This is a genomic window from Cytobacillus praedii (assembly GCF_001439605.1).
Taxonomy (GTDB): Bacteria; Bacillota; Bacilli; order Bacillales; family Cytobacillaceae; genus Cytobacillus; species Cytobacillus praedii.
The window spans coordinates 931-58,601 of record NZ_LMBX01000003.1; the positions used below are offsets into that span (position 1 = coordinate 931).

Below are 57,671 nucleotides of genomic sequence, written 5' to 3' on the forward strand. Positions count from 1 at the left end.
CATATGGGGAAGTACTCAAGAGGCTGAAGAGGCGCCCCTGCTAAGGGTGTAGGTCGGGTAACCGGCGCGAGGGTTCAAATCNTGCTGGCCCCTTGGTCAAGCGGTTAAGACACCGCCCTTTCACGGCGGTAACACGGGTTCGAATCCCGTAGGGGTCATAAGAAAAAGCTGTCAACTATAAGTTGGCAGCTTTTTTTTCGTCTGGCAGGTAATTCTGCTATTATCAAAAAGGACAAACGCTCGATAAAATTCGGCAAATGCTTGATAAGATAAAAAAGTTGCTTGATACATCAAGATACATGCGAGATAAAATAAAAAGGCTGCTTGATAAATAACAGCACCTCCTATAATTAATTGAAATGCATGCGAATCTTTCAATGTGAAGCCGGATATAAAACGAATATCTGCAAAAAATATTTAAAAAATCTATATGTTTGTCTGCAAATAACTAATCATACCTTACTTCTTGTTCTTCTAGCTTTCTTCCAGGATTGTTCAAATCGATATCTGAACTTATGCCGGTAGAGGGTCCTCTAAATAAATCTCCAACTGCAAGTATTTTTCCATCCGGTGCTTCAAACAGAGGTGTTTTAATCTCATCTTTAGTTGCTTCATTAATTAAGTACTCTTCCTCTTTATTACTCATCACAGTATTCCGCCTTTCAAGAAAATTCACTTGTCTTAGTTTGTCTGATGTAAGTTGATTTTATGTCGAAATCAAAAGAATAGGTTAGAATCCTCCCACTATATATCAATTCCTTTCAGTTATTGTCAATAAATTTAGAAAGTATTTACAAGGGTAATTTTATAATCAAACGAATATATTCATGGAGGTCTATAAATAGCTATGGGAGAAGGGGTGTAATGAATACTGTAACGGATTATGAAATGCACTTATTTCATGAGGGAACATTATATGAGAGTTATCGTCTCTTTGGTGCACACTTGATTAAGGAAAATGAAAGAACATATACACGGTTTTGTGTTTGGGCACCTAATGCTCAATCTGTCAGATTAGTTGGAAATTTTAATGGGTGGAATGGAGAACGCTTTCAGTTACATAGAGTAAATAAAGAAGGGATTTACAGCATTTATGTTAATGAGAATATGGAAGGATGCATATATAAATATGAGGTTATTACTCAAGATGGAAGAAGAATTTTAAAATCTGACCCATTTAGTTTTTTTTCAGAGGTTAGGCCAAGAACTGCCTCAATTGTATACTCGTTAGAAGACTATGAATGGAATGACCACGGGTGGATAAAGAAAAGGCAGGAAAGAAATCAGCTTACAGAACCAATGACAATCTATGAAGTTCATATGGGCTCGTGGAGGAAACGTAAGTATGAGTCCTATTTATCTTATAAGGAGCTAGCAGCGGAATTAATCCCATATGTGAAAGAGCTTGGATTCACTCATATTGAGTTATTGCCCTTAACTGAGCATCCGCTCGACGAATCATGGGGCTATCAGGGGACCGGGTACTATTCAGTAACAAGCAGGTATGGAACACCAAAGGAATTTATGCATTTCATTGATCAATGCCATCTAAATGACATAGGAGTTATCTTAGATTGGGTTCCTGGTCACTTTTGTAAGGATGAGCATGGGCTATTTCAATTTGATGGTTCATCTCTTTATGAATATGAAACACATGCGGACAGAGAAAATTTAGTGTGGGGAACAGCAAATTTTAATTTAGGAAAAAAAGAAGTTCAGAGTTTCCTTATTTCGAATGCACGATTTTGGATGGAGTATTACCATATTGATGGTCTTCGGATTGATGCTGTTGCTAATATTCTTTACTGGCCAAATCGCTATGGGGAGAACAATCCATATGGGACCGGATTTTTAAAAAAGTTAAATCAAACGGTAATAACGTATGATCCCTCTTTCATGCTTATGGCAGAAGATTCGACAGCTTGGCCAGGGGTAACTTATCCAGTGCAATATGGCGGGCTTGGTTTCAATTACAAATGGAATATGGGGTGGATGAACGACATTCTTATGTATATGGAAGCATCTCCAGAGCAGCGAAAGCATCTTCATGGAAAGATCACTTTTTCATTGCTATATGCTTTTACAGAAAACTTTGTTCTTCCACTTTCACATGATGAAGTCGTTCATGGAAAAAAGTCTCTTTTGAATAAAATGCCGGGTGATTATTGGCAAAAGTTTGCCCAATATCGCTTGCTGCTAGGCCTAATGATGGCACATCCGGGGAAGAAGCTGCTGTTCATGGGATTCGAGCTTGGACAGTTCGATGAATGGAAGGATCAATCACAATTAGATTGGAACTTGCTTGATTTTCCAATGCATCAAAAGCTAAATGCTTATGTAAAAGAGCTGCTTGCACTATATAAACGTTCTAAACCGCTTTATGAGTTAGATTCTTTAAGTAGAGGATTTGAATGGGTTGATGTAAATAATCATCAGCAATCGATCTTTTCTTTTATCCGGAAGGGGAAAGAGGAAAAGGAGCATCTTGTTGTTGTTTGTAATTTTACTGAAAGAGTTTACCATGATTATCGAATTGGCGTACCCCAAGAAGGCTCCTATCAAGAAATAATTAATAGCGATCATGATAAGTTTGGAGGTTCTCGTTTGATTAATACGGGCCAGATTCAAACAGAAAGAATTGAATTCCATGGAAAGCCATTCTCCGTGAAAATGACGATTCCTCCATTTGGCCTATCGATATTACGTCCTGTCAATCAACGAAAGGAGAGAAAGAAAAATGGGCAAGAAAAAGTGCGTAGCCATGCTATTAGCTGGAGGAAAAGGAAGCCGGCTTCACTCATTGACAAAGAATCTAGCTAAGCCTGCGGTTCCGTTTGGAGGAAAATATCGAATTATCGATTTTACTTTAAGTAATTGTACGAATTCGGGTATTGATACAGTCGGTGTTCTTACTCAATATCAGCCTCTCGTTTTGAATTCCTATATTGGCATTGGAAGCGCATGGGATTTAGATAGAAGAAATGGCGGAGTAACAGTTCTTCCGCCGTACAGTGAATCTTCTGAAGTGAAATGGTATAACGGAACAGCAAGTGCTATTTATCAAAATTTAAATTTTATCATGCAGTATGATCCTGAATATGTATTGGTGTTGTCAGGTGATCATATTTATAAAATGGATTATGAACGTATGCTTGAATACCATATCAAAAAGGATGCGGATGTCTCAATCTCTGTTATTGAAGTTCCATGGGAGGAAGCAAACAGGTTTGGCATTATGGATACGAATGAGGAGATGGAAATAGTTAATTTTGCAGAGAAACCTGATTCTCCACAAAACAACCTCGCTTCCATGGGGATCTATATATTTAATTGGACCGTATTAAAAGAATATTTAGAGAAGGATAATGAAAATTCAACTTCAAGTCATGATTTCGGAAAAGATGTGATTCCGATGCTGTTAAAGGAAAATAGAAGGCTAGTTGCTTATCCGTTTAAGGGATATTGGAAGGATGTAGGCACAGTACAAAGTTTATGGGAAGCAAATATGGATCTATTGGATGAAACATGCGAATTGAACTTATTTGATTATGACTGGCGTATTTATTCTGTTAACCCGAATCAACCGCCTCAATATATTTCACCTAACGCAAAAATAGAAGAGTCTTTAATCAATGAAGGATGCATCATAGAGGGGGATATTGAGAGGTCTGTCTTATTTCAAGGTGTATCTGTTGGCAAAGGCTCATATATACGTGAAACAGTTGTTATGCCTAATGCACATATCGGTCAAAATGTTTTTATTGAAAATGCCATTATACCAACAAATATGGTTATACCAGATGGAATTGCTGTAAGGAAATCGGATGAGATTATACTCCTAACAGACGAAATGCTCGAGGAGATTATGCAGATTAAGAGAATTGTCTAGGATATTTGGGTGACTGCGTCTAATAAGGAGGAAATGAAATTGAATAAACGGGTTCTTGGTGTAATTGATGCGACTACATATCATGAGGGGCTTAAGGAGTTAATGATCCATAGGTCACTTGCTGCTATTCCCTTTGCAGGAAGATATCGTCTTATCGATTTTGTTCTATCGAACATGGTGAATGCCAATATTGAAAGTGTAGCGATCTTTCCAAAATTTCAATACCGTTCCTTAATGGATCATCTCGGTTCGGGTAAAGATTGGGATTTAAATAGAAAGAGAGATGGTCTCTTCTTTTTCCCATCGTCCATTATAGAAGGAATACGGAGGGGGATCGGATCTTTCAGTCATTTTGCAGCGAATATCGATTACTTCCAACGCAGTAAACAGGAGTATGCATTAATTACGAATTGCTATACTGTTTCTAACATGGATTTCAAGCCAGTATTGGATAAACATATCCAAACCGGCTGTGATATTACGGAAATGTATCACTCAGGAAAGTCGATGCAAATGTATCTAGTTAAAACTTCATTCCTTATTGACCTTATTCAGACTAGGGAAAAGACAGGATATACCTGCATGAGTGATGTAGTCACAGATATTTATCACACGTATCGAATATGCCGTTATGATTATCATGGATATGCTGCCATGATTGATTCAATAAAGTCTTATTTTGCTGCAAGTATGGAGCTCCTTACCCCAGAAGTTTGGAATAAGCTATTTCAAAAGGATCACCCGATTTTGACAAAAGTAAAGGATGAACCGCCAACCCGCTATTTAAAAGGAGCATCTGTCCATCATTCAATCATTGCCAATGGGTGTCAAATTGAAGGGGTTGTCGAAAATAGTATTATAGCGCGCGCGGTCAAAATAGGCAGAGGAGCAGTAGTGAAAAACAGTATTATTATGCAGAAGAGCCAGATTGGCGATCATTGTGTAGTGGACTCGGTGATTATTGATAAGGACGTCAGAATTGAAACAGGAACGGTTATGACAGGCTCGAACACGTCACCCTATGTGATTCGCAAAGGTACTGGTCAAGGGGCGCTGATGAATATATGAAACTATTGTTTGCCGTTTCTGAATGTGTTCCTTTTGCAAAGTCTGGCGGGCTTGCAGATGTGGCGGGGGCATTGCCAAGGGAGTTAGTAAGGCAAGGAGTAGACCTAAGGGTCATAATGCCTAAATACGGTTCAATAGAAACTAACATAAAGGCACGTATGCAAAAGAAGGCTGAATACACGGTAGAAGTTGGATGGAGAAAACAATATTGCGGAATTGAAGAATTGGAATTCCATGGGGTTACCTACTACTTTGTGGACAATGAGTTTTATTTTATGCGTGAAGAATTATACGGCTATTTTGATGATGGCGAACGGTTCGCCTTTTTTTGCAAGGCTGTATTAGATTCACTTTCACATATTGATTTTCAGCCGGATATTATTCATTGCCATGACTGGCATACAGGAATGATTCCTTTTCTGTTAAGAATGGAGTACCAAGAGAAGAAAGGATATGAACTTATTCAAACTGTATTTACGATTCATAATTTGCTATTTCAGGGGATCATGCCAAGAGAGTCACTTAGAGAACTATTTGGGTTACAAGAAAAATATGATCATGTAGATTATTTGGAGTTTTATGGATGTATTAGTTTTATGAAGGGAGCAATCGTTGCTGCAGATAAGATCACAACGGTTAGCCCTACATATAAAAGTGAGATTCAAACGAGTGTATATGGGGAAAAGCTTCATGAGTTATTGCAGAGCAGGTCATGTGATTTAGTGGGGATTCTAAATGGAATTGATATGGAGCTATATAATCCAGAAAAAGACCCGTCTCTATTTAAAAATTACAGTTGGAAAGCCCTAACAAATAAACGAGTGAATAAAGAGCATTTGCAGGAACGATTGGGCTTGCCAATTAAAGCTAAAACGCCAATTATTGCAATGGTAACAAGGCTTACAGAGCAAAAAGGAATCGATCTTGTAAAGCATGTGTTTCATGAATTGATAGCGGAAGACATTCAATTCATCATTCTTGGTTCTGGTGACGATGAATATGAGCATTTTTTTCGGCAAATGGAAGCAGCATATCCTAATAAGTGTAAAGCTTACATCGGCTTTGACGAAGGACTTGCACATGAAGTATATGCAGGTGCTGATTTATTTCTTATGCCATCGCGGTTTGAGCCTTGCGGGCTTGGCCAGATGATTGCTATGAGGTATGGAACGGTTCCGATTGTAAGAGAAACAGGTGGATTAAATGATACGGTCAATTCTTTTAATGAACTAAGCGGGCAAGGAAACGGCTTCTCATTCAGTCAGTATAATGCTCATGATATGCTTTTCACGATTGAGAGGGCACTAAGTTTTTATCGGGATGATGCATGCTGGATAAACATTGTGCAAAATGCGATGGCAATGGATTACAGCTGGGCGCAATCGGCAGTAAAGTATAAACACCTTTATTGCAGATTAAAGGACTGTATGATTCTTAATGGTTGAAGGAGAAATTCCAAAAGGGTGATCTAACAGCTCTTAAAGGCCCGATAAGTTCAACTTACAATCAGTGGGGATGAAGAAAAATCCCACTGATTGAAGTTTCACTCTATTCGGAGCTCGTCTCAAGGAGTGGGAGTTATGTTTACAAATAAAGAGGAGTTCAAGGAGAATTTCCTGAAAAAGCTTGAGATGATGTTTGGGAAAAGCTTTGGTGAGAGTACAAAACGGGATCATTACTTTACACTTGGCAATATGGTCAGAGAGTATGTTAGCACGAATTGGATCAATACGAATGAACGTTATCGATCGGCGAGGCAAAAGCAAGTTTATTACTTATCTATTGAATTTCTGCTTGGACGGCTGCTCCATCATAATTTATTAAATTTGGGCATTGTGGATGTGGTCAAGAAAGGGCTCGAGGATTTAGGAATAGACCTGTATGAACTTGAAGAAATTGAACCTGATGCCGGTCTTGGAAATGGAGGACTTGGGAGACTTGCAGCTTGCTTCATGGACTCGCTAGCGTCTTTAAATTTTCCAGGGCATGGCTGTGGAATCCGATATAAGCATGGGTTGTTTGAGCAGAAAATTGTTGATGGCTATCAGGTTGAGCTTCCAGAACAGTGGCTTCGGCATGGGCATGTATGGGAAGTAAGACGAGCAGATTTAGCGATTGAGGTTCCGTTTTGGGGAAATGTTGAAACAAAGATGGAAAATGGGAAATTGGTATTTCGCCATGAACATACAGAAATGGTTACAGCTGTGCCATATGATCTGCCAATTGCAGGGTTTCAAACGGAAACAGTAAATACGCTCAGGCTATGGAATGCAGAGCCTTCTCCTTATCCAATTCATCAGGATATTCTAACATATAAGCGTGAAACCGAGTCAGTATCAGAATTTCTATATCCAGATGATACACATGATAATGGAAAAATCCTGCGGTTAAAGCAGCAGTATTTTCTTGTTTCTGCAAGTGTCCGGTCGATTATTCGGTCCTTTCGAGGCGACTTATATTCCCTTCCCCAACATATAGCAATTCATATAAATGATACACATCCAGTGCTGGCTATACCTGAGCTGATGAGGATTTTGCTTGATGAGGAAGGCATGAGCTGGGATGATGCGTGGGATATCACTGTCAATACGATTTCTTATACAAATCATACAACTTTATCAGAGGCGCTTGAAAAATGGCCCGTCCGAATTTTCCAGCCATTATTGCCGCGTATCTTCATGATTGTAGAAGAAATCAATGAACGCTTTTGCCATAGGCTCTGGGATCAGTATCCAGGCGACTGGCAGCATATTGAGCATATGGCTATTATCGCTCACCAGGAGATTAAAATGGCCCATCTAGCACTTGTAGGCAGTTATAGTGTCAATGGGGTAGCCGCACTTCATACAGAAATTTTAAAAATAAGAGAAATGAACAATTTCTATCGTATCTTCCCGGAGAAATTCAACAATAAAACAAATGGAATTGCCCATAGAAGATGGCTATTAAAGGCAAATCCTCCCCTTGCAAAATTAATTACCGAAGGAATAGGAGATAACTGGATTCGTGAACCTGCGTATTTATGTAGGCTGGCGCAATTCAAGGAGGATTTCCCATTTCTTGAGCAGCTTTCAAAAGTTAAACAGGAAAATAAACGAAGGCTTGCTGATAGGATTGCGCTTCAAACGGGAATGACTGTCAATACTGAATCGATATTTGATATTCAGGTGAAGCGTCTGCACGCTTACAAAAGACAGCTTTTGAATATTCTGCATGTGATGTATTTGTATAATCGGCTAAAGGAAGATTCAAGCTTTCAAATGCACCCACGCACGTTTATTTTTGGTGCGAAGGCGTCTCCAGGCTATTATTATGCGAAGAAAATTATTAAGTTGATTCATACAGTAGCAGATAAGGTAAATAAGGATGTTCATACAAATGAATTGCTGAAGGTTGTTTTCCTTGAAAATTATCGAGTATCTCTTGCGGAAGAAATTTTCCCCGCTGCAGATATAAGTGAGCAAATATCAACGGCTAGCAAAGAAGCCTCTGGAACTGGGAATATGAAGTTTATGATGAATGGGGCGATTACCGTAGGGACACTTGACGGAGCCAATATTGAAATGAGGGAAAAGGCTGGAGCAGACAATATTTTTATTTTTGGACTCACAGCAGAGCAAGTATTAAATTATGATCAAAATGGCGGCTATCATTCAATGGAATATTACTTTCATGATAAGAGAATCCGTAAGGTAATGGATCAGCTAACAAGCGGTTTTTTTCCAGACTTAGAGAATGAGTTTGAACCGATTTTTGATTCTCTCCTCATAGAAAATGATCAATATTTTGTCCTAAGGGACTTTGATTCTTATGTGGCGATACAAAATCAAGCAGGCAAAGCGTATGAAGATCTATATCATTGGCAAAAAATGAGCTTATTGAATATCGCAGGATCTGGCTATTTTTCTAGTGATCGAACGATTAAGGAATATGCAGAAGATATCTGGAACATAAATCCAAATGATTAACTTCTATACAGAGGCAATGTACACCCAGAGAAATGCCCCGCCGGATTTTGTGATTTCTGCTTCGACGACCTCGTATCCTCTGTCTGGCGGAAGCAGAATCTTTCTAGAATACTAACAAAATGTTTATGCTGTTTTAAGGCAAGACCAATATTGATTGATACGTTTTTAAAAACCTTATGATTAGGGTCATTTATGGACTTATAGGCTGGTTCAAATAGAACAGCTTTTTGAAGGGCAGTGTATTCGGTATTACAGAAAATATTACGCTATGCTTCCATGTATTGGTTCTCCTGATAGGCTTTAAACATAATTTACTCGCTTACAGGGTGAAAGTGACGTATAAGTTTTAGTATGAACGTTAATGGTAAATTCATGAAGGAAAGAAAAAAGCCTTTGCTTGACAGCAAAGGCTTTCCTGTTTTTAGATGAAATAACCAATAAAAAGACCAATAGATAATAAGAATCCGAAGATTGTATTCGTTTGTGCTGTTGCTTTCATGGCAGGCATCATTTGGATTGGAATGGTTTTTCCGATAAATCCTTTTGTTGCTTTAATCGCTTTAGGTGCACTTAGCACAACGATAGCAAGCCATGGAGAGATAATATTTAATGCAATTAGGATGAAAACCCATGCATAGGAAACAATAAACATTCCAGCAAGTAATTTAATAGCCGCTTTTCTGCCAATTAAAATAGCTAGTGTTTTCCGGCCAAACTCCTTGTCACCATCTAAATCTCGGATATTGTTGGAAAGCATGATGGCCCCAACAAGAATAAAAATCGGGATCGATACTAAAACACTTATAGAAGTGACGGTACCAGTTTGAATAAAGAAAGATATTAAGATAATAATCATTCCCATAAAGAATCCGGATACGATTTCACCAAAAGGTGTATGGGCGATTGGCAGTGGACCGCCTGTATATAAATAACCAATTAGCATACAGAAGAGGCCAACAAGTGCAAGCCACCAGCTGCTGCTGTTGCAAATATAAATTCCTAATAAAAGAGCAATACCGTAAAGAGAAAGGGCTACATTCAGAATGGTTTTAGGTTTGATGCCTTCACGGACAATCGCCCCGCCAATTCCGTGTGAATCTTCCGTATCCAGTCCTCTTACATAATCATAGTATTCATTAAACATATTTGTTGCAGCTTGAATAAGTAAGCTTGCAAGTAACATCGCAAAAAATAATCCAAAATGAAGATCTGTTTCGTACATAGCTAATGCTGTTCCAAGCAAGACAGGTACGAAAGATGCGGTTAGTGTGTGTGGTCTCGTTTGCTGCCACCAAACCTTCCAGGTTTTCTTCGAATTAGAAGGCTGAACATTTGTATGCGTCTGTGGTTGCATCTAACTCTCCCCTTGTCATCTATATTTAAGTAACTAATTTTATCTTTATCAAACCTATTTATTATATCGAACAACCCCTGCTTCTGTCAAAATGAAGATGCGAGTTTGGTCCATTTTGAAAGTTGGCCTCACTGGAAAGGGGGGTGTTTTTTTGCACTGATTTTTTAGTTTTTTATATAAGAGAAAAACAGTCCTGAGTGAGTACGATCATTGACATTTGAATGATAAGAAGTGTATGTTAAAATTAGCTTAGACGATGGATAACAGCTATAAGCTGTTGTTGGAGGGATTTTTTTGGTTACGATACAAGAAACGGAACTAAAAGAAGGAATCCTGAAAGCGATTGAGAGGGCAAAGGCCTTATCTAAACCAGTTTTAGTAAGTGAAGTGCAGGAAATTAATCATATAGAACCTCTTACTTTTTTCGCAGCAGGACACGAGCCTTTTTTAGGGGAGCGTTTTTTCTGGAAAGACCCAGCCGATGAAACTTTTATTATCGGCCTTGGAATATGCAAGCAAATTCAATCGGATCAGGCGGCTGACCGCTTTTTTCTTGTGGAAGAAGAATGGAAAAACTTTATTAAAGATGGGATTATAAATAATCCATTCCACCTAAATGGAATTGGACCTTTAATGTTCGGAGGCTTTTCATTTGATCCATACAAAGAGAAAACAAAGCTGTGGTCTAAGTATTCAGACTCTCTATTTCATATTCCAAAATTTATGTACAGTGAAATAAATGGACGCTCCTTTTTTACAACGAATATTGTATGTACACAGCATGATGACCTTTCTCTTGCAGAAGCAGTACAAAAGGAAAGAAGAACCATATTTACAGCACTTGCGGCTGACACATATCAAGAAAAATATGAACTAATAAATGAAAATGAAATCAATCCTGACCAATGGAAGGATACCGTAGCAGCGGTTGTAAATGAACTGAAACAAGGAGAGTTAAATAAAGTTGTCCTTGCAAGAGAAACAAGATTGCATTTCAGCCAATCGATTCAGTTAGAACAAGTTCTGATGAATTTATTTAAACTTCAGCGGGAAAGCTTTATTTTTGCATTTGAATCGAATGGGGATTGCTTTATCGGTGCTTCGCCTGAACGTCTTGTGAAAAAAAGTGGGTCAAGCTTTTTCACCACCTGTCTCGCAGGGTCAATAGCAAGAGGGAAGACAGATGAGGAAGATCGCTTATTGGGTGATACATTGTTAGCAGATCCAAAAAATATCATTGAGCATGAATATGTTGTACGCATGATAAAAGAGGCAATGGAAGAGGTATGTGATGAAGTCACTATGCCAAGTAAGACTCAGCTGCTGAAAACGAGAGATATTCAGCATCTTTATACCCCGGTAACGGGAAAGGCAAAAAAAGATACATCCTTGCTTTTATTAGTTGACCGATTGCATCCAACACCTGCCTTGGGAGGACTGCCGAAAGAGAAAGCTGTCGAGAAGATACGGGAAGTGGAGGAACTGGATCGTGGCTTTTATGGTGCCCCATTAGGCTGGGTGGACTATAAAGGAAATGGGGAATTCGCAGTATCGATCAGATCGGGACTTATTCAAGGAGACGAGGCTTCGCTTTTTGCAGGCTGTGGTGTTGTTGAGGATTCCAACCCAGAGAGTGAATATATAGAAACGAAGATTAAATTTCGACCGATGCTAACGGCACTTGGGGGGAGTAATCAATGAATCATCAAGAAGCTTTAACCTCTTATATTGCAGCATTTGTATCCGAATTATATAAGAATGGGGTAGAGGACGTAGTTGTAAGCCCTGGTTCTAGATCTACCCCGATGGCAATGGTAATGGCAGAACATCCTGAACTTCGTTTACATATTCATGTAGACGAACGTTCAGCTGCCTTTTTTGCATTAGGCATCGCAAAGGCTTCAAGAAAACCAGTTGCGATTTTATGTACTTCAGGAACAGCTGCTGCAAATTATTTTCCTGCTATTGTAGAGGCAAATATTGCTAGAGTGCCTTTGATTGTTTTGACTGCTGATCGTCCGCATGAATTAAGGGATGTTGGGGCTCCACAAGCAATTAATCAAATTCATTTATATGGCAGTCATGTAAAATGGTTTGTCGAAATGGCATTGCCGGAAAAATCTACAGAAATCATTCGATATGCAAGAACAGTTTGTGCAAGAGCTGCAAGTACTGCACAACGTTCCCCAGCTGGGCCTGTGCACCTGAATTTTCCGTTTAGGGAGCCATTAATCCCGCAATTGGACCGAAAAGATTTATTTGAACCGTTAGAGCGTTCTAATGGTTATGTGAGGATTCAATCGGGTGATTTAGCTTTAAGCGACGGGCAATACGAAGAATTAGCAGAAAGCATCAGTGCTTATAAAAAAGGAATCATCGTTTGCGGATCGATTGAATCTGATCGATTTGCAGAAGCTGTAACAAAACTAGCAAAGAAGCTGCGGTTTCCCATTCTTGCTGATCCACTCTCCCAATTGAGGAGTGGAAAACATGATGGAACTTATATTATTGATACATACGACACCTTTTTAAAGAACGAGGATGCGAAGAATCATTTAAAGCCGGATCTTATTATCCGGTTTGGTACAATGCCAGTGTCTAAGCCGCTAACGATTTTCCTCAAGGAAAACCATGATGTCCAGCAATTTGTAGTGGATGGTGGTGGCGGATGGCGTGATCCGGGCATGGTATCCTCTGAAATGATCTATTGCGAGGAATCTTTGTTTTGCACAGCAGTCATTCCTTTCATTAGTCAGTCTGAAGATACAAGCTATTTTGCACAGTGGGAAGAAATCAATCAATTAACACGCAGTCAATTAGCAGCTATTAGCGAATTGGACGTCTTAAGTGAAGGCAAGCTATTCTATCAGATAGCTGAGATGCTTCCTGATGGAGCGACCTTATTTGTTGGCAATAGTATGCCTATACGTGATTTAGACACCTTTTTCCATTTTAATAACAAGTCGATTCGAATTATGGCAAATCGAGGAGCAAATGGAATTGATGGGGTCATTTCCACGGCTTTAGGTGCAGGAACATGTTCTCAGCCACTTTATTTAGTTCTAGGGGATTTAACTTTTTTCCATGATTTAAATGGGTTAATTGCTGCAAAGCAGTTTGGCATCAATATTCATATTCTCCTAATTAATAATAATGGTGGAGGGATTTTTTCATTTCTTCCACAAGCTAGCCATCCAAAAAACTTTGAAAAATTGTTTGGAACCCCATTAGATTTACAATTTGAGCATGTAGTCAAAATGTACGGGGGACAGTATGAATTGATTTCTGATTGGTCCCATTTTTCAGCTGTTCTTCACTCCGAAATGACCGGTTTAAGAGTCACAGAGGTTACTACAAATAGAGACCGGAATATCGTGGAGCATCGCGAATTATGGGATGCGGTTTCCCGGGAAATAGGTCGATTGCTGGAAGGCAAATGCTGATGAATTTTGACATTAATGGACTTGCCTATCATGTAGACATATGGGGGTCTGCTCATAAGCAGACAGAACCAGCAGCAATGGGGAATATCCCTTTAGTTTTGCTGCATGGGTTTACAGGAAATGCAGTATCCTGGAGAAAACTAATGCCTCATTTTGAGAGGCATTCGGATGTGCTTGCCATAGATATTGTTGGTCATGGGAAAACAGGTGCTCCTGCTGATATATCTAGATATACGATCACATCTGCAGCGAGAGACATTGATTGGATCCTTGAAAAAGCAGGAATTGAAAAAGCCAATATTTTAGGCTATTCAATGGGTGGCAGACTTGCATTAACATTCGCACTTACATACCCAAATAAGGTAGGAAAGTTAATTCTAGAGAGCGCTTCTCCTGGTCTTGAAGAAGAAGATCAGCGGGCAGCAAGACGAATTCAAGATGATAAGCTTGCTGTACGAATTCAAGAAAATGGAATCCCTTCCTTTATTAACTTTTGGGAGAACATTCCTCTGTTTGACACACAAAAGAGACTTGCCGAAAATATTCAAGCCGAAATTAGAAAACAGCGCCTAGCAAATTCTCAGATTGGACTAATTAACAGTCTTAAGGGGATGGGAACAGGTTCTCAGCCTTCCTGGTGGAAAAGGCTAAATGAGATCAACATGCCTGTTCTGTTGCTTACAGGAAGTCTAGATGAGAAGTTTTGCCAGATCGCTGATAGAATGCATGGAAAAATGAAAAACGCAAGCAGAATAACGATTTCTGACTGTGGCCATGCAATACATGTGGAGAAACCAAAAATGTTTGGTACAATAGTAAATGAATTCTTGTCAAATGATAAAGGACAGACTTCCAGTCACCTTTAAATGAGGGAAGAACGAAATGATACGTACAAAGGAGGATTCCGTTATGTCAGCAGTAGAATGGGTTGCTGGAAAACAGTATCAAGAAATTATTTATGAAACTTACAATGGGATTGCAAAGATAACAATCAATCGTCCAGAAAAGCATAATGCGTTCACACCAAGAACCGTTATGGAATTGATTGATGCATTTGCTTATGCACGTGATGATGCAAATGTTGGGGTCATTGTATTAACAGGTGCAGGAGACAGAGCATTTTGTTCAGGTGGAGATCAGTCTGTTCGTGGACATGGTGGCTATGTAGGGGATGACCAAATCCCACGCTTGAATGTGCTTGATTTACAGCGCTTAATCCGTGTGATTCCAAAGCCAGTAGTTGCAATGGTTAAAGGGTATGCAATTGGCGGAGGACATGTATTACATATCGTTTGTGATTTAACAATCGCAGCAGATAATGCTGTATTTGGCCAAACAGGGCCGAAGGTTGGCAGCTTTGATGCTGGCTATGGTTCTGGTTACTTAGCTAGAATTGTCGGACATAAAAAAGCACGTGAAATTTGGTACTTATGCCGTCAGTACAATGCACAGGAAGCATTAGATATGGGTCTTGTGAACACTGTTGTTCCTCTTGATCAAGTAGAAGAAGAAACAATTAAATGGTGTGAAGAAATGCTTGAAAAGAGCCCAACTGCACTCCGCTTCCTAAAAGCTGCATTTAACGCGGATACAGATGGACTTGCAGGCATTCAGCAATTTGCTGGAGATGCTACATTGCTTTACTATACAACAGATGAGGCAAAAGAAGGCCGAGATGCATTCAAAGAAAAGCGCAAGCCTGATTTTGGCCAATTCCCTCGTTTCCCTTAATGAAAAATTAACTTTTACTGCAGCTTGATGGTTATTCCATCAGGCTGTTTTTATCTTTGAAAGATATCAAGGCTTGTAAATAAAAATCAGCATTTGCAAAAAATATCGGGGAGTTTGTAAATTAAAATGCTATCTGCTAAATTCAGTACAAGCTTGCAAATAAAAATCACCAATAGTTAAATAACTGAAAAATGAGGTGTACAAATGGCGAATCAAGTGATGCCCAATCTTTTATTAAAGAGAGCCTTCCTCACACCTGATAGGCCTGCCATTCAGTTTAAGAACGAAACATACTCTTTTAAAGAAGTATATGAGAAATCTTATCAGATTGCGGGTCAACTACTCCATCTGGGCCTGGCAAAGGGTGAGTATGCTGGTGTTTTATTAAGTAATCATGCGGATACAGCATTTATTTATTTAGCATTTCAGTTGCTTGATGTAAAAGCCGTTATTTTAAATAATCGGTTAACAGCTGAAGAAATTGCCTGGCAATTGAATGATTCAAAGGCCGTCCATATACTTACGGAGAAAGCCTTTACCAAAAAGTATGAAGAAATAAATGTTGTACTGCCTAAATTAACAGTTATTCCAAAAGAAGAGTTGTTTGCAGCCAATTTCGTTGAACCCAAGATTACAGACGAAATCAGCCTTGATGATGTTTGTACAGTTATGTATACATCTGGAACGACTGGACATCCAAAAGGCGTGCTGCAAACATACGGAAATCATTGGTGGAGCGCGGTGGGTTCTGCACTTAACCTTGGATTATCTGAAAAGGATTGCTGGTTATGTGTTGTTCCGATGTTTCATATTAGCGGCTATTCGATCCTTATTCGAAGTATCGTCTACGGCATGAGAATGGTGATACTAGATACTTTTAAAGAAAATGAAGTAATTAAAACTATTCAAAGTGAAAAAGTAACGATTATGTCTGTTGTGAGCACGATGCTTATTCGTATCGAGGCAGAGCTAGGAGAAAGCAGGCTGCCCAAAGAATTTCGCTGTATGCTATTAGGAGGCGGACCGGCGGCCAAATCATTACTTGAAAACTGTATGGTGAAGGATATTCCAGTATTCCAAACATATGGCATGACAGAGACCTCCTCTCAAATCGTTACACTTTCACCCGAGTACAGCTTAAGTAAATTAGGCTCTGCTGGGAAACCGCTCTTTCCTTCTCAATTAAAAATTATCGACTCCAATGGGGAGGAAGCAGGGAACAAAACAGCTGGAGAAATTATTGTTAAAGGGCCAAATGTAACGATTGGGTATTTGAATCGAGAAGAAGAGTCATCAAAAAAAATCGTTAATGGCTGGCTTTCAACAGGGGATATTGGGTATTTAGATGAAGATGGATTCTTATACGTCCTGGATCGCCGTTCTGACTTAATTATTTCAGGTGGTGAAAATGTATATCCGGCTGAAATTGAGGGAGTGCTTATTTCCCATCCAGACATAGCTGATGCAGGTGTTATTGGGGTGAAAGATGAAAATTGGGGGGAAGTGCCTGTAGCTTTCCTTTCAGGAAAACTGGAGTTAAAAAAAGATGAAATTACCGAGTTTTGCCTTCAGAAATTAGCTAAATATAAAGTGCCAAAACAATTCTACTTCATCGAACAAATTCCAAGAACTGCAGCTAAGAAAATTTTACGCAGAGAGCTTCGGCAGTATTTGAAGGAAATAAAAAGACAGGATTGCAATTAATATGCAAATCCTGTCTTTTCTTAAAAAGTTAAGAATACTCCGGTTCAAAGGTTTTACAGTCAGTTTCACGGCTGTTTTCTGCTGTATCTCCTCTGTGGCTGACAACGTATATTTGTTCAGCTCCACATTTATTCCCTTTTTCCCAGAATGTACAATTATTCACTTCACATAATACATCTTTCGCCACTTCGCTTCACTCCTCTTATGCAGAACTTGTTCCTGCACCGATTCGATAAAAAAGCTGGTGGTGTTTTTCCACCTATTTTAGCTTGTGGCTAAATGCTGTTTAGGATTCATTCCAATTGAAGGATGGACTGGTAATTAGTTATTTAATGCTGTTTTTAATGCGTCTAAGTTTGCTTCCATAATTGAAAAATAGGTACTCTTATTACTTATGTCTTCATCCGTTAAAACGGATAAATTATGAAGGATGAGCGGTTCTGCGCCAAGCTCATTTTTAATAATTTCTGTGAGCTTAGAGCTAACGTTTTGTTCAAAGAAAACGTATTTTAACTGATGTTTCTTTCCTTCAGCTATGATCTTTTCAAGATCCTTTTGGGTTGGTTCATTCGCAGAGTTTAAGCCCGAAACACTAATTTGGTGTAAGCCGTATCGCTGCTCCCAATAGCCGAATGCCGAATGAGACACGATGATTTCTTTATGTGCCGCATTATGAATGGTTTGTTCAAAGTCTGTATTTAATTGGTCAAGCTCATCCGTCAACAAACGATAGTTTGCTTCGAATTCATCTTTATGTTCAGGCATTTTATCAGTTAATGCTGTTTTTATAGCTTCTGCTAAATCCTTTGCATACATTGGATCGATCCAGACATGCGGGTCAACATCGCCATGATGATGCCCATCAACTTCATGACTATGATCCTCCTCATGCTCTTCTTCTTCATGAGATTGAACTTGGTCAAAATGAATATTTTCTCCTGCCCCGAGCATAGTTACATCTTCGTTTTTAAGCGTTTTTTGAGCTTTTTCTACGAATCCTTCTAAACCAAGACCGACAAATATAAACAGATCAGCATCTGCTAGCTTAGTCATATCCTTTTGTGTTGGTTCAAATGAATGCTCATCTGCTCCAGGCGGATAAATAGTTTTTGTCTCAACATATTCCCCGCCTATTCTGTCAGTAAAATACTGCAGTGGATAAACAGTTGTATAAACGGAAAGTTTACTGCGGTCTTTCTGCTCATCCTTAGATTCATTGGTACATCCAGTTATTAGCATAGTAATCATCAAGATAATAACAAATATAGTTTTCTTCATATTTTCCCCTCTCCCATCAATAAATCGTATTAATTACGATTTATTGATGAAAAAAATAATTTCTATCTATAAATATTGATTTAATACGTAATCATTACGATTCCCAAAAGTAATTTTACAAAAAAAAATAATGAAAATCAAGTATTAAATTTGTTTGTATGAAAAGTATTTTGTATCCTTATAGGGTAGGAATAAAATATGTAAGGAGTAAAGCATATGAAACTACTTGATGAAATATTAGAATTTAACACTGAATTTGTAGCAGAAAAAAAATACGAAGAATTTGCCACAACAAAGCTGCCTAATAAACGAATGGTTGTGCTTACTTGCATGGATACACGTTTAGTAGAGCTTCTGCCAAGAGCTTTGAATGTAAAGAATGGAGATATAAAGCTTATCAAAAATGCTGGAGCACTTGTAACACATCCGTTTGGAAGTATTATGAGGAGTTTGCTTGTAGCTGTTTATGAGCTTCAGGCTGATGAAGTATTAATCATTGGTCACCATGATTGCGGAATGAGCGGAATGAAGCCAGATGGCATTATGGAGCATATGAGAAAAAGGGGAAAATCTGAAGCAGCATTAGATACAATTACGTATTCAGGCGTGGATGTTAGAGAATGGCTTAAAGGCTTTGATAACGTGGAAGAGAGTGTTGCCCATAGCGTTTCTATGGTGAAAAAGCATCCGCTTATACCAAACGATGTCCCTGTTCATGGATTAGTCATTCATCCTAGTACGGGGAAATTAGATTTAGTAGTCAATGGATACGATAACTAATCATCTTTTTTCTTTAATGCTTTTTCCGGTACTGGATCAAAACCACCGGGATGAAACGGATGACATTTTACAATTCTTTTAATGGCTAGCCATCCTCCTTTAAGTGCCCCAAAGCGTTTCACTGATTCTAACCCATAATGAGAGCAGGTTGGGTAGAATCGGCATGTTGGAGGTTTTAGCGGGGATATGACAATTTGATAAAAGCGAATGATTCCAATCATTAATTGTTTCAGCATGTTTATCAGTCCAATCTTTTTTCTAAAGGAAATCTCAAGTAAAAGATAGCATACAATGATGTAATAGTCGAAAAAATAAATTCCTTATTTTGTTGATGAAATTACTCGGGATTTAAGTTACAATAATAGGAGAATCGAAAAAGGAGTGGACATACATGCCTTCAGTTGAAAGCTTTGAATTAGACCATAATGCCGTTAAAGCACCTTATGTTAGACATTGCGGAGTTCATAAAGTCGGAACAGATGGGGTTGTAAATAAGTTCGATATTCGTTTTTGCCAGCCAAATAAACAAGCAATGAAGCCTGATGCGATTCATACATTAGAACATCTTCTTGCTTTCAATATCCGTACGTATTCGGAGAAATATGATCACTTTGATATCATTGACATCTCTCCAATGGGCTGTCAGACAGGCTTTTACTTAGTTGTAAGCGGAGAGCCAACTGTAGAGGAAATCATTGACTTGCTTGATGAAACAATGAAAGCTGCTGTTGAAATTACAGACATCCCAGCTGCAAATGAAAAGCAATGCGGCCAAGCGAAGCTTCATGATTTAGATGGAGCGAAACGTTTAATGCGTTTCTGGCTTGAGCAGTCAAAGGAAGAATTGAAGCAAGTTTTTGCATAAAAAATTCGAAAAACCGGACCATTGCAGTCCGGTTTTTTTATGATGTCTTTTTATCATTTTCTTGTTCAGCGGTATGTTCATTCGTATATGGATTTTCATCTATTGTATCAACCGTATGCTTGTACGTATACGCTTTAGAGGTTGTAATAACAGAAAGAAAAATAACAATTGCAATAATAATTACCGAAATAGCTAGAATGGCAACCATGATCAAACCTCCTTTTACTATCCATAGTGTAACATGAAAGCAGTTAGATTTTCCTTATGCTTTTTAAAAATATTCATGTGTTTAGCTCATCTTATCTCAGGGTACTATAAAAATGGGAGGATGATAATATGAGTGGAAAATTAATTCAATCTGTGAATAAGCAAGTAGCAAACTGGACGATCTTGTATGTAAAGCTTCATAACTACCATTGGTATATCAAGGGAAGACATTTCTTTACTTTGCACGAGAAATTTGAGGAGCTATACAACGAAGCCAATCAGCATATTGATGAGTTGGCAGAGAGAATTCTATCCCTTGAGGGAAGTCCTGTGGCAACAATGAAGGAATGTCTAGAAATGGCTTCTATTGAAGAGGCGACTGGAAAAGAAAAAGAGGAAGACATGGTTAAATCCATTTGTGCAGATTTTGTTAAAATGGCGGACGAGCTGCAAGAAGGTATTCAATTAGCAGAAGAAGCAAATGATGAAGGCACCGGCGATATGCTTATAGCCATTAAGCAAAGCCTAAAGAAACATATTTGGATGTTAAAGGCATACTTAGGTTAGGACATAATAAAAAGATGGTTCAATAGAGGGCAATCAGCCTTTATGAACCATCCTTTTTTATGTATAAATTATAATTTTTAGTGAATATTTCGCTGATGCAGATTTGGATTACGGGGCTGCCTATAGTCCTCACTCGCAAACTTTCCCTTTAAGCTTTCAATTAAATAAATCCCCATTAAATTGTACAGCTCCTGGTTATTTAACTCGTTAATCATATCCAATAAATCCTCTCGGTTCATTTCCTCTAAAAAAGCGAAAGCAAGCATGTCAATATCCTCTTCGTCTCCAGTAAGCTTATTCCGATAAAGTTCATATAGTTCATCAATAATTTTCATTCTTACACCTCCAGCCTTCGTTTTTATTTCTTTTATTGTATACTTTTTTAATACCCTTGATGATAAAAATTAATCGCTAACCCATAGTTTTTTTCTAAAGATTAAATGTAGTATATGTAATTTTCATAAGAATGATCGTAAATTCGCATATTTTTAATCTAAATGTGGGAAACGATAAGTAATGACGAAAAGGGGCTGAACAGGATGGAACAAAATAAAAAAACGTATTATATAACTGTTGCACATGGACAAATCTCACAAAGTGCAACAGATTCCCCATGGGATTTCAAAATTGATGCGACAGATAATGAAATTCATACACTACGGGAGTATTTTAATCAGAATTATGGAACAGAATGGGCAGGATTTTGGCGAGCCCATGTCCCATTTATAGAATACCATAATGATAAGTCAAATGATGAGTATGACAGTAAAATCAAGAAGGTATACGGTCTGATTTATCAGCTTGGAGACGAAGAAGCAAAAAAACATATTGAAAATATGGGAATTTTAAATGATGAAATCCAATAATTGAGCTGAAAAAAGGAAATCGGCTAATTGCCGATTTCCTTCTAATTACATACCCATTTCAACAGCTGAATCAATTACCTCTTGAGGAACAGTAATAGCGTCAACGCTGTTGTAATTTGAATATTGTCCGTTCATTTTTTGCTTCATGGCGATAGTTTGGCCTTCGATCGTCATTTCTAAGTCCATATCCATATTTAATTCAACTGGATAAAATGTCTTTTTGTCGACAAGGATTTCATATTCCACAGCATTAATTTTCATCCCGCTTAGCGCGTCTTCTGCGGACATTTCAGGAGGCAATTGCTGAACTGCTGTTTCTTTAATGAAATCATTAAATTTTTCTCCTGATGCCTTTAATTTAAGTATATAGTTATTGGAATCTTGCTCAAAAGTAAAATCCTCTACAAATTGCTGTAATTTCTTTAGCTCTTCCCCTGGATTTGATTGCTGACCTGACATTTGCAGGAATGTATCGGTCATTTCCTGCGGGAACTTCATCCATTGACTAGTTGAAGGCTCATAGAAAAACATTCCAGCCTCTGAGAAATAGCTTTCTGTCTCAAAGCTTTCTGCTTCTTCTCCCATTGACATTTTCATTTTTTGATAATATGCCATTGGCTCGGTAACAATGTTCATATCGATGACTGAGGTTGTTTGAACATTCAATTCACCTTGATCAGTCATATCCTGTGTTAAATCCATTTTTACAGAAAAGCTTTTTAAACCTTCTGATGCCTCAGTGGATTTATTCATTACTTCTTCAAGCGTCAGTTCGGATGCTTTTTCCTCCGCTTTTTCAGTTTCTGAAGCTTTTTCATTATCTTTTACGGGCTCATCCACAGGCTTGGCTGTTTGATTACAAGCTGCTAACATAAATACTAATAAGAAGCCTGCAAGAATGGAAAATGTTTTTTTCAAAAGTAGCACTCCTTTAATATTAATGAAGTAAGAAAAACATTACACAATAGCTTTCGGTTCTCTTACTCTCTAATTCTACGATAAAAAAATAGGTAAAGTTTCAAAAAAATGTAATTTGATACTTTTTTCATATAAGAAAAATATGGAAGATGTCATTAGTCACAATTTTTTTTACGCTGTATAATAACTGTATGAATGAAGTGTGGAAGGAGAAATTCGATGGAAACATTTATTGATGCAAATGGTGGAGTAGTCAAATTTTCATTTTGCCCGCATGCGTTTGACAAGCAGCCGGAGCACGTCCTTGTAATTTGCAAAAAAGACAAGGAATGGCTGCTTACGAACCATAAAAAAAGAGGGCTGGAATTTCCAGGAGGAAAGCTTGAAAAAGGGGAGACATTGGAAGAGGCAGCGCGCCGAGAAGTACTGGAGGAAACAGGAGCAATTCTAAAGCAGCTGGAACTTATCGGTGAATATGAAGTGACTTTGGATGAAAAGACTTTTGTTAAGGCTATATTCTATGGGGAAGTAGAGCGGGTTGGCGAAAATCTGCATTATTATGAAACAGAAGGACCCGTACTTATTGAAGGAAATATATTAGATTTAAGGTGGGGAGACGAATACAGCTTTATTATGAAAGATGAAGTGGTCGAAAGGAGTATTTTAAGAATTGAGGGATAAGAGCAGAAAGGGTGAATTCTATGCTGCATATCAATCCGGATTCATTTATCCTAATACCAGCGTTTGCAACGATCCATTGCGAACCGAACTGGAAATGGAGGAAACGAAATAAACCACTTCCTAACTATGATTTGTTTTATGTTTGGAGCGGAAAAGGGACTGTGGTTCTTAATGGAAAACGATTCGATGTACATAAAGGGAGCTGTTTTCTATTTAAGCCTGGCGATTGGACGACAGCCTCCCATGATCCGCAAAATCCGTTAGTGCTTAGCTATATTCATTTTGATTTGGAGGAAACCCCTGAATTGATGCCAAAAACTTATCGGATTGTTCAAGACCCTATCCCCTTTGAATCCCTGCTAACACGTTATATTCGTTTATTTTTGGTAAAAACCTTCGGAGCTGAAATTGAGGCAAAGCTAATCCTAAAGCAATTAATGATTCATTTGTTAAGGGAAGAGAGAGAAATAGATAGGCAGCTGGAGCATTCAAGCAACGATCTTTTAGAGACGATTCGAGAGATTGCAAACTTTATCCAGCAGCATCCGGGTGATCCGCACTCTATCGAAAGTTTAGCCATACGCGCTAATCTTTCACCGCGATACTTTTCCCGCAAATTCAAAGAGATTATTGGACATACGGTTAGGAATTACATTATTCATTCTCGGATTAATCGAGCAGAGCACTTGCTCCATAACATGGGGATGACGGTAACAGAAGCGGCAGATGCCCTCGGCTATAATGATCTTCATTTTTTCAGCAGACAATTTAAAAAGTATAAAGGGAAGAATCCTTCGGACATACGCTGAATCGGCTGACAAATAAATGTGAGAAGGTGTGATAAAGTGTTCGCTAAAGCACAAGAACTAGATTCAATTGAGAGTTATATAGATTCACCAGAAAAGCTAAAAAAGCTATATAGACGTGTGCTTTTCGTTGTGTGTCTTTCACAAATCTTTGGCGGGGCAGGGCTTGCTGCAGGTGTTACAGTAGGTGCCCTATTGGCACAGCAAATGCTTGGGACAGATGCTTATGCAGGAGTGCCGGTAGCCTTACTTACTTTAGGGTCCGCAGCTGCAGCTTTCATCATAGGAAAACTTTCTCAGCGATACGGGCGCCGTACTGGTTTATCGACAGGTTTTATTGTAGGGGGGCTCGGCGCAGTTGGAGTTGTGATTGCTGCCATGGTGAATAGTGTAATTTTATTATTTGCCTCTCTGTTGATCTATGGTGCAGGAACTTCGGCAAATTTGCAAGCTCGTTATGCAGGAACTGATTTAGCAAACAAGAAACAAAGAGCAACTGCTATTAGTACGACGATGGTTATGACAACATTCGGAGCGGTTGCAGGTCCAAATCTAGTAGAAGTGATGGGTGAATTTGCTAGTCTGATTGGTGTACCTTCACTTGCTGGTCCATTTATTTTATCAGCTGCAGCATTTATTTTAGCAGGGCTCGTTCTTTTTATTATGCTGCGTCCAGACCCGTTAACTATTGCAAATAAGATTGAAGCTTATAAACTAGTACATGAACCTATTAATAAAACAGAAATTGCTGATAAAGCAATAAATAAAAGAGGTTTAATGGTCGGTGCCATGGTGATGGTTCTAACTCAAATTGTAATGGTTGCAATTATGACTATGACACCGGTACATATGAAACATCACGGTCACGATCTTGCAGAAGTTGGAATCGTTATTGGTTTTCACATTGGTGCCATGTATCTTCCCTCACTAATCACAGGTGTTCTTGCAGATAAAGTAGGAAGAACCGCTATGAGTATTGCTTCGGGTATTACATTGTTATTTGCAGGTTTATTAGCCGCATTTGCACCAGGTAATTCAATGATACTGTTAATCATTGCTCTTACTTTACTCGGATTGGGATGGAACTTTGGCTTGATTAGTGGGACAGCTCAAATAGTTGATTCTACAGAACCATCAACACGTGCGAAAACGCAAGGTGCCCTTGATGTTTTTATCGCCTTAGCAGGAGCATCTGGCGGTGCACTCTCGGGAATGGTAGTAGCTAATACCAGTTATGCTACATTATCTTTGAGTGGAGGACTTTTATCCTTAATTCTCATACCTGCTGTGATTTGGTCTCGCAGAGCTAAGACATAACATAGTTCTTTTTAAAAACTCTAATATTAGAAAATTCTATAAATTTACAGTTTGTTAGGATACTTTAAGCTATAATGGTACTCGTTTCTATTTAACTTATGATGAATATAGCGTTTATTTGTGTAAACGAATGAAGGTGCAACAGGGGTTATTCGTCTGTTTTGGATGGGCAGCTTTTTTTATTATAAGTGAAGTGTGGATTTTCTGACCTTTTTAAATAGAGGAGGTTTGATGATGAGAGGGAAAATACTTGTCCTGCTCTTTCTTTTCTTATTGTTGATTAGTGGATACATCCTAATTAGCGGTAACTTTTTAAAAATGGATGAAGATAGGGATATCATCAAATATAACGGCCGGATTTATTCTAACGCTACAGAACTTAAATGGTTCGATAAGAAAAAGAGTAAGTTTCAAAAAGGAAAAAAACTTGGAGAAATTAAAAAGCATAAAAACACAACTTCTCTGTTTTGGGGTAACTTAACAGCAAATAAATTACCTAAAGGAACAGTATTGTATAAAACAAATAATGGGAAAAGTGGAGTAATCATTGTAGAAATGGATAATGGAAAATTCTTATACTATTTAGAGCAAATTAAAGAGTAAACCCTGTTGTATAGATAAAAGTTCGGGTATGGTTAAATAAAGAGAATGAAAAAATTTTGGTGTATAGAATGTGGAAACGATTATCTTGCTGAGGTGAATAGGATGATTCAAACAGCTTTAATTACAGTAACCCATGATCCGCATGGAAGAAATGTCAAGCTATTTCAAGAGTTCAAAGAGCTGTTGGAAGATGTTTATTCCGAACTTTTTATTACCGTTAGTGAGGAATCATCAAGAAATCTATTGGATGCATTAGAAAATAGTAAATTTAAAACAAAAATAATTCCTAAATTAGGTGCAGCACATGCAAGAAGAGAGGCTGTTAAGTTTGGTCTATCTGGAACAAGCCAGTTCTTTCATTACTGCGATTTTGATAGGTTAATAACCTGGGTACAGAAACACTCGATTGAATTAAGAAAAATAGTAAGTTTCATTCCTCAATTTGATTATTTAATTTTAGGCAGAACAGAAAGAGCATTTCAAACTCACCCAATCGAGTGGCAAGAAACAGAAAGAATTACCAATAGGATTTGCTCTATAGAGCTGGGGAAAGAAGTGGATATTACTGCTGGTTCATGTGCGTTCTCAAGAAAGGCTGGGAACTATATAAAAGATTGCTCTAAAGAAAAAATGACAGATGCGGAATGGGCTATGATTGTACATAGAATCGCAAACTTAGAGGTTAATTATCTGCCCGTAGAAGGATTGGAATATCAGGAGGATATAAATAGTACCAATGGAAGAGTAACAGATTCGGAAGCATGGTTAAGTCGTTTAAAGTTAAGTTTCATTATTAGTGAGACAGCGTATAAAGTAGGGAAATAAACAAAAAACAGTATAGGTTTCACTAATTTTATGGGATGGTAAGCGTTGATCCAAAAAAGGATTTACGCTCTTTTTTATAGAAATTATTAGAAAATAGCAGACTATTCACCGAATGAGAGGTAGATTATGATTTCACATCGTTTGCTTACACAAGAAGCAATTGTTCAATTAATTGATCAAGTTGAAAAGGATCAGCATTTACTTTTTTATAGCTATTTAACACAGCGAATGGATAAAGCCAAATTTATTGGTCAATATGTCGATAATCAGTTGACTGCTGTTTTAGCTTATCTAAGTGAGTTGTCTTTTCCTGCCTTTTCTTTTTATCGTATCAATCAGCAGGATGTCTTCTTCCCAGAACTAATTGTTTATACTAGAGCAGCTATAAAACTTGATAAAAATGTTAATTGCGGTATTATCTTATGTCAACGAGACCTTCAGCTTTTTCAGTCCTTTGGCCTCATTACAGGAATGCCGCAGCGTTTTTTTACAATGAAACATATAGATCAATCTAAGCTGCTCGAATCGAACATGACTCAACTAGTTAAGGAACATGAGTTTTCTGAAGTAATTGCTTTTTTACATAAGGGAGAAATGAAGTTTTTTACAAGAAGTGAAATTGAACGGTGTCCTTTCCTAGGAGTGAAGGAAGGTGGAGAGTTCATTGCAGTTGGTGGCTTTCATTTCTATGATCCTTTGCTTGTAGAAATTGGAAACATTGTTACTAGACATGACCAAAGAGGAAAAGGCTTAGGTACGCTTGTGACGAGTGAACTTACACATATAGGCAGACAGCTTTCAGCGGATGTCTACCTTGGGGTATTAGCCGAGAACTTGCCTGCAGTACATATATATGAAAGTCTTGGTTTTCAAACAGTAGCTGAGCTATCGATTGTTGATTTTACTTTGTCTTTATGATTATCTTTTTCTGCTCTAATGTATATAGACATGTTAGCAAGGAATACTTACTGACTGTCATAAATGTTTCTTTCCCTCTCTCCTAAGTTGGCTGATTGCTTGTCCTTACCCTATCATTATTCCGTTCCATCATATCGCATACTTTCTCAATGCCTTTTAGTTAGCTAGCTAATTAATTGATAGTGAATATTTATTTTTCTTCTTAATGTGTAAAAAAGTGCAAATATTTAATTAATGGGTGTAAATCCAAATGGTCATTTGAATGATAAGATGAATCATAACATTTTAGATTAGCAGACCGACAATGGAGGATTCCTAATGACAACAGATTATACTCAGCAGCTGTTTGCAGACCGGATAGGCGGAACGCAATTTGGTATGAAAGATGAAATTTACAAATTTGAAAAGATTAAAAGAGCAAAAAGAGAAGCCACTTTGGCAAATCCATATATGGATTTGATTGATTTAGGAGTTGGCGAACCTGATGCCATGGCGGATGATCGTGTCGTGCAAAAATTGGCTGAAGAAGCAGGCAAGCCAGAAAACCGCTTTTATGCGGATAACGGCATTGCTGAGTTTAAGCAAGCAGCTGCCTCTTATATGGATAAGGTGTTTGGTGTAAGTGATCTTAATCCTGAAACAGAAATAAATCATGTGATCGGCTCAAAATCAGCATTAGCCATGCTGCCTTTAGCTTTTATCAATTCAGGAGATCTTACAATAATGCCTTCACCTTGTTACCCGATTTTAGCTACTCATACAAAGTACTGCGGCGGTGATGTCGTTCAGCTGCCCCTGACGGAAGAAAATTTGTTTCTTCCGAAGCTAGATACATTGAGTGATAGAGTTTTAGAAAAGGCAAAGCTTTTATATTTAAACTATCCGAATAACCCGACTGGAGCGACTGCAACTGCAGCATTTTTTGAAGAAGTTGTTCGATTTGCCAAGAAGCATGAGCTTATTGTCGTGCATGATGCCGCTTATTCAGCCCTTGTCTTTGATGGGGAGCAGCCGCTTAGTTTTCTCTCCGTACCAGGGGCAAAGGACGTTGGCATTGAACTCCATTCCTTATCAAAATCATTCAATATGACAGGATGGCGTATTGGCTTTATCACAGGGAACGAAAAGCTTGTCAAGGCGTTTGCAACTGTAAAGGATAACAATGATTCCGGTCAATTCATTGCCATTCAGAAAGCAGCAGCCTATGCACTTGCCCATCCGGAAATTACTATTCAAACTGCTGAAAAATATTCGCGGAGACATGAATTATTGACAAACGCATTGGCTGTATGCGGCTTCCATGCAGTGAAGCCGAAGGGATCATTTTTCTTATATACAAAGACGCCGAAAGCGGTGGCGGATGGTCCATCTTTTCAATCGGCAGAAGAGTTTAGCCAGTATTTAATACGAGAGCATTTAATCTCTAGTGTACCGTGGGATGATGCAGGTCAATATGTCCGCTTTTCAGTTACCTTCCAGGCAAATGGGATCGAGGAAGAGCTTCGAGTAATCCAAGAGATAGAAGATAGATTAAGGCGAGATGTATTTATCTTTTGAAAGGAGGACCCTTATGCAATTTACGAAAATGCATGGATTAGGGAATAATTATATTTTTTTTAACCTATTGGAAATGTCTATGGAAGATCAAGACTTTGAACAGCTTGCTATAACGGTATCTAATGTAAACACCGGAATCGGATCAGATGGCATGATCTTAATGTGTCCTTCTGAAATCGCTGATTTTAAAATGAGGATTTTTAATGAGGATGGTTCAGAAGGGAAGAATTGTGGAAATGGCTTAAGATGTGTAGCGAAATATCTCTTCGACCACATGTATGCAACAAGCACAGATTTCTCAATTGAAACGTTAGGCGGAATCGTTCATGTCAAAGTGGAACCGGATAAAAAACGGATTGTCCGATCGGTGACCATTGATATGGGAAAGCCAAAGCTGACTAAAGGAATGATTCCGATGAATGGAGACCCGGAAGCAAAGACGATAAATGAACTTCTTACAATTGGCGGGCAAAGTTTTCCAATGACATGTGTTTCAATGGGCAATCCACATTCGATTTTATTTGTTGATAATGTAGCCACATTTCCATTAGAAGAAATCGGTCCTGTAATTGAATACTCCGAATTATTCCCTGAACGAGTGAATTTAGGCATCGTCCATGTGAAAAGTCGCCAAGAGATCTATTACCGTGTATGGGAGAGAGGCTCGGGACTAACAATGGCATGCGGCACTGGTGCGTGTGCAGCTGTTGTTGCGGCCACATTAAATCACTTGGTAGATCAATATATTCCAATAACCGTTCATCTCCCAGGAGGGCAGCTGACAATAAGCTGGGATGAAGATGATCATGTTTGGAAAAGGGGGGAGGCTGCCTATATTTGCCATGGTGAATTAGTGTTGGAAGGATAATCCAATAAGTATTTAGTAGGAATACAAATTGAGTTCAGTTTTCCTATAAAAAAGGATAAAAGGTCGTCAATAGCCTCTATTGAGTTCGATTATCCTGTGAAAAAAGTAAAAAAGGGAATCAATCGCCCTTATTGATTCCAGTTTTCCTGTAAAAAGGCTAAAAAGGTCATCAATAGCCTCTATTGAGTTCGATTATCCTGTGAAAAAAGCAAAAAAGGGAATCAATCGCCCTTATTGATTCCAGTTTTCCTGTAAAAGAAGCAAAAAAGGTCATCAATAACCCCTATTGAGTTCAGTTTTCCTGTAAAAAAAGCAAAAAAGGTCATCAATAGCCCCTATTGAGTTCAGTTTTCCTGTAAAAGAAGCAAAAAAGGTCGTCAATAGTCCCTATTGAGTTCAGTTTTCCTGTAAAAAAAGCAAAAAAGGTCATCAATAACCTTTATTGAGTCTGATTTTCCTGTAAAAAAGGCTAAAAAGGTCATCAATAACCTCTATTGAGTACGATTTTCCTGTAAATAAAGTAAAAAAGGGAATCAATCGCCCTTATTGATTCCAGTTTTCCTGTAAAAAAGGCAAAAAAGGTCGTCAATAACCCCTATTGAGTTCAGTTTTCCTGTAAAAGAAGCAAAAAAGGTAATCAATAACCTTTATTGAGTATGATTTTCCTGTAAAAAAGGCTAAAAAGGTCATCAATAACCTCTATTGAGTACGATTTGCCTGTAAATAAAGTAAAAAAGGGAATCAATCGCCCTTATTGATTCCAGTTTTCCTGTATAAGAAGCAAAAAAGGTCATCAATAACCCCTATTGAGTTCAGATTTCATGTAAAAAAAAGCAAAAATGGTCATCAATAACCACTATTGATTCCAGTTTTCTTGTAAAAAAAGTAAAAAAGGTCATCAATCGCCCTTATTGATTCCAGTTTTCCTGTAAAAAAGGCTAAAAGGGTAATCAATACCCTCTATTGAGTTCGATTTGCCTGTAAATAAAGTAAAAAAGGGAATCAATACCCTCTATTGAGTTCGATTATCCTGTGAAAAAAGTAAAAAAGGTCATCAATCGCCCTTATTGATTCCAGTTTTCCTGTAAAAAAGGCAAAAAAGGTCATCAATAACCCCTATTGAGTTCAGTTTTCCTTTAAAAAAAGCAGAAAAGGTAATCAATAGCCTTTATTGATTTTTCCTATAAAAATACCAAAAAAGATCACCAATAAAATTATTATTTTGCAAAAGGGAGGAAATAAAATGACAAAGTCTTATAGCAGAGACGAGATTATGAAGGTTGCCAAAGAGGAAAATGTTCGATACATCCGATTACAGTTTACTGATTTATTTGGAACGATAAAAAATGTGGAAATTCCAATCAGCCAGCTGCCAAAGGCATTGGATAATAAAATGATGTTTGATGGCTCGTCAATCGAAGGATTTGTTCGCATTGAAGAGTCAGATATGTACTTATATCCTGACCTGGACACTTTTGTTATTTTTCCATGGACAGCTGAAAAAGGAAAGGTTGCCCGATTGATCTGCGATATTTATCATCCAGATGGCACTCCATTTGAAGGAGACCCCCGCAGTAATTTAAAACGTATTTTGAATGAAATGAGAGAACTAGGATTTACTGATTTTAATGTTGGACCAGAGCCAGAATTTTTCTTGTTTAAACTAGATGAAAATGGTCAGCCAACACTGGAGCTGAATGATCAAGGCGGATATTTTGATTTGGCGCCAACCGATCTTGGCGAAAACTGCCGCCGTGACATCGTAATAGAGTTAGAAGAAATGGGTTTTGAAATTGAAGCTTCCCACCATGAAGTAGCACCCGGGCAGCATGAAATTGATTTTAAATATCAGAATGCATTAAAGGCTTGTGATGATATTCAAACATTCAAACTTGTTGTGAAAACAATTGCCCGCAAGCATGGACTTCATGCAACATTTATGCCTAAGCCATTATTTGGTGTGAATGGTTCTGGAATGCATAGTAATCTATCTTTGTTTAAAGAAGGAGAGAATGCTTTCTATGAAAAAAGTGGTTCGTTAGAGTTAAGCGGGACGGCACGACAATTTATTGCAGGTATTTTAAAGCATGCCCCGAATTTTACAGCGATTACTAATCCAACGGTTAATTCCTATAAAAGGCTAGTGCCTGGCTATGAGGCACCGTGTTATGTCGCGTGGTCAGCGAGAAATAGAAGCCCGCTTATACGCATACCAGCATCCCGTGGAATGAGTACTCGTGTAGAGGTAAGAAGTGTAGATCCGGCTGCCAATCCGTACTTGGCAATGGCTGTTTTATTAGCTGCCGGACTAGATGGAATAAAAAATAGTTTAACTCCGCCTGAGCCGGTGGATAGAAACATCTACGTCATGTCTAAGGAAGAACGGATTGAAAATGGCATCGCGGATTTGCCGTCTACATTAGCACATGCACTTGAAAATTTAAAATCAGATGAAGTAATAACAAGTGCGCTAGGTATGCATCTGTTTGAACATTTTATTGAAGCAAAAGAAATTGAGTGGGATATGTTCCGGACGCAGGTCCATCCATGGGAGCGGGAACAGTACATTTTACAATATTAATAGTTAAAAAATAACGAAAGAGTGTGATAATCTGTGTGTGGAATAACAGGATGGATTAATTGGCATCAAGATTTGACAAAAGAAGAATTCATCGTGGAAAGGATGGCGCAAACCTTAGCAAAGCGCGGTCCAGATGCTTCGAGTGTCTGGAGCGCACGCCATGCCTCATTTGGACATAAACGGCTAATCGTTGTTGATCCTGAAGGTGGCATTCAGCCGATGACTAAAACAAAAAACGGAAACACATATACAATCGTATATAATGGGGAGCTTTATAATACGGAGGACATTCGAAAAGAGTTAATCCAGCGTGGCCACTCATTTAAAAGCCATTCTGATACGGAAGTTCTTTTAGCATCCTATATGGAATGGGCAGAAAGCTGCACAGACCATTTAAATGGAATCTATGCCTTTGCTGTATGGGACCATGGGCAGGAGAAACTTTTCATGGCAAGAGATCGACTTGGTGTGAAACCACTTTTTTATAAGGAAGAGCTGGGTTCATTATTATTTGCTTCAGAGTTAAAAGCCATTTTGGCTCATCCTAATGTGAAAGCGGAAGTGGATAGGGAAGGACTTCAGGAAGTGTTCGGATTAGGTCCATCAAAGACTCCTGGTCATGGGGTTTTTAGGGGGATTAAAGAACTTCGCCCTGCTCATTCCCTAATCTTTACGAAAAATGGCATGAAAATATGGCGCTATTGGAATGTAGAAAGCAAGAGGCATCAGCATTCATTAGAGGATACTGTAGATCAAGTAAAATATCTAGTAAAGGATGCTGTAGAACGCCAGTTGGTTGCAGATGTGCCTGTGTGTACTTTTTTATCAGGCGGAATTGATTCGAGTGCGCTCAGTGCCTTTGCTTCCGCGTATTTTAAAAAGGAAGGAAGGGGTTCACTCCACACGTATTCGATTGATTATGATCGCAACAGTGAGTATTTCGAAGCAAGTGCATTTCAGCCTGATCAGGATGGTCCATGGATTCAAAGGATGAAGCAGCATTTGGGCTCAATCCACCACTCGGCGATTATTAATAATGAACAGCTTGCCGATCGTTTGGAGGATGCCGTCCGAATGAGGGATTTGCCAGGAATGGCAGATATAGACTCTTCCCTTTTATGGTTTTGTGAGCATATTAAACAGGATTTCACGGTTGCATTATCTGGTGAATGTGCGGATGAGCTTTTCGGAGGATACCCGTGGTTTTATAGAGAAGAGTTGCTTCATATCAATGGGTTTCCATGGATGAGATCGCATGCTGAAAGAGAGCAGCTTCTTCTTCCAAAATGGCAGGAGAAACTTGATTTACAAAGCTATGTGAAAGAGCGTTACAGTGAAACTGTGGCTGAAACCCCTCAATTAGATGGAGAATCATCAATAGAGGCTCGACGCCGGGAAATGTTTTATTTAAATATGGTCTGGTTTATGCAAACATTGCTTGATCGCAAAGATCGTATGAGCATGGGGGCAAGCTTAGAGGTGCGTGTGCCATTTGCTGATCATCGTATCGTGGAATATGCATGGAACATTCCATGGGAGATGAAAATGCTGAATGGCCGTGAAAAAGGTATATTACGAAAGGCTCTTGAAGGGGTGCTTCCTAATGAGGTACTTTATCGGAAAAAGAGTCCATATCCAAAAACATATCATCCGCAATATATGAATCTAGTCAAAAACAAATTAACTGCTATCCTCAATAACAAAACTTCCCCAATCCTAGAAATCATCTCGAAACAAAAAGTTCAAGAAATCATTGATTCTAACGGATCCTCATTTAAAGTTCCTTGGTATGGTCAGCTTATGACAGGACCGCAGCTCATCGCTCATCTTTCGCAAATCAACATGTGGCTTGAACAGTATAAAATCGATATTATTGATAATTAGAAAATGGGTCATAAGAAAAGCGGTAGAAACTTTTCTTACGACCCATTTTTAATTAATTTTCTTTCTAATAGTTCAACCAGCTGATACATAATTGTAGCAAATATGGCAATTACAAGGAGAGAAAGCATCACAAGTGTGAAGTTAAATACTTGGAATCCATAGATAATCATGTACCCAAGACCTTTTGAGGCGACAAGGAATTCACCAACAATGACACCAACCCAAGATAAGCCGACATTGACTTTAAGTGTGGATATGATGACTGGGAAAGAGGCAGGTAAAATGGCTTCTTTGAAAATTTGAAATCGGGTGGCACCAAAGGTTTGCAGTACCTTTATATAGTTAGGATCTACTTCTTTAAATGAAGTATAGACGACGATTGTTGTGATGATAATGGAGATAATTGCTCCCATTGCGACGATGGATGTAAAGCTAGGACCTAGTGCCACGATCAAAATCGGGCCAAGTGCTACCTTAGGCATTGAGTTTAAAACGACTAGATAGGGATCCGCAATTTTTGAAAGTAGCGGTGACCACCAAAGGATAGCAGCTAGCAAGGTACCAAGTACTGTTCCTAAAATAAACCCAAATATCGTTTCAAAAAGTGTATAGCTTAAATCTACAAATAAAGTTCCGTCTTGAACTTTTGTAAGGAAGAGCTCCCATACTTTGAATGGTGAACTAAAGATTAATGGATCAATCCACTGCATTCTGCTAGCAATCTCCCATCCTGAAAAAAAGACTAGAAAAATGATAAGCTGGTAAAATCGGACCCATTTCTTTTCACGTTTTAATGATTGAAGATATCTACGGTGTCCTTGTTCAATGTTTGTTTGTGGGTTCAAGAGATTCCAGCTCCTTCCAGACAGTTTGAAAGATACTTGAATAAGCTTCATGGTTCCGTGCATTGAATGGGGTTGCTTCTCTTAAATCATCAGGCATAATAAACGTTTTGTGAATCTGTCCTGGACTGGAGGAGAAGAGAAAAATGCGGTCGCTCATCGCAATGGCCTCCCCAATATCATGTGTCACTAGAATGGCTGTTTTTCCAAACGATTTTAATGTATTGGAAACGAGATCCTCTAGCTTTAGCTTTGTTTGATAATCGAGTGCTGAAAAAGGTTCATCAAGCATGAGAAGCTTTGGCTCCGTTGCTAATGTTCTAACTAAGGCTACTCGCTGCCTCATTCCGCCAGATAGTTGTTTAGGATACTGTTTCTCTACACCTTTAAGTCCCATTTTCTCGAGAAGGGTGAGAGCGTAATCTCTGTTTGAATCATTCAGACTGCCATCAATTTTTAATCCTAATAAAATATTTTCTTCGATTGTTTTCCATGGAAAAAGATAATCCTGCTGGAGCATGTAGCCAATATTTTTACTTGCTTCTTGAACGTCTTTTTCCTCTAATGTAACTGTTCCAGCAGTTGGCTCAAGCAAGCCGGCAATAATCGACAGCAGGGTTGTTTTTCCACAGCCGCTTGGTCCAAGGAAGGAAACAAATTCTCCCTCCCCGATCTCAAGTGAAATATCGGAGAGGGCTGTTGTGGCAGAGGTCTTTGTAAAGTACGTATGGTGAATTCCTTGTAAGCTTAAGAAATCCATTGGAACCCTCCTTAGTATCTTTTTTTCTTCATTTTTAATAACTTTGGTTTAGGAACGGAAAGCGAGCAATCGTGCCCGTTATTGAGTAAAAAGCAGATACCCGGGAACGAAAAGCGAGCAAACGAGCCCGTTATTGTGTAAAAAGCAGATGCACGGGAACGAAAAGCGAGTAATCATGCCCATTATTGTGTATAAAGCAGATACACGGGAACGAAAAGCGAGTAAACGAGCCCATTACTGACTAAAAAGCAGATACCCAGGAACGAAAAGCGAGTAATCGTTCCCGTTACTGAGTAAAAAGCAGGTGCACGGGAACGAATTGGACTTACTTCATTACACCTTCAGCAATTTCAGTATTAACAAGCGTTTCATAGTCAATTCGTTCAGGCAGCTCACCAGCTTCCTCCATGACATCTTGCAGGTTATTCCAGCCATCTTCATTTAAAATCGGATTTGTTGCAAACGAGCCTTGATTTTTATAGCGTTCAACAACCATTTCAATTGTTTCGATATTCGTGTTATCGAAATAGCCTTTAATCACATCTGCTATTTCTTTTGCTGTATGTGTGTCTACCCATTGCTGTGCCTTATAAATGGCTCTTGTAAACTTTTCAACTGTTTCTTTATTTTCTTTAATTGTGCTCTCTTTTGTCATAAATGTTGTGTATGGAAGGTTGCCAGATTCCTCCCCGAATGAGGCAACGATATAGCCTTTTCCTTCTTGTTCAAACACACTGGCTGTTGGTTCGAAAAGCTGGACAAATTCGCCTGTTCCAGAGGCAAAGGCTGGAGCGATATTGGCAAAATCAACATTTTGAATTAAATCTAAATCTTGATGTGGATCAATGCCATGCTTTTTCAGAACAAATTCACCAACCATTTGCGGCATGCCGCCTTTGCGCTGTCCAAGGAAGGTTGCCCCTTTTAATTGATCCCAAGAAAAATTGTTTATTTTTTCACGAGAAACAAGAAATGTACCATCTGTTTGAGTAAGTGCAGCAAAGTTGATAACTGGATCATTTGAGCCTTGTGCATAAACATAGATAGATGTTTCAGATCCAACAAGGGCAATGTCAATACTGTCTGACAATAAGGCTGTCATGGTCTTATCTCCGCCAGCAGTAGTGGTCAGTTCGACATTTAAGCCCTCCTCTTCAAAATAACCCTTTTCAAGTGCAACATATTGTGGCGCATAGAAAATGGATCTTGTTACTTCACCGATACGAATATTTTGAACCTTATCTTTTCCACAGGCTGCAAGGGGTATAATAAGAATGGCAATTAAAACAAGGGAAAAACTAACTTTTAGCCATTTTTTCATCGCGCAAACCTCCATTAATCACAAGATATATCAGCTTTAAAGCCTACATTATCGTATGAGTGTGCAAAAAATGTGTGAATGCCTAGATAAACTTTTTATTTATAGATTTATTAACGAAATCCGGTCAGAATTATGATATACCGGTTAAGTTAACAGAATAGGAGATGAACTATGGATGGACCAAATCATACATAAGGAAAGGTTTCCATCACCTAACCCTGGCATCGAATTATCTATCGTTACCTATCGATCAGACGATTTAAAAGTAAAGGGGCTTTTAGCTGAGCCTAAAGGAAATGAAATCTATGATGGTTTTCTTTACTTACGTGGTGGAATCAAGAATGTTGGGAAAGTGAGGCCAGGACGTATTGTTCAGTTTGCTTCAGAGGGTTTTATTGTCTTTGCGCCATTTTACCGGGGGAATCAGGAAGGCGAAGGCAATGAGGATTTTGCTGGCGAGGATCGGGAGGATGCCTTTTCTGCTTTTAGACTTTTGCAGTCCCACCCAAGGGTAAAGGGTACACATATTTTTGGCTTCTCTAGAGGAGGTGTCATGGCACTATTGACAGCCATTCAATTTCCTGAGGCAAAGTCAATGGTGACCTGGGGCGGTGTCAGTGATATGTTTCTAACATATACGGAGAGAGAGGATTTACGAAGAATGATGAAAAGGGTGATCGGTGGGACACCAACGAAGTTTCCGGAGCGGTATGAGTATCGAACGCCACTTTTTCAAATAGAGAGGCTACAATCTCCCGTATTAATCATCCATGGGGAAAAAGATGAAAATGTCTCAGCCGAACATGCCTATCGTCTAGAGAAAAGATTGAAAGCACTAAATAAAAAAGTAGAAAGCTGGTATTTTCAAGGGTTTACTCATTACTTTCCACCCGCAATAAATCGAAAGGTCGTCCAGGATTTAACGAATTGGATGAAGAAGCAGTGAGAAGTTAAAAAAAAGGAATTGCCATTTAAGGCAATTCCTTTTTTCGGGGAATGAAGCTAATTTTACAACATCGATATATAGAGTATATTAAGCGGTTGGACCGCCTTTTTCTTCAATTTCAGATGGGACATTTGAGAACTTCTTGAAGTTTTCACGGAACTTAGCTGCAAGTTCTTTCGCTTTTACTTCATAGGCTGCTTGATTATCCCAAGTTTTGTTTGGCTGGAGCACTTCATCTGGTACACCAGGTACATGCAATGGAATTTCTAGGCCAAAAATTTCATCCTTAATGGTTTCTACATTGTTCAATTCGCCTTCTAGAGCAGATTGAACCATTGCACGAGTATATGGAAGCTTCATACGATTGCCAACCCCATATTCTCCGCCAGTCCAGCCTGTATTCACAAGGTATACCTTTGCATTATGCTCATCGATTTTCTTACCAAGCATTTCAGCATATTCAGTCGCTGCACGAGGCAAGAATGGTGAACCAAAGCATGTAGAGAAGGTTGCTTCTGGTGAAGTCACTCCACGCTCTGTACCAGCAAGCTTAGATGTATAACCACTTAGGAAATGGTACATTGCTTGCTCTTTCGTTAATTTAGAGATAGGAGGCAGGACGCCAAAAGCATCAGCCGTTAAAAAGATAATCGTATTAGGGTGTCCAGCAATACTTGGATCAACAATATTATCAATCGCTTGTATTGGGTATGCAGCACGAGTGTTTTCAGTTAAAGTGTTGTCATCATAGTCGGCCACTCGGCTCTCGCTATTTATCACTACGTTTTCTAGCACTGCACCAAAACGGATTGCATCAAAAATTTGCGGTTCTTTCTCACGAGTAAGGTTGATGCATTTTGCGTAGCAGCCGCCTTCAATATTGAATACACCGTTTGGAGACCATCCGTGTTCATCATCACCGATTAAACGGCGATTTGGATCTGCAGATAAAGTTGTTTTCCCAGTTCCAGAAAGACCGAAGAACAGAGCAACATCCCCTTCAAGTCCAACGTTAGCTGAACAATGCATAGGGAGAATTCCGTTTTCTGGAAGTAAATAGTTCATGATCGAGAATATTGATTTCTTGATTTCACCAGCATATTCAGTTCCGCCAATTAATACCGTACGTTTTTCAAAAGAAACAATAATAAAGGTTTCAGAAGCTGTTCCATCAACAGCAGGGTCCGCTTTGAAGTTTGGTGCGGATATAACTGTGAATTCTGCTTGGTGATCCAATAATTCTTCATCTGTAGGGCGAATGAATAGCTGATGTGCAAATAAGTTATGCCAAGCGTACTCGTTAATGACTTGGATTGGCAGTCTATGTTTTTTATCAGCACCTGCGAATCCTTTAAAAACAAATACTTCGTCTTTTTCTTGTAAGTAGCTTAACACTTTGTTATATAAATTAGAGAATATTTCTTCAGAAATTGGCTGGTTCACACTTCCCCAATCAACTGTATCTAATGTTGATGCTTCTTTCACTATATACTTATCTTTAGGCGAACGGCCAGTATATTTACCAGTTGTTGCAGCAACAGCTCCAGTTGATGTCAGTGATCCTTCGTTACGGTTCAATACTTTTTCAACAAGCTGAGGGACAGACAATTGAATTTGAATATTATTTCCTTTAAGTAAATCGATCAATTTATTTGGAATGCTAACAGAATTCATCTGATGAATACCTTCCTTTATCCAGGATTATTTTTGAAAGTGATTACATCTCTTAATTAGTATAACACATTTAGATGATTAATCTATACTATTAAGAAATTTTTTCTTTATATTAATTAAAATGTCACAATTGGCTTTAGGCCAATGCAAGATTGACTCTCGAAAATATCAGCAGGAATCCATTTCTTAGGATGTAAAAATGGAATGAACTTTTGAAATTGACTGCATTATACGATGGAATATACTCGTTATGCAAGGAATCTAAGCGAATTTTTAATAAGCTTGACTGGTTTCGTCAAATCGAATGGGTTTCAATATAAGAATAAAAAAATGAACAGCCACTTTCGTTTGATAAAACTAGTTTGCGAAAAGAACTTCATATTATTACATCCAATGGTCATGTGTTAAAAGGCTTTTACGCATTAAGATATCTATTTCTTCGTTTCCCTTTTTTCTGCCTAGGAGCTTTTTATATATTCTAATTTCATAATTAATTGGAAATTGAGTGTATCATTGGAATGCAAAAAATCACCACAAATTTTTAAAAAGAAAATGTGATGATGGAAGTTGTTCATTATAAATGAAAAAACATGAATTTTATACAGATAGTTATTGACATGACTTCATTTTATACGTTATGATTTTACCTTGAACGGATACTCTCTTATCCCGAGCTGGCGGAGGGACAGGCCCAATGAAGCCCAGCAACCTGTTAAAGATTTTTTTAGCAAAGGTGCTAACCTGACGCAAGGACTTTGAGCCTTGAACGATAAGAGTGAAAGGCGCGAATCGATTTGTTTTCAACCTTTTCACATATGAAAAGGTTTTTTTGTACTTTATGGAACCTTTAAGTATGGATTAGAGTATGATAAAAAACTAAGGGTTTCGCCATATTCACTTGGCGATATGCAAAGTTTTTTCAGCAAATTTGATGGACGGCTTTTGGTTTTTTTGAGTTTTTAATATGACTGTCTTTATGTGTTAAAAGGGCATATTAATAAAAACTCCCTGTTTATTTCATACTACTTAGGGAATGAGTTCCGTATCAACCAAAGGTTGCTTCCTGTTAAGCAATCTTGCCTATAATATAAATAAGGAGGAATCCAGATGTCAACAAAACGTCGTTTGTTTACTTCTGAATCAGTTACTGAAGGCCATCCGGATAAAATTTGTGACCAAATTTCTGATGCGATTTTGGATGCCATTTTAGCAAAGGATGCGAATGCACGTGTTGCAGCAGAAACGTCTGTAACAACAGGTCTCGTTCTAGTCGCTGGTGAAATTACTACTTCTACATATGTAGATATTCCAAAGATTGTACGTGAAACGGTGAAAGAGATTGGCTATACTCGTGCAAAATACGGTTTCGATGCAGAAACTTGTGCAGTATTAACATCCATTGATGAGCAATCTGCTGATATTGCGATGGGTGTTGACCAAGCACTTGAAGCACGAGAAGGATCAATGAGTGATGAAGAAATTGAAGCGATCGGTGCAGGAGACCAAGGCTTAATGTTTGGTTATGCTTGTAACGAAACAAAAGAGCTTATGCCGCTTCCTATTTCATTAGCACATAAATTATCCCGTCGTTTAACAGAGGTGCGTAAAGAAGAAATTCTTCCTTACCTTCGTCCAGATGGTAAAACGCAAGTAACTGTAGAATATGATGAAAATAACAAACCTGTTCGTATTGATACGATTGTTATTTCAACTCAGCACCACCCTGAGATTAGCCTTGAGCAAATTCAGCGCAATCTGAAAGAACATGTCATTAACCCAGTTGTTCCACAAGAGCTAATTGATGAAAATACAAAGTATTTCATTAACCCAACAGGCCGTTTCGTTATTGGCGGACCTCAAGGGGATGCAGGTCTAACAGGCCGTAAAATTATTGTTGATACTTACGGTGGATATGCTCGCCATGGCGGCGGCGCATTCTCTGGTAAGGATCCGACAAAGGTTGACCGTTCAGCTGCTTATGCTGCACGTTATGTGGCGAAAAATATTGTAGCTGCAGAATTAGCAGATAAAGTAGAAGTTCAGCTTGCTTATGCAATTGGTGTTGCACAGCCAGTTTCTATTTCTGTCGATACATTTGGTACTGGAACAGTAAGCGAGGATGTATTGGTTGATCTTGTTCGTAAACATTTTGACCTTCGTCCGGCTGGAATTATCAATATGCTTAACCTGCGCCGTCCAATATATAAGCAAACAGCTGCATATGGCCATTTTGGTCGTACAGATGTGGATCTGCCTTGGGAACGTACGGATAAAGCAGAAGTTTTACGTACTGACGCAAAAAAATAAAAAAGAAAACAGGTGCTGCATTGTGCAGCTCCTGTTTTTTTGATTAGCATATTCAAAGCTGAATTAGTTGGTAGGAACTCGGAAAATAACAAATTCAAAAAAGGAAACCTGCAAAATCCAAAAAAAATGCGGTCCCGTGGATTACCGTTTCCTAACTATTTAATAAAGCCAATGCATAATAATGATTAAAATAGGAAAATGTAAATCATTATATGGATCATTATTTTTGAAGAGTTTTGTAGTATTGTCCTTTTTCTGCATATTCTCTGCTTATACGTTCCATATCCTTTATGTCTTCTTGTGTTAATTCACGGATCACCTTTGCAGGTCTGCCAAAAGCAAGTGTGTTTGGTGGAATTTTCTTTCCTTGGGGAACAAGGCTCCCTGCCCCGATAAATGCCCCTTCACCAATTTCGGCTTGATCTAGTATAATTGAGCCCATTCCAATGAGTGCTTTTTTCCGAATTATACAGCTATGAAGAATAACTTGGTGACCGATCGTTGCCTCATCTTCTAGAATTAATGGGTTGTTTGGGCTTTGATGGAGAACAGAATTGTCTTGAATATTTACCTTTTTTCCAATAATTGTAGGAGCTACATCTCCTCTAATCACAGTGTTAAACCATACACTTGATTCTTCTCCTATCTCTACATCTCCAGTAATAGTAGTAAAATCAGCAATGAATGCAGATTCAGCAATTTTTGGCAACTTTTCTTTATAAGGATAAATCATCTGTAACGCCCCTTATATTTGTATTTTCAATCTATTCTAACATAGGAAGATGGGACAAGAGTGAAGCTGAAAACTCAAATTGCTTAAAAAAATATTGATTTAAATGAAAAATACGGTATAAAATGTGATGAATTCCGGTTTCTAAGCTATAATTTAGAAAGAATGGTTTTTCGCTTCAACATAAGGTTTAGGGGGAAATATGATGTGGAAATGGGAAGCTGAAGGAGAGGCTAAAGCAGTCATTGTAATGGTTCATGGTGCCATGGAGCATCATCGCCGCTATGGGTGGCTTATAGAAAAATGGCGATTATCAGGTTTTCATGTCATTATGGGAGATCTTCCTGGCCAGGGGATGACAACAAGATCAAGCAGGGGCCATATCGAATCTTTCGATGAGTATCTTGCGGAAGTGAAGGATTGGATTCAAGCTGCCTATCAGTTTGATTTACCTGTCTTCCTATTTGGACATAGTATGGGCGGATTAATTTCTATTCGCCTGCTTCAAGAGGAAAAAATGAATCTAGCTGGAGTGATTTTGTCTTCTCCATGCCTTGGATTAATTAAAAAGCCTTCTAAGTTGATTGATCTTCTTTCTATCGGACTTAATCTGATCATTCCAAGCTTAAGAATGGATTCAGGACTTACTGTAGATATGGCAACTAGTAATCAGGATGTTCGTGATGCGGATGCAAATGATACTTTGTATGTAAAGAAAGTGTCTGTTAGATGGTATCGAGAACTACTGAATGCGATTAAGCTTGGTTTTGAAAAACTTGAAAAAATACAGGATGTTCCGCTGCTCGTTATGCAGGCAGGGGATGATTTGATTGTTAATAAAAAAACGGTGAGCGAATGGTTTAATCTTGCTCCATTTTCCGAAAAGCGGTTTAAAGAATGGCCTAAGTTTTATCATGAAATATTTAATGAGCCTGACAGGGAAGATGTATTTGAATATGCGAAGGATTTTGTTGCAAGCCAGCTGAAGGCGATTGGTTATATAGATAAGTAAGAGGAAATTTTGTGCAGCGCAAGCAGCCACCCTGACCATCAGGAAGTACTATTGTCGACAATATGATAGGTTTGAAAAGCTTGGCAGTGACAAGTGGAAAGCTTTTGGGGAACATACAGCCGTGTCAGCCTTTGAGGTCACAAGCCAATATGCTTAGAAGGGAAAAATTAACCTTCATCCACCTTGTCCTGTGCCGTCAGGTAAATCATACAAGGGAAAACTCCTTCGTGTGAACATAGATGTTCCGAAGGTACTTGCACATTTCTTTAAGGAGTGAATTTATGAGCGTTCCTTCCATGCCGATTAGTTTAATGTCTAAAATATATCGAAGGGTCTTGCCATTAGTTCATAAGGAATTAAACTTTTGGAAAAAAAGAGCTGAGGAAATTCCGAATCAGGAGTTAAGAAAGCAGGCATTGGCGAGCATAGAACATAAAACCTTTCATTGTGAGGGCGGTTCAATTATGGCTTTAATGGCAAAAGAAAATTTTTCATTAGCCATTAAGTTTATTGTTGCGTACCAAACAATTAGTGATTACTTAGATAATCTATGTGACCGCAGCACCTCTCTCAATCCGAAAGATTTTTCAGCTCTCCATGAGTCTATGATGGATGCACTAACGCTTGATTCTGAACCGAAGAATTACTATCGCTTTCGAATGGAGCAAGAGGATGGCAGCTACTTAGTCGACCTTGTAGCAACTTGCAGGGATGTCCTTTCAGAAATTCGGGACTACGATAAAATTAAGAATTATCTGCTCGAGCTATGTCATTACTATTGTGATTTGCAAATCCATAAGCATGTAAAAGTTGAGGAGCGGGTTCCACGGCTGCAGGATTGGTTTCATCAGTATAAAGAGAAAATACCTGAAATGGAATGGTACGAGTTTTCAGCATGTTCTGGATCGACATTAGGGATATTCTGCCTCATATCATATGCAATGAGAGATGACTTTGAAATAGATTATGCTGAAAGTATCCGCAATGGCTACTTTCCTTACATACAGGGTCTGCATATTCTTTTGGATTATTTCATTGATCAAGAAGAGGATCGTAATGAAGGAGATTTAAACTTTTGTTTTTATTATGAGAACGAAGAGAAGCTATTTGAACGGCTAAAGCATTTTGTTATCGAAGCGGACAAGCATACAGAACAGCTTCCTCACAAACGGTTTCATCAGTTAATTAATCGTGGCCTGCTGGGAATTTACTTATCTGATAAAAAGGTAAGAAAGCAAAAGAATGTCAAAAAACTTGCAAAGAGCATGATAAAAACGGGTGGAGGAATTAGCTATTTCTTCTATTGGAACGGCAGGGCTTATCGTGCTGTCCAAGAATGGATCCCTGACTTTTTTAAGCGAGCATTATTGCGCTAAAAAACCTGCAAATTTGCAGGTTTTTAAGTGTAGTTACCGTTTTTCAATCGCAATAATAAATGGCGGATTGTTCTGCTGATTAATAAATTGATATTGCATTACATGAGCAGCCCTTTGATCCAATTGCTTTACAAATTGAAGGAGAGCATCTCTTTCAAGCGCCCCTTCTTGATGTCCATGGTAGATGACAAGTACAATAATACCCTCAGGAGACATTATTTCAAGAAGCTGTTCTATGGCAGAGATTGTTGTTCCGGGTGTCGTCACAATCGTTTTGTCTCCGCCAGGCAGGTAGCCTAAATTAAAAATAGCTGCTTTTATTTTTCCGTGGTGAGACTTTGGAATACTGGTGAAAATATGTTCATGCCCTTTATGGAACAATTGAACTCTATCCCCGAGCTTCTCCTCCGACAACCGTTTTTTCGTAGTGGAAACTGCCTCTTCCTGAATATCAAATCCATAAACGAGGCCCGCTTCACCAATTAAATGAGCTAGAAATAAGGTATCATGCCCATTGCCAAGCGTGGCATCCACTACACAGTCACCAGGAGATACTGCTTTATCAATCAATTTCCGGGCAAAAGGCAAAATTCCATCGAGCTTCATGCTTGAATTCCCACTTGATTCGGCGTATAAAACTTTCCTTGCCAGCTATTTCTCTTTTTTAATTCAGCATCAATGGCGTTAAGAACTTCCCACTTATTTACACTCCACATTGGACCAACCATTAATTCAATCGGACCGTCGCCAGTAATGCGGTGAATAATCATTTCCGGTGGTAAAATTTCTAATTGATCACAAACTAAGCTAACATAGTTTTCAAACGATAAGAACTCAAGCATTCCTTTTTCATATTGCTTAACCATTGGTGTCCCTTTTAAAAGGTGAAGCAGGTGAATTTTGATTCCTTGTACATCAAGCTTGGCCACTTCTTTTGCTGTTTCCATCATCATTTCTGGCGTTTCAAGCGGGAGGCCATTAATAATATGTGTACAAACGCGGATACCATGCTTGCGAAGCTTTTCTACTCCTTCAACATAGCATTTGTAATCATGCGCCCGGTTAATTAGAAGGGCTGTTCTCTCATGAACCGTCTGCAGCCCAAGCTCAACCCATAAATAAGTTCGTTTATTTAGCTCAGCTAAATATTCAACGACATCATCTGGAAGGCAGTCAGGTCGTGTCGCAATGGATAAGCCCACAACACCTTCCTGCTGCAGCACTCTTTCATACATATCTCTCAGCACTTCAACAGGTGCATGAGTATTTGTGAATGCCTGGAAGTAGGCCATATATTTGCCATCTTTCCATTTATGATGCATTTTTTCCTTAATTTCATTAAATTGTGTTTCCAGGTCATCTGCACGATTGCCGGCATAGTCCCCTGATCCTGCAGCACTGCAGAATGTACAGCCGCCATGTGCAACTGTACCGTCACGATTCGGGCAATCAAAGCCCCCATCAAGTGCAACCTTAAATACTTTATGGCCAAATTCATTCCGTAAATGGTAATTCCATGTATGGTAACGTTTGTCATCAGCGGCAAACGGAAAAGGATTTGTCTGAGCCATTCAGAAACCTCCTATTAGTAAGTCATTTCGAAAATACTGCATAAAAATAATCATAACATGAAGTAATCCTGATAGCCAAAGTAAATTGTTTCAAGTTTAACTGCCAGCAATTTATATAGTAGGAAACGAAAAATATGAACAAACTAATGGATGAAGCCTGATGCTTCTTAAAAACCCATTCTGAAGTAGGAGGGGAAATGATGGCAACTCGTGAATCGATGGATAAGCTTATTCAGCAATGTGAGGATGCGATTCGCTTTGCACAAGACCAGTATGAAGAGGGACGATTGCAAGCGCATTATGATGATGAAGGGTATACGTATGCGCTCCAATCCCTTGAGAATGCGTACAATGACTTAGCTAAGATGGCACTTAGCGCAAATGCACAGCAGAGAGAGCAGCTTCATCGAATGAGGCTCCAATTGCAGCAGCTCCAGAATCAGATGATTATTCTTCCGCATGATTAGGAGGGAATGACATGGTAAAAAAACGTTCAAAGCAGAATAACCCTGAACAGAAAACAAAAAATGGCCTAAATAGCAATGATTTAGAATTAGGCAGTGATTTTGATCTAGTTAAGCAGGCGAAGAAAATGTATGAAAAAAAAGGACAGCCAGTTAAATCCAAATTTCATCCTGAATAAGAAAAATATAAACCCTGATGCGATTTCATGCATCAGGGTTTATTATTTAGAAAAATTCCTCCGTTCACAAAGTGGTAAAGAACTTACAGAAATAACGTGCTTAAAGTCACAGATGTACAGCCTTATAAAATGGTTTAAATAAGGTAAGCAAATAAAAATAGTCACGATGTATTAAAAGAATAGACTTAATTTCAGAGTGTGTCGGTTCTTTATCTAAAAGTATACATGTGAAATTATTCACAAAACGTTCATAATATGAAGTTTCCGATCGGAAAGGGTGTCAAATGATGAAAAAATCAATCTTGACTTGGATAGGAATGATGATTTTACTTTTTAGTTTGCCAGACTACACAAACGCAGAAAATCAAGCAGCTATCCTCAAGATGGAAGAGTTAAAGGTTCAAGTTATGCCGGAGTATGCCAATCATCCAAAGGATAAAGAAAAAAGTCAACCTTCTTTATTAATTGGTTATCATGGCACATTAATCAATCCTACAGATCGTCCTGTGAAAGGAGAAATCGAGATCCCTCTTCCAATGGGTGAGGATGAATTCCGAATTGGATTTGTCGCAGATTATAATCGAGATTTAACTGAGCTGAATGAAATCGAATATGAAATGGATAAAAAAAATCGAACGATCTCTTGGGAAACAAGCGAAGATATACAGCCAAATGAGCCATACAAATTTGTTATTGAATATTATACAAACCAATTAGTTGTTAACAGCGAAACGAAAAAATTATCGTATCAATTTAAAAGTTTTGCTGATATAGGTCTCGTGAGTGTTGTTTTTCTAGAGCCATTAAAATCAGAGAGCTTTCAATTAACTCCCTCAGCAGATTCTCACCAAGAAAATGGATATGGCATGAATATGTTTCTATACCAGATACAAGGAATGAAGCCTGATGTGACGAAAGAAATACAGCTTGAGTACAAACGTAAAGAAACAAAAACAACTATGGAAATTATGGAGGAAATGACGGGAAATCCGGAACATGTCGAAAAAGCAATACAGAAAAATGAAACGCTGCCAATTTGGCTCATTCTAACTGTTGTTGGAGGAGTTAGTGCATTTGCTGCAATTCTGCTTATTTTCTTCATGAAAAGGAAAAAAGGATCTCAGCCTATTCGTAATAAACAATCAGTAAAGACACAGCAAGATGATATAACGAAGAAATCGCGTTTACGGGCAATGCTTTTAGAAGGAAGTATTACCCAACAGGAATACGATGAATTGCTAAAAAAGCTAGGGGGATAAAAAATGTCTAAAAACAAAAAAATTATCTTTGGTTTATCACTTTTTGCGGCTGCGATTATGATTATGTTTTTTTCTACCATGCCCAGTGCAGGAAGCAAGGAAATAACCATTGAGGAATTGCTTACTGAGAACTATAAAGATGAATACGTTCTTACACAAGGAATGCTAAAACAAGATTCGGTCAAATGGGATGCAGATAAAATTGAATTGACATTCGAAATTGTTGATGAGGAAACCAATGCATCTCTTCCTATTATTTATAACGGGGTGAAACCAGATAACTTTTCTGATGATGTCATTGTGATTGTTGAAGGGTTTATAAGGGATAATGGAGTGTTTGAAGCAGAAAAGGTACAGACGAAATGCCCTTCAAAGTATGAAGGTGAAGATACAGAGAACTATGATATGGAAATGCATAAAAACATGAACGAAAATAAGCAGGATGAATAAGACAGGCGGGTGACAACATGTATCTAATCGGCAATATCGCACTTATACTAGGCATCATCATTTCTTTATATTCTATAGCGGCAAACATTATCGGTATTAAAAGAAATGATAGGAAGTGGCTGGAAAGTGCTAGAGGAGGAATCTTATCCCTTGCATTTGTAACGAGCATTTCCGCTTTCCTGCTTTTCTATATTCTAGGTACGAGCCAATTTCAATTTAAATATGTCGCAGCCTACACAAATACTCAGCTGCCGCTTGTTTATAAGCTTGCCGCTTTTTGGGCAGGAAACGCAGGCTCCTTGCTGCTATGGGCGTTTTTGTTAAGTATATATGCTGCCATCATTGTATTAAGTAAGAAAAAGCAAAACAATATGATTCCATATGTTTCAAATATTTTATTGTTAAATATGCTTTTTTTCTACATTGTGATGGTCTTTAATGCGAATCCTTTTGAGATGACAGAAACGATTCCTGCAGATGGCAAAGGATTGAATCCGATGCTTCAAAATCCTGGAATGGTCATTCATCCTGTCACTTTATATATGGGGTATGTAGGACTTGCTGTGCCATTTGCTTATGCCATTGCCGCATTGCTAATGAAGAACATGGACGCAGGGTGGATTAAATTAACGAGAAGATGGACATTAACAGCTTGGCTCTTTCTAACGATCGGCAATATTGTCGGTGGATGGTGGGCATATCTTGAACTTGGCTGGGGGGGCTATTGGGCATGGGACCCAGTAGAAAATGCATCATTCCTTCCTTGGCTGACGGTATCTGCATTTCTGCATTCAGTTATGATACAGGAACGGAAAAATATGCTCAGAACATGGAACGTAAGTCTAATTATCTTGTCATATATTCTCTCACTTTTTGGCACTTTCCTTGTCCGAAGCGGAATTTTAACAAGTGTTCATGCCTTCGGTGATAGCAATCTAGGAACCTATTTCTTAATTTTTATGGCTTTTATGATGATTTTTGCTATTTATGTCGTTATTACTCGTTATCAGCTGATTAAAAAGGAAAGCAAGCCAATTGAAGCTTATTTTTCAAAAGAAAGCAGTTTCTTGTTAAATAACTTCATATTAGTTGCTGCCGCATTTGCTGTTTTCTTTGGAACAATGTATCCACTAATTTCTGAAACATTGACGGGAACGAAAGTAAATGTGGGTGCTCCGTATTTTAATAAAGTGATGGCACCAATTATGCTTGCCCTCCTGTTTTTAATGGCCATTTGTCCGCTAATTTCCTGGCAAAAGGCAGTCTTTGAGCGGTTTCTCAAAAATACACTTGCACCAATAATCGGAGCGCTTCTATTTGCAGGAGCTATTGTAGTGATGGGCGTGAAAGGAATCTATGCCATTATTGGGTTAACAGTGACTGTATTTATGTTTAATGTACATCTGGCGGAGTTTTGGCGTGGCATGAGAGCAAGGAGAAAGGCGACGAAAGAAGGATTTATAAAAGCAGCCTTTCAATTAACAAGAAAAAATCAGCGAAGATATGGGGGGTACATTGTTCATATCGGGATCGCGGTTATTGCAGTTGGAGTCATTTCCTCTAATGCTTATTCAGAAGAGATAATGAAAACGGTAAATCAGGGTGAAAGCTTTAAAGTCGGGAAATATGAGCTAACATTCAACGAGTTGACTGAAACAGAAGAAAAAGGTAACGGAATCGTTGCAGCCGATATTGATGTCAAATATAAAGGAAAAACCAATGGATCCATCCATCCAGAGAAAATATTTTATGGAACATGGCCAGAACCTTCTTCTGAAGTAGCGATAAAAACGAATTGGAAAGAGGACTTATATGTCGTGCTCAGCTCTTGGGAAAGTAAAGAGAAAGTAACATTTGTTGTAAAAATTAATCCTTTTGTCAGCTGGATTTGGGCTGGAGGAATTTTGATGATGATCGGAACAGCTATCGCACTAATTGGAGGAAAGACTTTATCCTTCTTCAGAGTGAATGGCCGGCAGGCAGGTGTTGATATATGAAAAAAGCAGTTCTTTTATCCATCTTCTATCTTTTCCTTATTCCGACTGTTGTATTAGCAGCCTTTAATTATAATTCGAAGGAATTTCAAACAGTTATTCAACAACTAGATATGCAGGGACATGCAGATCATGATATATCAACTTGTTCCATTAAAAAAGTCTATTATGAGGAAGTTATTGAGGCATTAAATCAGGGACAGTCTGAAAAGGAAATTTTGAAATCCTATATTGATGAGTATGGGCAGGCAGCATTACGCACCCCTGCAGCAGATGGCAGCGGGATTATTGCTTGGATCACTCCTGCACTCGGGTTTTTAATAGGAGCAGTTGTAGTCGGCTTTGGCATTAAGAAATTAACAAATAAAAATGCAGGCAAGGAGACGGAGCTCTTAGACAAAGTTGAAATGACTGAGATGGAAAGAGAAATTGTTGAAATTACCTTTGAAGAAGAGCGGAAAAAGCACTTTTGAATAAAAGGAGCAATCACTATGGATTACATTTTTTTACTCCTCGGATCAATGATCGTTATTACTTGTTTTTATTTTATCGTTTCACCCTTTTTCAATAGAAGCGGAGAAAATGATAGCCATTCTGAAGAAAAAGGAGCAGAGATGCCTTTAGAAATGATCTATGCAGCAGTAAATGAGCTGGAAATGGACTTTCATATGAAGAAGTTAACGAAAGATGATTTTGAAGCCATGAAAACACAATACCATACACTAGCAGCCAGCTACTTAAAACCAGAAAAGGTACAGAATAAGAATCAGCCAAAAGGAAATGTGGATAAAGCAGATCGTGAAATACTTAAAGAACTAAACAAAATTCGGAAACAGAAAGGGACAAAGGGGTGATCGAAATGCCGCCATTCCATCCAGACTGGCTTGTCAACTTTTGGCTCAAAACTCCTTTTCTCAATATGTTTGATCCTCATGCAGTACTTATCTTTCTTGCAGTCGTGACTGCCATGATTGTCATTATTCAAAGGAGAAGTATGGCCGATAAACAAGAGGCTGATGCTGATGAAAAGCAATTTCAGCTGCTCTTAAAAAAGAAGGCGGTAATTGAAGATCAAATGGCCTTGCTGGATAAACAAAAAAAGCAAGGAGAAATAGGTGAAGCTCAATACTACAATCGAATGAAAGAATACGTACATCATTTAAATAATGTCAAGAATGAGCTGATCCGATTTACTTAATGATGCACTGCTTATTCTTATGACCTTTTAAAGAAAGAGTTGGATTATATGCTTGAGCTTAAAGAAATCACAAAAATAATTGGTGACAAAATTATCTTAAGAAATTTCTCTCTGGCCTTAGCCCCTGGGGAGAGTGTTGCTGTGATCGGGCCAAATGGAGCTGGGAAGAGTACCTTTTTTAAGCTTGCTGCGGGGCTGATGCAGCCGACAAGTGGAGAAATTCTTCTAAACGGTGAGCAAATAAAGAAGAAAACTCATCTTTTGAAAAAAAGAATCGGCTACCTCGGACATGAATCATTTTTATACAGCGCTTTAACACCGCTAGAAAATTTACGATTCTACGGTAAGCTGTACAAAGTAAAGAATATTGAGGAGAAGGGAATGGAGCTCCTTAAGGCAGTAGGGCTTCATTATTTTAAAGATATACCTATCCGGTCTTTTTCAAGAGGAATGATCCAGCGATTAGCCATTGCCCGAGTTCTTCTTACAGAACCTGATTTTCTTCTGCTTGATGAACCTCATACTGGATTGGATCAAGAAGCCGTCTCTCTGTTGAATCTTTTAATTAAGGAGAGGCAGGAGAAAGGGATTGCAATCCTGCTAATCTCTCATGATTTTGAACAGGTAATTCAAGTCTGTGAACGGGTGCTTATATTGAATAAAGGAAGGGTGGTCGAAGATAAGAGCATCGATCATCAGCGAGGATTAATGCCATTTAAGAATTGGTATGAAGCGGCGGTGAGCGGGAAATGAAGATCATTCTTGCAGATGCCTTAACGATTGCAGCAAAAGACTTGCGGAATGAATTGAAGTCGAAACAGACCAGTGGAATGATGATTATCTTTTCAAGTTTAGTCATCCTGATTTTCAGCTTTGCATTTGATCCAACGAATAATACAGTAAAAGCGATTATACCAGGCCTCATTTGGGTAATTACGATTTTTTCTGGCTTGCTCGGGCTGAATCGCTCATTCATATCTGAGCAGGAGAATGATAGCTTAACAGGATTGAAAGTGGCACCAATTGATCCATCTAGTATTTTTCTTGGAAAGGTGGTAGCTAACTTAGTTCTCGTTACTATTGTTCAAATGTTAAGCATCCCAATTTTATTTTTATTATTTGATTACAAGTTTCATGGCGATTTGATTTGGTTTCTATTAATCGTCCTTACAGCCACCATTGGATTCATCGTGATCGGAACATTTCTTGCTGCACTTGCTGCAAATGCAAAAAATAGTGAAATGCTACTGCCAGTTTTATTATTGCCGCTGCTAAGTCCATTAATGATTGGCGCCGTTCAGGCAACAAAAATTGTACTAGAGCAAGAGGGAATAACAGATGCCATTTCATGGCTTCAGCTTATGGCTGCGTATGATTTATTGTTTTTTGCAGCCTGCTTTTTCTTATTTGAATACTTGATGGAGGGATCATAAATGAAACAACCGTCTGCGTTTGTCGATCGAATGCTGTATATACTTCTCGTGCCAGCTATGTTTGTTTCTTTATATTTAATCTTTATTTGGTCGCCTATTGAAAAACAAATGGGTGCCTCTCAGAAAATCTTTTATTTCCATGTCAGTACAGCATGGGTTGCATTTCTCGCTTTCTTTGTTGTTGGCTATTATTGTGTCTTAATGTTAAAAAGACCGACAGAAGATCGTTTTATCAAGGCGGGCATATCAGCGGAAATAGGTGTGGTTTTTACAACGATTACCCTTCTAACCGGAATGATTTGGGGGAAATCCGCCTGGAATACCTGGTGGACTTGGGAGCCGCGATTAGTAACAGTTCTTATTCTGTTATTCATCTATATTGCCTATTTATTTGTACGAAAAATGGAGGGCACTTGGGAAAAAATAGCGAAGCTTTCTGCTGTATTTGGAATTATTGGGTGTATTAATGTACCGATTGTATTTATGGCCATTCGCTGGTGGAATACAAAACTTCATCCAGTCGTATTCGGTGAAGGGAAAAACCAGAGTGGCGGAGGCGTTGAGCCTGATATGCTAGTAACTTTATTATTCTGTATTGGTACGATCACCCTGCTCTATTTATTCATGATGCGTAAAGGCATTGAAATTGAAAAAATGCGTCTTACTGTAAGAAAAGCAAAATCAAGAGTGATTGAAAAATTAGCTAGTTAAATAGGGGGAGAACAATATGGGTTATTTATTTATGGCTTACACAATTATTTGGGCTCTGCTTGCAGGATATATATTCGTTCTAGGCAAACGCCAAAAGGATTTGAAAAAAGAGCTAAAAGTTCTTGAAGATTGGAAATCAGAACAATAAAAGCAGGTGAAGCCGAATGAGGATAAAGGTAATTCCAATCATCGTATTAGTTATTGTTGCGGGTGTCCTTGGTATCCTCATTAACGGGATGAGTGGAAAAGCATCTGCGAATCCTGGTGATGAGGCAATCGATTTTCAGTTAAGGGATATCGATGGGAAAGAGTATCAGTTATCTGAGCGCAAAGGAAAAGTTGTTGTTTTGAACTTTTTTGCAACTTGGTGCCAGCCTTGTATAGATGAAGCGCCAGAACTCGAGGCTTTTGGAGCAGAATATGATGGTGCTGAGCTTTATATCATCGCAAAAGGTGAAACAAAAAAGAGAATAGAAAAGTACATGAAGGAATCAAATTCTAAGTTAATTTATTTACTCGATACAAAAGAGGAAATCTCGAAGCAATACAATGTTATTGGACAGCCAGAAACAATCATTATCGATGAAAATGGCGTCATTTTTGAAAGATTTTCAGGACCCACAACGAAGAAAAACTTAATAGAAATAATTGAAAGTATGCACTAATCCTTGGGTTAAAATGCTATTTCAGCATTTTAATATATGCTTTTGCATTATTTTTTAGAGGAGGTGAAAAAGATGAGAAAGATGCTTAAAAAGTTATTGGCCATTGATAAAAGATTATTAATATTTATTGGTTTATTTGCAGGGATTGTACTTTCAGTTGTTACAGTGAAAACTTTTGCTTATACAGACTCGCCTGATTTCTGTCAAAGCTGTCACATCATGACAAGTGCACATGATACATTTGCAGATTCGACTCATGCAACTCTTGCATGCAGTGACTGCCATTTGCCTCATGATACGTTAGCAAATAAGCTTGTATTTAAAGCGAAGTCTGGCCTGGGTCACGTTTATTACAACACGTTAGGGGCTGAAAAGATTCCAAATGTGTTAATAGCAACGGAAGGGTCAACGGATGCAATTAATCAGAACTGTATAGATTGCCACGAGAGTACATTGGATAATGTTTCTCACGATGCAAAGGACAGCTGTTCAAGCTGCCATCAGGCAATCCCGCATGGCAATGGCTTCAAAACAGAAGATTATTTTAAACCGCCTAAACCAGGTGAGCTTTTAGAAAACAAAGGAGGTACGATGAACAATGGCTAGGACTTATCGATGGTTATTACTTTCCCTGGCTGCTGTCATACTGATTATTACAGGCTGTTCAAGCTCTGATGCCACGACTGCTGCAGAAGATGCGAAGACTGGATTATCAAAAGATGAAATCAGCAATGAGGCGTTTAAAGATTTATTCCCGCTTCAATATGACAGTTATCAGAAAAATGCAGATGATACAAAGGATACAAAATACAGCGGATCCGTCAAACGCAGTAAGTTTGACCAGGATAAAGAACCATATTTACCTGTTCTTTTTAATGGGTATGGATTTGCAACGGATTACAATGAAGATCGTGGACATATTTATGCAAACGAAGATGTGCGGGCGACAGCTCGAATAACTGATAAATCAATCGGTTCTTGTTTAACATGTAAATCAACAGCCGTTCCACATATGATTGAAGAAATGGGCGATGACTATTGGGGAGGCAACTTCAATGATGTTATTTGGCCAAAGGCTGAATCAATGGGCCATTCCCCTATTGGCTGCTCTGACTGTCATGATCCAGAAACGATGGATCTTCGCATTACACGTCCAAGCTTTACTAAAGGAATGGAAGCGCAAGGAATTGATATTTCTAAAGCAACAAAGAATGATATGAGGAACTATGTATGTGCTCAATGCCACGTGGAATACCATTTTGCAGCAGAAAATAGTGAAGTAACTTTCCCGTGGAATAATGGCTTTAAACCTGAAGAAATGTATGAATACTATGAAACAACTGCAAAAGAAAACGGCTTTAAACAAGATTTTATTCATAATGTATCTGGAACGCCAATCGTAAAAGCGCAGCATCCGGATTTTGAAACACATATAGAAGGACCTCACGGACAGGCTGGAGTCACATGTGCTGATTGCCATATGCCATATGAACGTGTAGATGGCAAGAAGAAAATTAGTTCACACTGGTGGCAGTCACCGCTTAAGACAATGGATCAGTCATGTGCAACATGCCATAGTGACCGTGAACTCGAAGATCTAGAAAAGCGTGTAGCTGAAATTCAAGATACACATATGGAAGGCTTGCACAAAGCAGAGGATATTTCAATTAGTTCTCATTACTATGTGAATAAAATGATTACCTCAGGGGTAAGTGAAGAGAAAATAAAAGAAGCTCAAGAACATATCCGTAAAGGACAATGGTTCTGGGATATTGTCGCTGCCGAAAGTGGAGCAGGTTTCCATAACCCGCAAGGTGGAATGAAGGCTTTAAGAGTTTCAAGTGATGAATCGAATAAAGCGATCCAAATTGCAACTGAAGAGCTTGTTAAAAAAGGTGTCAATATCGATGAATTAAAAGAAGAAATTGAAAAAGTGAAGAAGGCTGTTTCTGAAGAAAAAGATAATGCTAAAAAGAAAGTGCATGCGACCAACAGCTACTTTCCTGCCCAACAGCCTCCTCCAAAATAAAGAATAAAGCAAGCTATGAAAACACTGTACAATTAAGTTTGTACGGTGTTTTCTTTATTGTGTCAAAATGTT

The 57,671-nt window shown here is 38.4% G+C and carries 58 protein-coding genes, 1 tRNA gene and 1 riboswitch; of the genes, 44 read left to right on the top strand and 15 right to left on the bottom strand.

Features of this window, described 5'->3' with window-relative positions:
• Positions 1–86 precede the first annotated feature (86 nt).
• Positions 87–158, top strand: a tRNA-Glu gene (locus ASU02_RS03675).
• A gap of 290 nt (positions 159–448) precedes the next feature.
• Here ASU02_RS03675 and ASU02_RS03680 read toward each other — a convergent pair.
• Positions 449–646 carry a hypothetical protein gene (locus ASU02_RS03680; protein ID WP_057761125.1) on the bottom strand — a complete coding sequence of 66 codons (198 nt, stop codon included), beginning with the start codon at positions 644–646 and terminating at the stop codon, positions 449–451.
• A 218-nt stretch (positions 647–864) separates the two neighbouring features.
• Between ASU02_RS03680 and glgB the strand changes: the two genes are divergently transcribed.
• The 5 genes from glgB to ASU02_RS03705 all read left to right on the top strand — a co-directional run bounded on the left by glgB (position 865) and on the right by ASU02_RS03705 (position 8,925).
• Complete coding sequence (gene glgB / locus ASU02_RS03685; protein WP_057761127.1) at positions 865–2,820, top strand: 1,4-alpha-glucan branching enzyme; 1,956 nt, start codon at positions 865–867, stop codon at positions 2,818–2,820.
• On the top strand, positions 2,738–3,889 hold the full coding sequence (locus ASU02_RS03690) for a glucose-1-phosphate adenylyltransferase (RefSeq protein ID WP_057761129.1): 1,152 nt from the start codon (positions 2,738–2,740) through the stop codon (positions 3,887–3,889). The genes glgB and ASU02_RS03690 overlap by 83 nt, the downstream gene beginning before the upstream one ends.
• A gap of 39 nt (positions 3,890–3,928) precedes the next feature.
• Positions 3,929–4,957, top strand: coding sequence for a GlgC family sugar phosphate nucleotidyltransferase (locus ASU02_RS03695; RefSeq protein WP_057761131.1), 1,029 nt, complete (start codon positions 3,929–3,931; stop codon positions 4,955–4,957).
• Positions 4,954–6,402, top strand: coding sequence for a glycogen synthase GlgA (gene glgA / locus ASU02_RS03700; RefSeq protein WP_057761133.1), 1,449 nt, complete (start codon positions 4,954–4,956; stop codon positions 6,400–6,402). The genes ASU02_RS03695 and glgA overlap by 4 nt, the downstream gene beginning before the upstream one ends.
• A 135-nt stretch (positions 6,403–6,537) precedes the next feature.
• A complete protein-coding gene (locus tag ASU02_RS03705) occupies positions 6,538–8,925 on the top strand; it encodes a glycogen/starch/alpha-glucan phosphorylase (protein ID WP_057761135.1) in 2,388 nt (795 codons plus the stop codon).
• A 421-nt stretch (positions 8,926–9,346) separates the two neighbouring features.
• On the opposite strand, the gene ASU02_RS03710 is transcribed toward ASU02_RS03705, so the two are convergent.
• Positions 9,347–10,279: a 1,4-dihydroxy-2-naphthoate polyprenyltransferase gene (locus ASU02_RS03710; protein WP_057761137.1), complete on the bottom strand. Its 933-nt coding sequence runs from the start codon at positions 10,277–10,279 to the stop codon at positions 9,347–9,349.
• Between the two features lie 294 nt (positions 10,280–10,573).
• Here ASU02_RS03710 and ASU02_RS03715 point away from each other — a divergent pair, with 294 nt between their 5' ends.
• The 5 genes from ASU02_RS03715 to ASU02_RS03735 all read left to right on the top strand — a co-directional run bounded on the left by ASU02_RS03715 (position 10,574) and on the right by ASU02_RS03735 (position 17,157).
• Positions 10,574–11,980, top strand: coding sequence for an isochorismate synthase (locus tag ASU02_RS03715; protein WP_057761139.1), 1,407 nt, complete (start codon positions 10,574–10,576; stop codon positions 11,978–11,980).
• Entirely contained in the window at positions 11,977–13,722 is a 1,746-nt protein-coding gene (gene menD, locus ASU02_RS03720) for a 2-succinyl-5-enolpyruvyl-6-hydroxy-3-cyclohexene-1-carboxylic-acid synthase (RefSeq protein WP_057761141.1), read from the top strand. Before ASU02_RS03715 ends, menD begins: the two co-directional genes overlap by 4 nt.
• Positions 13,722–14,588: a 2-succinyl-6-hydroxy-2,4-cyclohexadiene-1-carboxylate synthase gene (gene menH, locus ASU02_RS03725; protein WP_082631689.1), complete on the top strand. Its 867-nt coding sequence runs from the start codon at positions 13,722–13,724 to the stop codon at positions 14,586–14,588. The genes menD and menH overlap by 1 nt, the downstream gene beginning before the upstream one ends.
• A gap of 43 nt (positions 14,589–14,631) precedes the next feature.
• Positions 14,632–15,453 carry a 1,4-dihydroxy-2-naphthoyl-CoA synthase gene (gene menB / locus ASU02_RS03730; RefSeq protein WP_057761143.1) on the top strand — a complete coding sequence of 274 codons (822 nt, stop codon included), beginning with the start codon at positions 14,632–14,634 and terminating at the stop codon, positions 15,451–15,453.
• Between the two features lie 204 nt (positions 15,454–15,657).
• The gene (locus ASU02_RS03735) at positions 15,658–17,157 is read left to right on the top strand and encodes an o-succinylbenzoate--CoA ligase (protein WP_057761145.1); all 1,500 of its coding nucleotides are present in this window, start codon (positions 15,658–15,660) and stop codon (positions 17,155–17,157) included.
• Between the two features lie 28 nt (positions 17,158–17,185).
• Here the strand turns inward: ASU02_RS03735 and ASU02_RS25665 are convergent, their stop codons facing one another.
• Together ASU02_RS25665 and ASU02_RS03740 are read right to left on the bottom strand one after the other, a co-directional pair.
• Positions 17,186–17,344, bottom strand: a complete 159-nt coding sequence (locus ASU02_RS25665; protein WP_082631690.1) for a DUF1540 domain-containing protein — start codon at positions 17,342–17,344, stop codon at positions 17,186–17,188.
• Positions 17,345–17,478: 134 nt separating this feature from the next.
• A complete protein-coding gene (locus tag ASU02_RS03740) occupies positions 17,479–18,435 on the bottom strand; it encodes a metal ABC transporter solute-binding protein, Zn/Mn family (RefSeq protein WP_057761147.1) in 957 nt (318 codons plus the stop codon).
• A 216-nt stretch (positions 18,436–18,651) separates the two neighbouring features.
• Here ASU02_RS03740 and ASU02_RS03745 point away from each other — a divergent pair, with 216 nt between their 5' ends.
• Positions 18,652–19,215 (top strand): beta-class carbonic anhydrase, encoded by a 564-nt coding sequence (locus ASU02_RS03745; RefSeq protein ID WP_057761149.1) that lies wholly within the window; start codon positions 18,652–18,654, stop codon positions 19,213–19,215.
• Here ASU02_RS03745 and yidD read toward each other — a convergent pair.
• Positions 19,212–19,451, bottom strand: coding sequence for a membrane protein insertion efficiency factor YidD (gene yidD / locus ASU02_RS03750; protein WP_057761152.1), 240 nt, complete (start codon positions 19,449–19,451; stop codon positions 19,212–19,214). The genes ASU02_RS03745 and yidD overlap by 4 nt on opposite strands.
• Before the next feature lie 155 nt (positions 19,452–19,606).
• Between yidD and ASU02_RS03755 the strand changes: the two genes are divergently transcribed.
• Complete coding sequence (locus ASU02_RS03755; protein ID WP_057761154.1) at positions 19,607–20,080, top strand: S-ribosylhomocysteine lyase; 474 nt, start codon at positions 19,607–19,609, stop codon at positions 20,078–20,080.
• Positions 20,081–20,117: 37 nt separating this feature from the next.
• On the opposite strand, the gene ytzI is transcribed toward ASU02_RS03755, so the two are convergent.
• Positions 20,118–20,288 (bottom strand): YtzI protein, encoded by a 171-nt coding sequence (gene ytzI / locus ASU02_RS25670; protein ID WP_082631691.1) that lies wholly within the window; start codon positions 20,286–20,288, stop codon positions 20,118–20,120.
• A gap of 128 nt (positions 20,289–20,416) precedes the next feature.
• Between ytzI and ASU02_RS03760 the strand changes: the two genes are divergently transcribed.
• The gene (locus ASU02_RS03760; protein ID WP_057761156.1) at positions 20,417–20,854 is read left to right on the top strand and encodes a Dps family protein; all 438 of its coding nucleotides are present in this window, start codon (positions 20,417–20,419) and stop codon (positions 20,852–20,854) included.
• Between the two features lie 77 nt (positions 20,855–20,931).
• Here the strand turns inward: ASU02_RS03760 and ASU02_RS03765 are convergent, their stop codons facing one another.
• Positions 20,932–21,189 (bottom strand): DUF6154 family protein, encoded by a 258-nt coding sequence (locus ASU02_RS03765; RefSeq protein ID WP_057761158.1) that lies wholly within the window; start codon positions 21,187–21,189, stop codon positions 20,932–20,934.
• A 204-nt stretch (positions 21,190–21,393) separates the two neighbouring features.
• Here ASU02_RS03765 and ASU02_RS03770 point away from each other — a divergent pair, with 204 nt between their 5' ends.
• Positions 21,394–21,720, top strand: coding sequence for a hypothetical protein (locus ASU02_RS03770; RefSeq protein ID WP_057761161.1), 327 nt, complete (start codon positions 21,394–21,396; stop codon positions 21,718–21,720).
• Between the two features lie 45 nt (positions 21,721–21,765).
• On the opposite strand, the gene ASU02_RS03775 is transcribed toward ASU02_RS03770, so the two are convergent.
• The gene (locus tag ASU02_RS03775) at positions 21,766–22,638 is read right to left on the bottom strand and encodes a DUF6612 family protein (RefSeq protein WP_057761163.1); all 873 of its coding nucleotides are present in this window, start codon (positions 22,636–22,638) and stop codon (positions 21,766–21,768) included.
• 219 nt (positions 22,639–22,857) lie between these two features.
• Here ASU02_RS03775 and ytkD point away from each other — a divergent pair, with 219 nt between their 5' ends.
• From ytkD to asnB, 10 genes are all read left to right on the top strand, one after another.
• Entirely contained in the window at positions 22,858–23,319 is a 462-nt protein-coding gene (gene ytkD, locus ASU02_RS03780) for an RNA deprotection pyrophosphohydrolase (protein WP_057761165.1), read from the top strand.
• Between the two features lie 20 nt (positions 23,320–23,339).
• On the top strand, positions 23,340–24,128 hold the full coding sequence (locus ASU02_RS03785) for a helix-turn-helix domain-containing protein (protein WP_057761168.1): 789 nt from the start codon (positions 23,340–23,342) through the stop codon (positions 24,126–24,128).
• Between the two features lie 36 nt (positions 24,129–24,164).
• Positions 24,165–25,442 carry an MFS transporter gene (locus ASU02_RS03790; RefSeq protein ID WP_057761171.1) on the top strand — a complete coding sequence of 426 codons (1,278 nt, stop codon included), beginning with the start codon at positions 24,165–24,167 and terminating at the stop codon, positions 25,440–25,442.
• 234 nt (positions 25,443–25,676) lie between these two features.
• Positions 25,677–26,045: a hypothetical protein gene (locus tag ASU02_RS03795; protein ID WP_057761173.1), complete on the top strand. Its 369-nt coding sequence runs from the start codon at positions 25,677–25,679 to the stop codon at positions 26,043–26,045.
• Between the two features lie 102 nt (positions 26,046–26,147).
• Positions 26,148–26,870, top strand: a complete 723-nt coding sequence (locus ASU02_RS03800) for a hypothetical protein (protein ID WP_057761175.1) — start codon at positions 26,148–26,150, stop codon at positions 26,868–26,870.
• Between the two features lie 126 nt (positions 26,871–26,996).
• Positions 26,997–27,788, top strand: coding sequence for a GNAT family N-acetyltransferase (locus ASU02_RS03805; RefSeq protein ID WP_057761177.1), 792 nt, complete (start codon positions 26,997–26,999; stop codon positions 27,786–27,788).
• Positions 27,789–28,106: 318 nt separating this feature from the next.
• The gene (locus ASU02_RS03810; protein WP_057761179.1) at positions 28,107–29,345 is read left to right on the top strand and encodes an LL-diaminopimelate aminotransferase; all 1,239 of its coding nucleotides are present in this window, start codon (positions 28,107–28,109) and stop codon (positions 29,343–29,345) included.
• Positions 29,346–29,358: 13 nt separating this feature from the next.
• Entirely contained in the window at positions 29,359–30,213 is an 855-nt protein-coding gene (gene dapF / locus ASU02_RS03815) for a diaminopimelate epimerase (protein ID WP_057761181.1), read from the top strand.
• 1,243 nt (positions 30,214–31,456) lie between these two features.
• Positions 31,457–32,794: a type I glutamate--ammonia ligase gene (glnA, locus tag ASU02_RS03820; RefSeq protein WP_057761183.1), complete on the top strand. Its 1,338-nt coding sequence runs from the start codon at positions 31,457–31,459 to the stop codon at positions 32,792–32,794.
• Between the two features lie 33 nt (positions 32,795–32,827).
• Entirely contained in the window at positions 32,828–34,678 is a 1,851-nt protein-coding gene (asnB, locus tag ASU02_RS03825; RefSeq protein WP_057761185.1) for an asparagine synthase (glutamine-hydrolyzing), read from the top strand.
• Between the two features lie 35 nt (positions 34,679–34,713).
• On the opposite strand, the gene ASU02_RS03830 is transcribed toward asnB, so the two are convergent.
• The 3 genes from ASU02_RS03830 to ASU02_RS03840 form a co-directional block, all read right to left on the bottom strand.
• On the bottom strand, positions 34,714–35,523 hold the full coding sequence (locus tag ASU02_RS03830) for an ABC transporter permease (RefSeq protein ID WP_057761188.1): 810 nt from the start codon (positions 35,521–35,523) through the stop codon (positions 34,714–34,716).
• Positions 35,501–36,280 (bottom strand): ABC transporter ATP-binding protein, encoded by a 780-nt coding sequence (locus ASU02_RS03835; protein WP_057761190.1) that lies wholly within the window; start codon positions 36,278–36,280, stop codon positions 35,501–35,503. The genes ASU02_RS03830 and ASU02_RS03835 overlap by 23 nt, the downstream gene beginning before the upstream one ends.
• A 325-nt stretch (positions 36,281–36,605) precedes the next feature.
• A complete protein-coding gene (locus tag ASU02_RS03840) occupies positions 36,606–37,601 on the bottom strand; it encodes an ABC transporter substrate-binding protein (protein ID WP_057761192.1) in 996 nt (331 codons plus the stop codon).
• A 175-nt stretch (positions 37,602–37,776) separates the two neighbouring features.
• Here ASU02_RS03840 and ASU02_RS03845 point away from each other — a divergent pair, with 175 nt between their 5' ends.
• Positions 37,777–38,547: an alpha/beta hydrolase family protein gene (locus tag ASU02_RS03845; protein ID WP_057761193.1), complete on the top strand. Its 771-nt coding sequence runs from the start codon at positions 37,777–37,779 to the stop codon at positions 38,545–38,547.
• Positions 38,548–38,634: 87 nt separating this feature from the next.
• On the opposite strand, the gene pckA is transcribed toward ASU02_RS03845, so the two are convergent.
• Positions 38,635–40,221 carry a phosphoenolpyruvate carboxykinase (ATP) gene (pckA, locus tag ASU02_RS03850; RefSeq protein WP_057761196.1) on the bottom strand — a complete coding sequence of 529 codons (1,587 nt, stop codon included), beginning with the start codon at positions 40,219–40,221 and terminating at the stop codon, positions 38,635–38,637.
• A 661-nt stretch (positions 40,222–40,882) separates the two neighbouring features.
• A riboswitch (SAM riboswitch) is annotated at positions 40,883–40,997 on the top strand.
• A 331-nt stretch (positions 40,998–41,328) separates the two neighbouring features.
• Here pckA and metK point away from each other — a divergent pair.
• Positions 41,329–42,528, top strand: a complete 1,200-nt coding sequence (metK, locus tag ASU02_RS03855; protein ID WP_057761198.1) for a methionine adenosyltransferase — start codon at positions 41,329–41,331, stop codon at positions 42,526–42,528.
• A 220-nt stretch (positions 42,529–42,748) separates the two neighbouring features.
• Here the strand turns inward: metK and ASU02_RS03860 are convergent, their stop codons facing one another.
• On the bottom strand, positions 42,749–43,261 hold the full coding sequence (locus tag ASU02_RS03860; protein ID WP_057761200.1) for a gamma carbonic anhydrase: 513 nt from the start codon (positions 43,259–43,261) through the stop codon (positions 42,749–42,751).
• 202 nt (positions 43,262–43,463) lie between these two features.
• Between ASU02_RS03860 and ASU02_RS03865 the strand changes: the two genes are divergently transcribed.
• On the top strand, positions 43,464–44,270 hold the full coding sequence (locus ASU02_RS03865; protein WP_057761202.1) for an alpha/beta hydrolase: 807 nt from the start codon (positions 43,464–43,466) through the stop codon (positions 44,268–44,270).
• Positions 44,271–44,551: 281 nt separating this feature from the next.
• On the top strand, positions 44,552–45,646 hold the full coding sequence (locus tag ASU02_RS03870; protein ID WP_057761204.1) for a tetraprenyl-beta-curcumene synthase family protein: 1,095 nt from the start codon (positions 44,552–44,554) through the stop codon (positions 45,644–45,646).
• Positions 45,647–45,679: 33 nt separating this feature from the next.
• On the opposite strand, the gene ASU02_RS03875 is transcribed toward ASU02_RS03870, so the two are convergent.
• Complete coding sequence (locus tag ASU02_RS03875) at positions 45,680–46,252, bottom strand: class I SAM-dependent methyltransferase (RefSeq protein ID WP_057761206.1); 573 nt, start codon at positions 46,250–46,252, stop codon at positions 45,680–45,682.
• Positions 46,249–47,217 carry a TIGR01212 family radical SAM protein gene (locus tag ASU02_RS03880; protein ID WP_057761208.1) on the bottom strand — a complete coding sequence of 323 codons (969 nt, stop codon included), beginning with the start codon at positions 47,215–47,217 and terminating at the stop codon, positions 46,249–46,251. Before ASU02_RS03880 ends, ASU02_RS03875 begins: the two co-directional genes overlap by 4 nt.
• Positions 47,218–47,417: 200 nt before the next feature.
• On the opposite strand from ASU02_RS03880, the gene ASU02_RS03885 reads away from it, so the two are divergent.
• The 15 genes from ASU02_RS03885 to ASU02_RS03950 all read left to right on the top strand — a co-directional run bounded on the left by ASU02_RS03885 (position 47,418) and on the right by ASU02_RS03950 (position 57,599).
• Positions 47,418–47,684: a YtzC family protein gene (locus ASU02_RS03885; RefSeq protein WP_057761210.1), complete on the top strand. Its 267-nt coding sequence runs from the start codon at positions 47,418–47,420 to the stop codon at positions 47,682–47,684.
• Positions 47,685–47,695: 11 nt separating this feature from the next.
• Positions 47,696–47,860, top strand: a complete 165-nt coding sequence (locus ASU02_RS03890) for a hypothetical protein (RefSeq protein WP_057761212.1) — start codon at positions 47,696–47,698, stop codon at positions 47,858–47,860.
• Between the two features lie 287 nt (positions 47,861–48,147).
• Positions 48,148–49,119 (top strand): hypothetical protein, encoded by a 972-nt coding sequence (locus ASU02_RS03895; RefSeq protein WP_057761213.1) that lies wholly within the window; start codon positions 48,148–48,150, stop codon positions 49,117–49,119.
• Between the two features lie 3 nt (positions 49,120–49,122).
• Positions 49,123–49,569: a cytochrome c maturation protein CcmE gene (locus tag ASU02_RS03900; RefSeq protein WP_057761215.1), complete on the top strand. Its 447-nt coding sequence runs from the start codon at positions 49,123–49,125 to the stop codon at positions 49,567–49,569.
• A gap of 17 nt (positions 49,570–49,586) precedes the next feature.
• Entirely contained in the window at positions 49,587–51,566 is a 1,980-nt protein-coding gene (locus tag ASU02_RS03905) for a heme lyase CcmF/NrfE family subunit (RefSeq protein ID WP_057761217.1), read from the top strand.
• Entirely contained in the window at positions 51,563–52,036 is a 474-nt protein-coding gene (locus ASU02_RS03910; RefSeq protein WP_057761219.1) for a cytochrome c-type biogenesis protein CcmH, read from the top strand. The genes ASU02_RS03905 and ASU02_RS03910 overlap by 4 nt, the downstream gene beginning before the upstream one ends.
• An 18-nt stretch (positions 52,037–52,054) precedes the next feature.
• Complete coding sequence (locus tag ASU02_RS03915) at positions 52,055–52,417, top strand: hypothetical protein (RefSeq protein WP_057761221.1); 363 nt, start codon at positions 52,055–52,057, stop codon at positions 52,415–52,417.
• Positions 52,418–52,422: 5 nt separating this feature from the next.
• Complete coding sequence (locus tag ASU02_RS03920) at positions 52,423–52,761, top strand: hypothetical protein (protein WP_057761223.1); 339 nt, start codon at positions 52,423–52,425, stop codon at positions 52,759–52,761.
• Between the two features lie 48 nt (positions 52,762–52,809).
• A complete protein-coding gene (ccmA, locus tag ASU02_RS03925) occupies positions 52,810–53,514 on the top strand; it encodes a heme ABC exporter ATP-binding protein CcmA (protein WP_057761225.1) in 705 nt (234 codons plus the stop codon).
• A complete protein-coding gene (locus ASU02_RS03930; RefSeq protein ID WP_057761227.1) occupies positions 53,511–54,194 on the top strand; it encodes a heme exporter protein CcmB in 684 nt (227 codons plus the stop codon). The genes ccmA and ASU02_RS03930 overlap by 4 nt, the downstream gene beginning before the upstream one ends.
• Positions 54,195–54,905, top strand: coding sequence for a cytochrome c biogenesis protein CcsA (gene ccsA / locus ASU02_RS03935; protein WP_057761229.1), 711 nt, complete (start codon positions 54,195–54,197; stop codon positions 54,903–54,905).
• Positions 54,906–54,921: 16 nt separating this feature from the next.
• Complete coding sequence (locus ASU02_RS25680) at positions 54,922–55,053, top strand: CcmD family protein (RefSeq protein ID WP_082631692.1); 132 nt, start codon at positions 54,922–54,924, stop codon at positions 55,051–55,053.
• 16 nt (positions 55,054–55,069) lie between these two features.
• A complete protein-coding gene (locus tag ASU02_RS03940; protein ID WP_057761231.1) occupies positions 55,070–55,570 on the top strand; it encodes a TlpA family protein disulfide reductase in 501 nt (166 codons plus the stop codon).
• A gap of 72 nt (positions 55,571–55,642) precedes the next feature.
• The gene (locus ASU02_RS03945) at positions 55,643–56,176 is read left to right on the top strand and encodes a cytochrome c3 family protein (protein ID WP_232426152.1); all 534 of its coding nucleotides are present in this window, start codon (positions 55,643–55,645) and stop codon (positions 56,174–56,176) included.
• Positions 56,169–57,599, top strand: a complete 1,431-nt coding sequence (locus tag ASU02_RS03950) for an ammonia-forming cytochrome c nitrite reductase subunit c552 (RefSeq protein WP_057761233.1) — start codon at positions 56,169–56,171, stop codon at positions 57,597–57,599. Before ASU02_RS03945 ends, ASU02_RS03950 begins: the two co-directional genes overlap by 8 nt.
• The last annotated feature ends 72 nt before the right edge of the window (positions 57,600–57,671 follow it).

Excerpts from the sequence above, each read along its gene's own strand:
- ASU02_RS03745 (WP_057761149.1), top strand. The coding sequence starts at position 18,652 with ATGAAACTACTTGATGAAATATTAGAATTTAACACTGAATTTGTAGCA.
- ASU02_RS25680 (WP_082631692.1), top strand. The coding sequence starts at position 54,922 with ATGGGTTATTTATTTATGGCTTACACAATTATTTGGGCTCTGCTTGCA.
- ASU02_RS03945 (WP_232426152.1), top strand. The coding sequence starts at position 55,643 with ATGAGAAAGATGCTTAAAAAGTTATTGGCCATTGATAAAAGATTATTA.
- ASU02_RS03860 (WP_057761200.1), bottom strand. The coding sequence starts at position 43,261 with ATGATTTATCCTTATAAAGAAAAGTTGCCAAAAATTGCTGAATCTGCA.
- ASU02_RS03705 (WP_057761135.1), top strand. The coding sequence starts at position 6,538 with ATGTTTACAAATAAAGAGGAGTTCAAGGAGAATTTCCTGAAAAAGCTT.
- ASU02_RS03795 (WP_057761173.1), top strand. The coding sequence starts at position 25,677 with ATGAGAGGGAAAATACTTGTCCTGCTCTTTCTTTTCTTATTGTTGATT.
- ASU02_RS03910 (WP_057761219.1), top strand. The coding sequence starts at position 51,563 with ATGAAAAAAGCAGTTCTTTTATCCATCTTCTATCTTTTCCTTATTCCG.
- dapF (WP_057761181.1), top strand. The coding sequence starts at position 29,359 with ATGCAATTTACGAAAATGCATGGATTAGGGAATAATTATATTTTTTTT.
- ASU02_RS03905 (WP_057761217.1), top strand. The coding sequence starts at position 49,587 with ATGTATCTAATCGGCAATATCGCACTTATACTAGGCATCATCATTTCT.
- ASU02_RS03680 (WP_057761125.1), bottom strand. The coding sequence starts at position 646 with ATGAGTAATAAAGAGGAAGAGTACTTAATTAATGAAGCAACTAAAGAT.
- metK (WP_057761198.1), top strand. The coding sequence starts at position 41,329 with ATGTCAACAAAACGTCGTTTGTTTACTTCTGAATCAGTTACTGAAGGC.
- ASU02_RS03800 (WP_057761175.1), top strand. The coding sequence starts at position 26,148 with ATGATTCAAACAGCTTTAATTACAGTAACCCATGATCCGCATGGAAGA.
- glgA (WP_057761133.1), top strand. The coding sequence starts at position 4,954 with ATGAAACTATTGTTTGCCGTTTCTGAATGTGTTCCTTTTGCAAAGTCT.
- ccsA (WP_057761229.1), top strand. The coding sequence starts at position 54,195 with ATGAAACAACCGTCTGCGTTTGTCGATCGAATGCTGTATATACTTCTC.
- ccmA (WP_057761225.1), top strand. The coding sequence starts at position 52,810 with ATGCTTGAGCTTAAAGAAATCACAAAAATAATTGGTGACAAAATTATC.
- ASU02_RS03845 (WP_057761193.1), top strand. The coding sequence starts at position 37,777 with ATGGACCAAATCATACATAAGGAAAGGTTTCCATCACCTAACCCTGGC.
- ytzI (WP_082631691.1), bottom strand. The coding sequence starts at position 20,288 with ATGGTTGCCATTCTAGCTATTTCGGTAATTATTATTGCAATTGTTATT.
- ASU02_RS03755 (WP_057761154.1), top strand. The coding sequence starts at position 19,607 with ATGCCTTCAGTTGAAAGCTTTGAATTAGACCATAATGCCGTTAAAGCA.
- menB (WP_057761143.1), top strand. The coding sequence starts at position 14,632 with ATGTCAGCAGTAGAATGGGTTGCTGGAAAACAGTATCAAGAAATTATT.
- ASU02_RS03915 (WP_057761221.1), top strand. The coding sequence starts at position 52,055 with ATGGATTACATTTTTTTACTCCTCGGATCAATGATCGTTATTACTTGT.
- pckA (WP_057761196.1), bottom strand. The coding sequence starts at position 40,221 with ATGAATTCTGTTAGCATTCCAAATAAATTGATCGATTTACTTAAAGGA.
- ASU02_RS03690 (WP_057761129.1), top strand. The coding sequence starts at position 2,738 with ATGGGCAAGAAAAAGTGCGTAGCCATGCTATTAGCTGGAGGAAAAGGA.
- menH (WP_082631689.1), top strand. The coding sequence starts at position 13,722 with ATGAATTTTGACATTAATGGACTTGCCTATCATGTAGACATATGGGGG.
- ASU02_RS03835 (WP_057761190.1), bottom strand. The coding sequence starts at position 36,280 with ATGGATTTCTTAAGCTTACAAGGAATTCACCATACGTACTTTACAAAG.
- ASU02_RS03865 (WP_057761202.1), top strand. The coding sequence starts at position 43,464 with ATGTGGAAATGGGAAGCTGAAGGAGAGGCTAAAGCAGTCATTGTAATG.
- ASU02_RS03805 (WP_057761177.1), top strand. The coding sequence starts at position 26,997 with ATGATTTCACATCGTTTGCTTACACAAGAAGCAATTGTTCAATTAATT.
- ASU02_RS03890 (WP_057761212.1), top strand. The coding sequence starts at position 47,696 with ATGGTAAAAAAACGTTCAAAGCAGAATAACCCTGAACAGAAAACAAAA.
- glgB (WP_057761127.1), top strand. The coding sequence starts at position 865 with ATGAATACTGTAACGGATTATGAAATGCACTTATTTCATGAGGGAACA.
- ASU02_RS03710 (WP_057761137.1), bottom strand. The coding sequence starts at position 10,279 with ATGCAACCACAGACGCATACAAATGTTCAGCCTTCTAATTCGAAGAAA.
- ASU02_RS03810 (WP_057761179.1), top strand. The coding sequence starts at position 28,107 with ATGACAACAGATTATACTCAGCAGCTGTTTGCAGACCGGATAGGCGGA.
- ASU02_RS03950 (WP_057761233.1), top strand. The coding sequence starts at position 56,169 with ATGGCTAGGACTTATCGATGGTTATTACTTTCCCTGGCTGCTGTCATA.
- ASU02_RS03735 (WP_057761145.1), top strand. The coding sequence starts at position 15,658 with ATGGCGAATCAAGTGATGCCCAATCTTTTATTAAAGAGAGCCTTCCTC.
- ASU02_RS03840 (WP_057761192.1), bottom strand. The coding sequence starts at position 37,601 with ATGAAAAAATGGCTAAAAGTTAGTTTTTCCCTTGTTTTAATTGCCATT.
- ASU02_RS03885 (WP_057761210.1), top strand. The coding sequence starts at position 47,418 with ATGGCAACTCGTGAATCGATGGATAAGCTTATTCAGCAATGTGAGGAT.
- ASU02_RS03940 (WP_057761231.1), top strand. The coding sequence starts at position 55,070 with ATGAGGATAAAGGTAATTCCAATCATCGTATTAGTTATTGTTGCGGGT.
- glnA (WP_057761183.1), top strand. The coding sequence starts at position 31,457 with ATGACAAAGTCTTATAGCAGAGACGAGATTATGAAGGTTGCCAAAGAG.
- ASU02_RS03875 (WP_057761206.1), bottom strand. The coding sequence starts at position 46,252 with ATGAAGCTCGATGGAATTTTGCCTTTTGCCCGGAAATTGATTGATAAA.
- ASU02_RS03870 (WP_057761204.1), top strand. The coding sequence starts at position 44,552 with ATGAGCGTTCCTTCCATGCCGATTAGTTTAATGTCTAAAATATATCGA.
- ASU02_RS03880 (WP_057761208.1), bottom strand. The coding sequence starts at position 47,217 with ATGGCTCAGACAAATCCTTTTCCGTTTGCCGCTGATGACAAACGTTAC.
- ASU02_RS03900 (WP_057761215.1), top strand. The coding sequence starts at position 49,123 with ATGTCTAAAAACAAAAAAATTATCTTTGGTTTATCACTTTTTGCGGCT.
- ASU02_RS03765 (WP_057761158.1), bottom strand. The coding sequence starts at position 21,189 with ATGAAAATTATTGATGAACTATATGAACTTTATCGGAATAAGCTTACT.
- ASU02_RS03770 (WP_057761161.1), top strand. The coding sequence starts at position 21,394 with ATGGAACAAAATAAAAAAACGTATTATATAACTGTTGCACATGGACAA.
- ytkD (WP_057761165.1), top strand. The coding sequence starts at position 22,858 with ATGGAAACATTTATTGATGCAAATGGTGGAGTAGTCAAATTTTCATTT.
- ASU02_RS03920 (WP_057761223.1), top strand. The coding sequence starts at position 52,423 with ATGCCGCCATTCCATCCAGACTGGCTTGTCAACTTTTGGCTCAAAACT.
- ASU02_RS03740 (WP_057761147.1), bottom strand. The coding sequence starts at position 18,435 with ATGAAGAAAACTATATTTGTTATTATCTTGATGATTACTATGCTAATA.
- ASU02_RS03930 (WP_057761227.1), top strand. The coding sequence starts at position 53,511 with ATGAAGATCATTCTTGCAGATGCCTTAACGATTGCAGCAAAAGACTTG.
- ASU02_RS03895 (WP_057761213.1), top strand. The coding sequence starts at position 48,148 with ATGAAAAAATCAATCTTGACTTGGATAGGAATGATGATTTTACTTTTT.
- yidD (WP_057761152.1), bottom strand. The coding sequence starts at position 19,451 with ATGCTGAAACAATTAATGATTGGAATCATTCGCTTTTATCAAATTGTC.
- ASU02_RS03785 (WP_057761168.1), top strand. The coding sequence starts at position 23,340 with ATGCTGCATATCAATCCGGATTCATTTATCCTAATACCAGCGTTTGCA.
- ASU02_RS03760 (WP_057761156.1), top strand. The coding sequence starts at position 20,417 with ATGAGTGGAAAATTAATTCAATCTGTGAATAAGCAAGTAGCAAACTGG.
- menD (WP_057761141.1), top strand. The coding sequence starts at position 11,977 with ATGAATCATCAAGAAGCTTTAACCTCTTATATTGCAGCATTTGTATCC.